This window comes from Ruegeria sp. AB11 (assembly GCF_056536325.1).
Window position 1 is genome coordinate 115343 of the sequence record NZ_JBQFJO010000002.1, and the last position, 57671, is coordinate 173013.

Here is a 57671-nt window from a genome sequence, read left to right on the forward strand (position 1 = left end):
AACGCCAACACTGGAAAACTCAGGCCCCGGTTGGATGTTTTGCTCGGGCGCGCCTTCAATCGGCAAATCCAACCCTTTTTTTAGTTTGAAAGTTTGCATGTCGCTACGTTCTTCCAAGCCTCTGTCCTGCGCCTGCTGCTTGCCACCTTACAATGATGGCAACAAATATCACGATTTTTCCGATCAGTCCGGTCGCAAAAGCACCACAAACCGACCAGAATCCGCAAGCGTAATTCCGATCAAAGCTCCTTTACGCGGGGATGCACGCAAACGCAAACCTGTTACCGCTCAATTTCGAACCTGAAATTCACATTCTTATGATTCAGTTTCACATTGAGTGGATTTTTGCCCTCAATTTGTATGTCGCACCTAATGTTCATCCGGTGTAAGCAGCCTGAATGAAAGACGAAGATGATCTTGAGATATTTTTGGTCGCCACGCCCGGCCTCGAAGCGCCTCTGTATGCGGAAGCGATCGAGCGGGGATTTGGCGGTCCGCAAAAGCTCGCAGGTGGTGTTGTTTGCCGTGGGGGCTGGCGTGAAGTCTGGCGTGCGAATCTTGAGCTAAGGGGTGCCAACAAAGTTCTGGTGCGACTGGGCAGTTTTCCCGCAGTCCATTTGGCGCAATTGGACAAACGGGCACGCAAGTTCCCTTGGGCCAAGTTCCTGAGACCCGATATTCCGGTAAGGGTCGAGGCAACCTGCCGTAAATCACGCATCTATCATGACAGGGCGGCCCGCCAACGTATTGAACGCGCCATTTCTGAGACACTTGGCGCGCTGGTCTCATCTGATGCCACTGTTCGTGTGCTCCTTCGGATCGAAAAAGATATTTGCACTCTGTCGCTGGACAGCTCCGGTGAGCCATTACACAAACGCGGCCATAAACCCGCCATTGCCAAGGCTCCGATGCGGGAGACCATGGCAGCTATGTTCCTGCGCGAATGTGGTTATGACGGATCTGAGCCGGTCTTGGACCCGATGTGCGGCTCGGGCACGTTTGTAATTGAGGCAGCTGAGATAGCGCTTGGTCTGATGCCGGGAAGATCACGTAGATTCGCTTTCGAGAACTTTGCCAGCTTTGACCACGATGCTTGGCACGAGTTGCGCAAGCGGACTCAAACGCACGAAACCGAGTTGAAATTCTTTGGTTCCGATCGGAATGAAGGCGCAATTGAAGCGTCGCGTTCGAATGCAAAGCAGGCCAATGTGGATCAGATAACGCAGTTTCAGCACCGTTCGGTCAGTGACATCAAACCTCCCGCCGGGCCGAGGGGGCTGATCATCGTGAACCCCCCTTACGGGACCCGCATCGGTGACGAAAAGCGCTTGCGATCACTATATGGCAGCCTTGGCAAGGTACTCGCCAACCGTTTTCACGGCTGGCGTGTGGGCATCGTCACCACGACACTTGGACTTGCCCGCGCAACGCGCCTGCCTTTGCTCCCTCCCGGTCCGGTCGTCGATCATGGCGGAACCAAAATTCGGCTGTTTCGCACTGAACCACTGAAGTGAGATACGGTCCAAATCCCCACTTGGACTTGTTGCGACGGTCGCCATTCTGCCCCCGAGGTTTGCCCTATACCGATCTCAGAAATCCTCTTGCACATCCAAATCGCGAGGTATAGATCACGCGCCACGGTCGGAGTGTAGCTCAGCCTGGTAGAGCACTGTCTTCGGGAGGCAGGGGTCGGAGGTTCGAATCCTCTCACTCCGACCAATATTTTAAGGACATTCTGCAGTTTCAGCTTATGGTCAATTTGCTGGATTCTATGAGCCCTCACACGTTCAGCGATGAGCCGGTATGTATCCACTGCCCTTTTGGTGATTAGATGCCCCCCCGCCGCAAGATGCAAAGCGGCAAATCGAAGTGTCAGAGACCCTCCAGACAACCACTAGTTCCTGCGGCTGGATTTTCCGAAATCACCGATTTACAGACGGACTGTATATATATCACCCGCGATGCAGTGGATGTATTTGGTCCAACTGACTTCGCATTCAAAAAATTTTGGAGTGCCAAAAGGTGCTGCACCAGAGAACAGCCTGGGCGAGTGGATGGCGATCAGCGATGCGCTGTCTACAGCCGAGGTTGTGTCGGTGCGATGCATGGGATAAGCAATCCCGCCATCTGCAATTGCGGGACCTACAGCGTGATTGGCCAAAACAATGTTCAACCGCTGAGAAATCTATCCAAGAAAGGCCTTCATGATGCTTGACCTCACCCGCTTTCGTCGTGACTTGCACACACACCCAGAGATCGGCTTTGACCTTGTCAGAACACCCCGCCTGATAGGCGAGCAATTGGAACAAGCTGGTCTGGAGGTCACGCGTGGCATAGGTAAGTCCGGCCTTGTTGCGACGCTGCGCCGAGGTCCTGGGGAAACCGCGTTTGGATTTCGCGCCGACATGGACGCGCTGCCAATAGACGAGGCCAATACGTTTGCCCATCGTTCAGACACCCCAGGCAAGTTCCATGGATGTGGTCATGATGGGCACAGCACAATGCTATTGGGTGCGGCCCTAAAGCTTGCGGATGACCCGACGCTTAAGCGAACCATACATTTCATATTCCAGCCCGACGAAGAGAACGGAAATGGAGCCGCCGCGATGATTGCGGATGGACTTTTCGACAGATTTCCCATGTCCGCGATTTTTGGACTGCATAATATGCCTGGTATGCCGCTTGGTCATTTTGCAACGCAATCCGGAGCGTTTTGCGCGTTCGAGGACAATTTTGAGATTCAGATTGCTGGCCAAGGCGGTCATGCTTCGATGCCGGACAAAGGAATTGATCCTATCGTGACGGGCTCGGCGATTGTGCTGCAGCTACAATCAATCGTATCTCGGTCGTTACCGGCAAGCGAACATGCGGTCGTTTCTGTCACTGAATTCCTCACAGATGGAGCACGTAATATTCTGCCAAGCAACGTGGTGTTACGGGGGGATTGCCGTGGCTTTTCCAGCGAGGTGTCTGCCACTATCGAGACCAGAATGCGTGCTATTGTGGAGGGCGTGTGTGCCGCGCAAGGTGCCGCGGCAACGCTAAAATACTCAACATCTTTCAGGCCGCTCAAGAACAACCCTGAAGCCACTGCAACCATCGTCAGCGCTGCGCGCGAGGTAGGTTCGGTAGATGCGGAATTTGGTCAAGTAGGTTTCTCTGAAGATTTTGCCGAGTTTCTGACACACCGCCCCGGCGCGTTCATCCTGATGGGTAACGGACTGAACGGCCCGGCTGCGATGCCCCTGCACAACGCGTCTTATGACTTTAACGACGATGCACTGGATCAGGGTGTCGCGTTCTGGGTCAATCTCGCCCATCAGAGCACGTAATTTGATGGCGTCTTTTTAACAAGCCGCCACCCTTGGCTTGTGCTGTTCGACATCCTGACAATTAACGTATTTGGTTACGCTTGCGGATGTTCAGCCCGACCGCCCATTGGTAACGGTTGGGCTGTTCATTGGATCACAGGCATTTAGCCAGTGAGTTTGCCAAATTGCGAATGACTTGCGGATAAAGCTCAACTCCGGGATCAAGGTCAGAGCCCAGCGGGTCAATTACGGCAGTCTTTGCTTCTGTACCGTCTAAAACAGTTGCAACAATTCCTGGGTTGAATTGCGGCTCAGTCAAAACGCAATCAATACCTTCTTCCCGGATACGCCCCTGAATGTCCGAGATACGCGCCGGGCTGGGATCGGTTGCATCGCCAAGAGAAATTGCGCCAGAAGCACGGAAATCAAAGGCGTCCTCGAAATACTGATAGGCGTCATGGAATACGATAAAACGACCGCCTTGAACTGGCTTCAGTGTTTCAGCTACCTCGTCTGACAATGCTGCCATTTCTTCGCGCGCTGCAGCCGCATTTGCAAAATATGCACCAGCGTTATCAGGGTCAGCGGCAGAAAGCTGGGCCGCAATGACATTCAGCCAGATTTCTGCATTCGCCGGTGAAAGCCAGGCATGAGGATCATGCTCGCCGTGCCCGTGATCGTCATGATCAGCATGATCGCCGTGCCCGTGATCGTCATGATCAGCATGATCGTCGTGGTCATGATCATCGTGATCCGCATGATCATCGTGATCTTCGCTATCGTGATCCGCATGATCATTGTGATCTTCGCTATCGTGATCATCGTGGCCATGATCATCATGTGCGTGCTCTTCTTCATGATCGTGCTCATCGTGCTTTTCGTCTTCCGCATGATCATCATCATGACCATGGTCATCGTGATCCCCATGGTCATGTGCTTCGAATAATGTGTTCTCACGGAAATCAAGCAGAACCGTTCCATCCGATTCCAGAAGCGTTGTGACCGTGGCACCGTCGCTGAGTGTCTCGACAGCGCCTTCCAACCAGGGTGTCAGATCCTCGCCAATCCAGAACACCAGATCAGCCTCTTGCAGCGCAGAGGCTTCCGAGGGACGCAGGTTATATTCGTGCGGCGATGCGCCCACTGGGATGACCAGATCAGGTGTTCCAACACCTTCCATAACACGGGCTACCAACGAGTGGACAGGTGCAATGTCGACGGCCACCTTTGGGGCATCCGCCATGGCTGTTCCACCCATTAACGCAGCGGTGATCGATTGTAAGAGCAGCTTTCTGGACATCGGACCCTCAGTGTGATTGTATAACATTGCGAGCGACATACATGATATGGAATAACATGACAAGTGAAGCCACTCCCAATCCTGTTTGCGACGACGCACTTGTTGGGTTTCATAAACACGATCACAAAAATTGCGTTGAGACTGCGCTGACCACAGCCGAAGCTCGGTGCAAAAAAGAAGGGTTGCGGCTAACGCCTGTGCGGCGAAAAGTACTTGAGATGTTGCTGCAGGAGCATCGAGCCTTGGGGGCCTATGCCATTCTTGATGCGCTGCGCGAGGAAGGGTTTGGTTCGCAGCCACCAGTGGCTTACCGTGCGCTTGATTTTCTTGTCCAAAATGGATTTGTTCACAAGATCGAACGTTTGAACGCATTTGTCGCGTGTTCTCATCCCGGAGCAGACCATTCGCCGGCGTTCATGATCTGCCGAAAATGTGACGCTGTGGCCGAAGCGCAGTCTGCACCAGCCAAGGGGATACTTGGCGCAGCTGCACGTGCAACGGGTTTTGAAATAGAGCGAACGGTTGTAGAAGCCGAAGGGCTTTGCCCCAGCTGCACTGAAAAGGCGTAGAAATGAGCTTGATCTCCGTTGAGAATCTCAGCGTACGTTACGGCGCGAATACAATTCTGCGACATGTAGATATGGTTGTCGAGGCCGGAGAGATAGTAACCATCGTCGGTCCCAACGGATCAGGCAAGACCAGCCTGTTGAGGGCCATCATTGGTGCAACAAAACCAGCCGCAGGACAGGTTTCATTGAAACCAGGATTGAAAATTGGATATGTGCCTCAAAAACTGCACATCGATCCGACACTGCCAATCTCGGTCGAGAGGTTCATGCGGCTGACCGATCGCGTTTCCAAAGTAGAATGCGAAAAAGCGCTCGAAACTGCCGGGGTGCCAGATCTGCTGAAACGACAGATGTCGCAATTGTCAGGTGGGCAATTTCAGCGCGTGCTGCTGGCGCGGGCCCTGATAAACCAACCAGATGTATTGCTATTGGACGAGGCAACGCAGGGACTCGACCAACCGGGATCGGCTGCGTTTTATCACCAGATCGAAGAAGTCAGGCGCGAAACCGGATGCGCCATTCTGATGATCAGCCACGAATTGCACGTGGTCATGAGCGCTTCAGATCGCGTGGTCTGCCTGAACGGGCACGTGTGTTGCGAAGGCTCCCCCGCTGTGGTGGCCTCGGCCCCGGAATACCGCGCTCTGTTTGGGACAGGAACAGGCGGTGCGTTGGCCTTATATCGGCATGATCATGACCATGAGCACGATCACGATCACGATCACTGTGAAACCTCTCAAGAAGCGGCAGAATAATGCTTGATGATTTTATGACACGCGCAACGCTGGCAGGCGTTGGCGTGGCTTTCGCCGCAGCCCCGCTGGGCTGCTTTGTCGTGTGGCGTCGGATGGCGTATTTCGGAGATGCCACAGCGCATGCCGCAATCTTGGGGATCGCGCTTTCGCTGACATTTCAGTTGTCAGTCTTTACTGGGGCATTGGCTGTTGCGCTTGCGATGGCGCTTACCGTAACACTGTTGTCCGGGCGCGGGTATGCGATGGATACGCTGCTAGGTGTTATGGCGCATTCCGCCCTCGCATTTGGCCTCGTCGCCGTTTCCTTTCTGTCCGGCGTACGAATTGACCTTATGGCCTACCTCTTCGGCGATATCCTTGCCGTATCGCGTACTGATCTGCTTGTAATCTGGGGCGGCGCCGTCCTTGTCGTAGCGCTGATCGCGTGGCGCTGGTCTCACCTTCTGACGGCCACGTTAAACGAAGAACTGGCATATGCCAGCGGCTTCAACCCCAGACGCGAGCAGTTAATCCTGACATTGGCGCTTGCCGTAACAGTGGCAGTGGCAATCAAGGTGGTGGGTGTTCTTTTAATCGCTGCAATGCTGATCATACCTGCTGCAGCGTCTCGAAGTTTGGCGCGATCACCGGAATCGATGGCATTGATCGCCGCCGCTATTGGCGCATTCTCGGCGGTCACTGGTCTAAGGGCGGCCTATATGTTCGATACACCTACCGGTCCGTCCATCGTCTGTGTCGCCGCAATTCTATTTGCCTGCCTCAGCGTCGTCGGATTGCAAACACGCGACCGATCCAAGCTCAATTAGGTTCGACGCAAGATCTGCGCAGGCTTTTCATTCCTTTAGTCATGGCGGACATGATGTATCCGGCACCCACATTCTATAGAATTGCCCTACCGTAAAGAGAACTTAGTCACAGCCTGCCATTCAGGTCTGATTCAGGGCTATAGATGTCGGATTTGAGAGTATCCAATTCACCAAAATAAAGCGATTCTTTGGAAAAAGGTCTGATTCATGCGATATTCTGGTTTCACCGTCATCAAAGAAGCGCTTAGCGGTCACAAAGGATGGAAACCGGCGTGGCGTGATCCCGAACCCAAACAGAAATATGACATTGTCATCATCGGCGGCGGCGGTCACGGTTTGGCGACGGCCCATTACCTTTCCAAAGTGTACGGCTTTCGCAATGTTGCTGTGATCGAGAAAGGCTGGATTGGCGGCGGCAATGTCGGGCGCAATACGACCATCATACGTTCAAATTATCTGCTGGATGGTAATGAACCTTTCTACGAATTCTCATTGAAACTGTGGGAAGGTCTTGAACAGGACCTGAATTACAATGCAATGGTCAGTCAGCGCGGGATTATCAACCTGATCCACTCGGACGCGCAGCGCGACGCCTTCACGCGACGCGGCAATGCCATGATCCTAAACGGCGCGGATGCCGAACTGCTGGATGCCGAACAGGTACGCAAGGAGTATCCGTTCCTCAATTTTGACAACGCGCGTTTCCCGATCAAAGGCGGTCTGGCTCAGCGACGCGGCGGCACTGTTCGTCACGATGCCGTAGCATGGGGCTATGCGCGCTCGGCGGATAGTCACGGCGTCGATATCATTCAGAATTGCGAAGTCACCGGATTCCGCATCGAAAACGGCACATGCGTGGGCGTTGAAACTTCGAGAGGTTTCATCGGGGCCGGTAAGGTTGGTTGTGCCGTTGCCGGGAATTCGGGGCGTCTGATGGGAATGGCGGGTATGCGACTGCCGATTGAAAGCCACGTGCTGCAAGCGTTTGTCTCCGAGGGTTTGAAGCCGCTCCTGCCGGGCGTCATAACTTTTGGTGCGGGACATTTCTATGTCAGCCAATCCGATAAAGGCGGCTTGGTATTTGGAGGCGATATCGACGGCTACAACTCCTACGCTCAGCGCGGAAACCTGCCAGTAGTTGAAGATGTCTGCGAAGGCGGCATGGCGCTGATGCCAATGATCGGCCGCGCGCGACTGCTGCGCATGTGGGGCGGGATCATGGATATGTCCATGGACGGGTCGCCCATTATCGACCGCACACATATCGACGGGCTCTATTTCAATGGCGGCTGGTGCTATGGCGGCTTCAAGGCCACTCCTGCATCGGGCCATTGTTTCGCGCATCTGCTGGCAAAGGACGAGCCGCACCCAACCGCGACCGCCTATCGCTTTGACCGCTTTCGCACCGGTCGGATGATTGACGAAAAAGGTATGGGCAATCAGCCCAATCTGCACTGAGGAAGCCAAAAATGATCATCCAACATCCATTGCTGGGTCCCCGTGACAGTTCAGAGTTCGTGTATCTGGGTGACGCGTCCTTGATAGACCGTCCCGACTGGCAAGCCGAAAACGCAGTCGAGACATTCTATGATTACGCCTATCTGCGCGACAATCCAGCGGGCGAACACCGTGAGCTGTGGTTTCATGAAGGGGGGGATCGATCCTGGCTCGTCGTGACACGCAATACGGTCACGCATGAGATTTCGAAAGTGGAATTGGCCCGTGATGTAGCCCGGATGCAAGGACGTTCCAAATGACCCAAGTCAACCGGCTGAACGGCGGTCAGATCGACCGCACCAGTACTCTGAATTTCAAATTTGACAACCGCAACTTCACGGCGCATCCGGGAGACACTCTGGCATCCGCCCTTCTAGCCAACGGCGTGCGCCTGATTGGGCGATCATTCAAATACCACCGCCCCCGTGGTATTTTGAGCGCCGGGTCTGAAGAGCCCAACGCCTTGGTTGAACTGCGTACGGGCAATCGAAAAGAACCCAACACACGGGCCACGACGATCGAGATGTTTGACGGGCTCGAAGCGCATTCTCAGAACCGATGGCCAAGCCTCAGGTTTGACGCGATGGCGATCAATGATCGGTTTTCAAATTTTTTGACCGCAGGCTTCTACTACAAAACCTTCATGTGGCCCGCCGCATTCTGGGAGAAGCTCTATGAACCTGTTATCCGCCGGGCTGCAGGGCTGGGCACCATGTCGATGCAGGAAGACCCTGATGAATATGACAAGGGATTTAGGCACTGCGACCTTCTAATTATCGGCGCGGGTCCGGCAGGATTGATGGCAGCGCTGACCGCCGGTCGTGCGGGGTCCGACGTGATACTGGCGGATGAGGATTTTGCTCTCGGTGGTCGTTTGAATAGCGAAACTTACTCGCTGAACGACGACATCGCTGCAAACTGGATTGCACAGACGGTGGCTGAGTTGTCCTCGATGCCGAATGTCCGCCTGATGCCGCGCACAACCGTTATCGGTGCTTTCGATCATGGAATTTACGGGGCGGTCGAACGGAAAGGCGATCATCTGTCCGCTCCATCCGAGGGCAAACCCCGTCAAATCCTATGGCGCATCTATTCTAGGCGCGCCCTCTTGTGCGCGGGCGCAACCGAGCGCCCGATTGCCTTTGAAAACAATGATCGGCCTGGCATCATGCTGGCCGGAGCGCTGCGCAGTTATGCTAACCGTTTCGCCGCCACCCCCGCGCAACGCGTGGCTATTTTTACCAACAATGACGATGGCCACCGCACCGCAGCCGATCTGCATGCCAAAGGGGTGAAAATCGCGGCCGTTGTTGACGTTCGGCCCGAGGCCCCACTGAACGGTGACTATGAGGTGCTGCGCGGCGCTGAGGTGATCGATACCAAAGGGCGTCTTGGCTTAACTTTCGCCGAGGTCAAATTGGCCGACGGCTCAAACCGCACATTGGATGTTGGTGCGCTTGGTATCTCAGGCGGTTGGAACCCGAATGTGCACCTGACCTGCCACCAACGCGGTCGCCCGGCCTGGAATGAGACCCTGTCTGCCTTTGTCCCCGGCAATACGTTGCCTCCGGGCCTGACAGTCGCCGGAGCCGCAAATGGCATCATGTCCACCCATGGTGCCTTGAAATCCGGTGCCGAAGCCGCCACCCATGCGCTTGACTTGAAAGGCGATGCCATCGCGATTCCAACGGCCGAAGATGCTCCGGTCACTCAGACGCCATTCTGGTATGTACAAGGCTGTTCGCGGGCGTGGCTGGATCAACAGAACGACGTAACTGTCAAAGACGTAAAGCTCAGCCATCAGGAAGGCTTCCAGTCGGTCGAGCATCTCAAACGTTACACCACGCTGGGCATGGCAACCGATCAGGGTAAGACTTCGAACATGGGCGGCTTGGCAATTATGGCCGAAATCGCCGGGAAATCAATTCCGCAAGTCGGCACCACTATCTACCGCCCGCCCTATACGCCAGTGCCAATAGCAACCTTTGCGGGCCGTATGAGGGGGAAGGAATTTCACCCCACCCGTCTGACACCATCACACCACTGGGCCAAAGAGCGCGGTGCCGTGTTTGTTGAAGTCGGCAACTGGTTGCGCGCTCAATGGTTCCCGTTACCGGGAGAAACGCATTGGCGGCAATCCGTTGACCGCGAAGTGCGCCAGACTCGTGCCTCGGTCGGGGTGTGCGATTGCACCACGCTGGGCAAGATTGATGTACAGGGCACTGATGCTGCGGATTTCCTGAACCGGATCTATTGCAATGGTTTTGCCAAGCTAGCCGTCGGCAAAACCCGCTATGGGCTTATGCTGCGTGAAGATGGCATTGCAATGGATGATGGCACCGCAGCTCGGCTGGCCGAAGATCATTTTGTGGTTACGACAACGACGGCCAATGCGGTAAAAGTTTACCAGCACATGGAGTTTATCCGGCAATGCCTATTCCCGGACATGGACGTGCAATTGATCTCGACCACCGAAGCCTGGGCACAATACGCCGTTGCTGGCCCGAATTCACGTAAGTTGCTGCAGAAAATAGTGGATCCGGAATTCGATATCTCGAATGACGGTTTCCCCTTTATGGCCTGCGGCAACATTACCGTTTGCGGTGGATTACGTGCTCGTCTGTTCCGGATATCATTCTCGGGTGAATTGGCATTCGAGATCGCGGTCCCATCCCGCTATGGCGATGCCCTCATGCGACGATTGATGGTCGAAGGCGAAGAATTCAACGTGGTGCCCTATGGCACTGAAGCACTGGGCGTTATGCGGATCGAAAAAGGTCATGCGGCGGGCAACGAACTAAACGGGACCACCACCGCACTGAACCTTGGCATGGGTCGGATGGTATCAAAGAAGAAAGATAGCATTGGCTCAGTTCTGTCAGAGCGTGAAGGGCTGAACGAGGCTGATGCGTTGAACATGGTCGGCGTCAAACCCGTGAACAGCGCGGATAAGATCACCGCTGGCGCGCATCTCATGGATGCATCCGGTCCGGTCGATGCAGCGCATGATCAGGGCTATGTCACCTCAGCCGCCTTCTCGCCTTCTCTGAACTGCTATATCGGTCTGGGCTTTCTGAAGAACGGAAGTGACCGTCATGGCGAAAAGATGCGCCTTGTGTCGCCGCTAACCGATCTGACCGTCGAGGTCGAGATTGTTTCGTCCCATTTTGTCGACCCTGAGGGAGAACGGCTCCGTGCATGATCTTATCGCGTTAACCGCACTTGGTGGAGCAAACCCGGAAACCTGCACTATTGGCAGCGTAACCTGCAGTGAAGTCCCCGATGTTGCGCTGGCTTCGGTCGCGGCGCGCCTGGGGCGTGAAGGCGAAACTCATTCGGCGTTGGCCGCTTTGATCGGGCAGAAGGCACCTGGTATCGGTCAGTTTTCAGGACAAACCCTCATAGCCTTTTGGGCTGGACCCGAACAATGGATTGTCGAGGCTCCCTTCGAAAGTCATGAGGGTCTTGCGGAATTGGTGAAAGATGGCACCAAAGATGCTGCTTCGGTGTCCGAACAGACGGATGCCTGGGCCCGGTTTGATCTAAAAGGTCCCGATGCTCAGTCGGTGCTGGAACTGTTGTGCAATCTGGACTGCAGAAATTTGGCGACAGGGGGCGCAGCACGAACCTCAATTCACCACCTGGCATGCTTCCTCCTGCGCCGGTCAACCGATTTGTTCAGTATATACGCTCCGCGATCTTCAGCCCGATCTCTGCAACATGCGATTGTCGCTGCAATGAAATCCGCACTGTGACACGCAGTTCAGCTTGAGGGCAGCGGAGCATTATCCTCAACTCGAAAGCGGTTGATCCGACGGCGGTCCTCGCTTGGGCTCAAGCCGAAGGCCGCGCGATAATGAGTCACCAACGGTGCGACAGAACTATATCCGACTGCTGCCGCAATTTCAGAGATTGGGTCTTTTGTATACACCACCATCTGCCGCGCCGCCTTCATACGCATCGCGCGAAAATAATGGCTGGGGCTTTGTCCGGTGGCCTGCTTGAATGCGCGTTCGATCTGACGCGGAGTGACACCCGTTTGACGCGCGACCTCGGTGATCGAAATCGGCTGACCGACGCTGCCCGCGAACAACTCGATCGATTTGGTAACAAGCGGCGGCAATCTGTCACCGGAATCCGATTGACGGACATTCGGAACCTGTTGTTTTACACTCGTTCCACGCATCATCGGGTGCTGGAACCAGCAAGCCACTTCATGCGCGACCTCACTACCCAATCGATCTTGGATCAGATGCAGGGCCAGATCAAAGGCTGCGGCTGCCCCTGCCGCGGTATAACGATTGGCACCAGATACAATCACCTCGCGCCGAGCCTCGATATCTGGAAACTCGGCCTCAAAAGCAGCCTCATAGCACCAATGTACGGAAACCGGACACCCAGTCATGACCCCTGAGCGGACCAAAGGGAAAACGCCACCACTGATACCCCCAAGAACTGCTCCATGTCGCGCGAGCGCGCGCAATGCACCATTGCCCTGCTTTGGGTCCCGGAACCCGGCGACGGGACTGCTTAGCATGAAGAGGATATCGATGGATTGACAATCAGATAAAGGCCGGTCGGCCTCGAACCCGACATTGGCGCTGGACCTGACTTTCTGCCCTGCCTCAGAAACCAGATGCCAGCAAAAAGCCTCCTGTCCCGCTATCTCGTTTGCTGCCCGCAAGGGTTCAATCACCGAGGTCAAACACGCCATCGGAAACCCATCAAACAGCAAAATGCCCAACTCGATTGTTTTTTCAGCCAGCATGATATTTTCACTATCAGGAAATATTTTTGATATGTTAGCCCGTATGGAAGTTGTGATGCACGGTATATGTTTGCAGAAACAGGCAACTCAAGTATAGCAATACGCTGAATGTCCAGAACAGAAAATCGCGACACCGAAATGCCTACCAATCTGACGCAAAATCCGCATTCCTTTCGGGCAGGCGAACGAGAGAAGGTGTTAGAAGTTGCGATCGGGCGCGAAGTTCGGGCGTTTCGCAAACAGCAAAACATCACTGTTGCCGACTTGGCCCAATTAACCGGTTTGTCGATCGGCATGTTGTCGAAAATCGAAAATGGCAACACCTCTCCTTCATTGACGACCCTGCAATTGCTGGCAAATGCGTTGTCAGTGCCGCTGACAAGTTTTTTCCGACAGTTCGAAGAACGCCGAGAAGCCGTCCACACAAAAGCCGGTGAAGGGGTGGAGCTTGAACGCGAAGGGACACGCGCCAATCACCAATATAACTTACTGGGACACTTGGGTGCGAACGGATCGGGCGTAATCGTGGAGCCGTATTTGATCTCGCTCACTGCCAAATCCGACATTTTTCCGACATTTCAACACGGCGGGATCGAAACAATTTACATGCTTGAGGGCGAAGTAGATTATCGCCATGGGGATCAGATCTATCCGCTGAAAGTTGGCGACACCCTGTTTTTCGACGCTGACGCTCCACACGGACCAGAAAGAATGGTGAATCTGCCAGCACGTTATATTTCGATCATCAGTTACCCTCAAACAAACTGAACAATGGCATTTTGTAAAAATATCGATGCGTCCTGAGGGCAGTTTCGCTATCAGACGGCCGCGCCCCCTTTCTCGTGACCATGCTGATCGCGGTACGGTGTGCCTTCAGACAAGTCGTATCAATCATCATGGTTTTTTCTTCACCGTGTTCGGCAACTAGGCAAACCATCATTCGGGCGCAGATGCATTTCTCGCTCCAACGTTTTCAGAAGCTGTACAGCGTTTTGTGCGGACCGTAGGCTTCGGGCGCATCTCACCACTTTAATCCATTGCGGTTTATGAAGATAATCCCGCCTAGTATCCTTCTATCATCGCCCCATGGCCTGCCGTGCGACTTCGGGTAGACGGCGGAAAACTTGGCCATCTGCTCATCGGTCAGTTCGAAAAGGTCGCTTGTATCACCACTCCATTTCCGAGCCGTGAATCATGCAGCGCGTTGAAAATCAATGTATCCTGACCCTAATAGCTTCGGCAATATTCAGGTGGTCAGGAAGCTTTTAGTAGTGAGCGATACACTTGAACTATAGCCCTCGCTTCGCTCTCAATTCTAAAATTCTGTTGGACATGGCATCTGGCAGCACGGCCTTTGACCGTTAGTCTGTCGCGGTCTGAAAGCATTTCTCTAAGCGCGTCAGCCAAAGCCTCGGCATTGTCCTTCTCCACCAGCCGTCCTGTCTCACCATCTTCAATTTGGGCATTAAAGGCGCCTACCCCATCGCAAGCAATGACGGGAACACCTGAAGCCATTGCTTCCAAAGGAGTCAGTCCAAATCCTTCGTGCCGAGCAGGCGCAACAAACAAGTCCAGTGCACGGTATAATTCGACGAGTTCGCTCCATGGGCGTTCACCTAAGAAGTGCACACGCTCCGCCAAGCCGGCTGATTGCAATTTTGTCTCTTGCAATTGTTTAAACTCGATAAACTCTTTTGTTGTGCGACCTGTGAATACAATTTCGACATTTGGAAACGCAGGCAGCACTTCAATGGCTGCGTCCACCAATAGGTCGACACCTTTTTGGGGGCGAATACGTCCAAAGCAACCAACCAATGTACAGTGAGGAAGTCCAAGTTTGTTTCTTAGAGCTCTTTTATCATCCTCAGGATGGAACAAGTTGGTGTTTACACCATGCATAATGACTGTTGCGGGATGATCCAGGAACGATGCAGCCTGAGGAGTTGTTGCGATCAGTGCATCCATTTTTGATATCAGCCATTTGGTGTAAGCAGAATGATTGCGTTGGGCTGCTGACGTAAAGAGCAGTTTGAAGTTTCGCCGGAAGATTGTTGTCAACACTAAGCCCATCAGCATTTCAGCATTTCGACGCGCGTGCCAGACCCGCTTAACATCGCGAGGCAAAAACAATGTTTTCCAGAGCCTTATATGTGGGATATCCGTTGGAAGACCCGGTCCGGTCGCACAAATGCCGATCATCTCTTTTTGAATTGGCAGTAAGCGGACTATGGTTGTTGTCACCCCCGAAAGACTTCGCTTCAGATTGGGAGCAATGACCTCAAGATTATGCACTCTACGCTCCTGCCTGAATCTGCTTCAGAGATGGTTGCAATATTTTGGGCAATAAAGCGATTCATTAGGTCGATGACAAGAGCGAGCGAGCGGCGCCCTTTATCTATTTGACACAGCCGTAAAAAGCCCCACAGGACGAAATATTTTTTATTGGCAGCTATCGTCAGTTTTTTGGGTTCTGTCGCAAAATTCGCCCCTACCTGTCAGATCGAACACAGTTCTGGTTACGCATGCTGACATGACAGGAGCAGACCGTGATTATCTTTTTTAAAGGCGCGCATTTTCCGAAAGACGTGATCCTGCACGCGGTTTTCTTCTACCTGCGCTACGGTGTTTCATACTGGGATCTAGAAGAAACCATGGCGGAACGCGGCGTCGACCATGATAACACAACGCTAAACCGCTGTGTCGGTCGGTATGCAGGCCTCATTGCTGAAACAGCGCGGTATGAAAAGCGTCCCGCAGACCGTTCGTGGCGCATGGATGTAACATTTTTAAAAGTGAGGGGCGGGCGGGTTTCTCTTTACCGAGCAATCGAAAAACACGGTAAGATTCTGGATTTCATATTGTCCGAGCGCCGGAACAACGCCGCGGCGACGAAGTTTTTCGCCCGCACGCTCGCGGTGAACAGGTTACCACGCAAGATCGCCATCGACAAAAGTGGTGCCAAAACAACTGGCATCAAGGCGATCAAAAAGATGCTCAAGAGCTTTGGTTGGGGTTTGCTCCGGCTGAGGGCAGACCCCCACTTGCGAAGGATCGGTGCCAGAACCCTCACCGAAGTGTTCAACGCAATTGGGGACATTTGCGATTTGTACGATCCAACTGAGTGCTGGACCTACTTCAAGGCTGCCGGCTATACCTCAGGTTTATCCCGAAACGCTTTAATACCGACAGCGCGGCACGCCGTCTGCACGTCGCCGCCATCCGCAAGCTTCAACTCAATCGCACGCAGCAGCTTCAAGATGTCTTCGTCTGAGTGTCGCTTTCTCGCCATCTCAACTCCTCCATTCTCAGCAACATTAATGGCCCAGGTTTAGGGGGCTAGGATAAACTGCATCGTTGCAATTTTGACCGCGGGGCAGCTGGTCATTCGCTTGCTTGTCCAATCAGTGTCATTTGGAAAGTGCCAGCAACACATTGCGAGCTACGCCCAGCTTGAGAACACCTCAGGTGTCTTAAGGTCAAAGAAGTGTTAAACACTAGCTGAAGTATTGTGATTGTTAATGTTGAAAGATGAACGTCTGATGCTGACGGAGATTAAGCGCTGGAACGCATTGCTGGTTGCCTTTGTATTTCTTGTATCGACACTGCTCTTGTTACGCCGTCTTGTTTACTTGTCCCAAGCTGGCGGTGGTGAATTTCAGCATGCTGACTGGCTGGTGAACTACTCCAGCGGAATAGTTCGTAGGGGCATATCGGGCGAACTCTTCCTGTTTATTTCCGAACTGTCACATGTAAATCCACTGATTCTGGTCAGCACAGTTCAGGCTGTTTTGACGGTGTTGATAATTGCGGTCCTTTTTGCAAAAGGTCTGTCGCTGAGAATGCCCGATGTGGTCGTGATCTTGTTGGTTAGCCCGGCACTTGTGCTGTTCTGGGTCAACGATACCACCGCAGCTTACCGAAAAGAACTATTGGGGTTGGCTGCGTTCCTACCATTGCTTTTTCCCCGAAGCAGCGGTTCGGTGGGTGTGGCGACTGTCGTGACCCTCTATGGCCTGTCGGTTTTCTTCCACGAAGCCAATTTGTTTTTAGTTCCAGGGCTAAGCGCGGCGCTTTATTTCCGTCTTGGAAAACAAAAGTCGATAGGGCCGATTGCGATCCTGTGGCTGATCTCGCTGGCGGCAGCTGTTTTTTCGGTGATCTATGTCAGTGTCCCGGATACCGATGCCATGTGCACGCGCTTGTTGAGCGCTGGATTAATTGATCGATTGTGTGGTGGAATATTTCCATGGCTGGTAGACGGATTTGGCGGCACGACTTCAGCGGTGAAGGTTATCGTTCTGGTTCGTGTGAACCTTGCAGTCGTAGCGCTGATGATCACGCTGCTGCTGTTGCCCTGTCTGTGGATCGCGACCCGAGTTCTGAATGGGCGGTTCGAATGGGCGTTGTTTCTAGTCAGCGCCGGAACCCCTTTCATGCTGTATCCGATCGCTACTGACTGGAGCCGTTGGTTGTCGATGCAGGTATTCGTTTTGACATTTCTGTTGTTGGTTTTGGCGGAAACACGCAAAGCCATAAACTTGCCAGCGCACAGGGCAACGTATGTTGTGGTTTTGAGTTTCAGTCTACTTGTAGGAATTAGTCATATAGCGCCAGAGCCAATCGAAGGTTTTGTTTTCCAATTCGTACATGCCGTAGGAGTCGTCTTAGGATGAGCCCGCTTTTACCTGAGTATCAACTGTTTTTGTATTGCGGACAGTAGGCGCAGGTTCGATTGATTGTAACAACGCGAAGGGTTTCAGTAGACGGCCATAAGTATTTTTTTATGCATTTGTTGGCGGCTAGGGTAGAATCGGCAAGCATTTCTATTGTGGGATGACTCGATGCGTGGTCGCAAAGTACTGTTTGTTGAAGAAAAACAGCCAAATATGGCCCGTGTATCAGAGCTGCTGCAAGCCTGCGCCAACCAAAGCCAATGGGCGAACCAGGGACCTCTATATCACGAGCTGCGTGCGCTTTGCATTGATCATGTTGGGTTACCCGAAACCTGGGATGTCGTTCCATTGGCCAATGGTGGTATGGCTTTAGAAGCGCTGGCAGCCCTGCAATCGTACCGCGCAGGCCGCCGCATGAAATGGGTTGCTTCGGCATATACATTCCAAAACCTTGGACGGGGACGTTTCGATGATGTCCTGTTTCTCGACTGTGATGACAGAGGCCTGTTGGATCTGCACGCGCTCGAGGCGTTAGATCCGGTCACTTACGATGGTATCATCGTGACCAACCCACTTGGTCTATACCAGGACTTTTCGGATTATTCAGCGCTAGCGCGTCGCCTGTGCAAACGGCTGCTGCTGGATAACGCGTCGGGGTTTCACACAAAACTTCCGAATGTGCCATGGCAGGCGATCAGCCTTCATCACACAAAACCCTATGGTTTGGGCGAGGGCGGTTTGGCGATCCTCCCAAAAGATCAGGCGGCCCATCTGGTCGAATTGACCAGCTATGGCTTCGATTTGGCCGACAGTGCCTTTTGGGTGGGCAATTGTAAGATATCAGACGTCTCCTGCGCCTTTTTGATCGACCGTATCGAAAGCGCTGGAACCTGGGGACCGCCTTCGATTGAACAACGTGATCGAGTGATTTCGATCGCGACAGGTCTGGGTTTGAAGCCGCTGCATACGCCGGTTGCGAATATTCCAATGACCAGTATTCCCTTTCTGGCATCCGATCATGTACCTTATGAGCAGATGGCGCTTACCCGCCATCTGACTTTCCAGAAATACTATGTACCGGCAGCCCCCCGACCCAATGCTGTTGATATCTTCAACCGCGTCGTGAATATCCCTTGCCATAAGGATGTGGCCAAAGTGAACGACGACGAGATACGTGACGATATCCAGAGAGTCTTGGCCCAATCTCGGCCAACGGAAAATTGTCTAGGTATTGCCAGATGAACTTGACTTGGGATGTTTTGATAGCTCGGGTAGCCTCTGGTGTTAGCTGATCGCAATTTGGGCGACCACTTTCGAAAAAGATATGGACAAGGATATCCATACCTGCGGACATCAAGACTTCTTTCCCATCTAACATTTGTTTTGTCGGCGAAATCCCGTTTAAAATTGTTCCACAATGTCGTGCACCTGCGGGTGCGAGAAATCAGTAAACAAGCGTGCCAGGACAAGGGTATCGACATCTTGAGCGCATCCCCAGCGAGCTATTGCGTTTTGCTCATCATGTCTGATTAAGCACGACGAGAGCTTCAAAATGCAGGTGCGAGGTAGCAAGAGGTGCAATTAAACTGCGAACTGGTACACGATTACGAAGCTAGTAGTTGAAGGATGGTGTAGTGGACACGCAAGCGCTCAGTTCCGCCTCTAGACTGGCGAGTGAAATTTGGATGGCTGTTCCACCACCCCCCTTGCAATGAGTTCAGAGACCGATAAGCTACTCTATTTGTATTCCTAGTGGGCCATCTCGCTGATGAGGGATTAGCAGTTGGTTACTATAGTTTCGACAAAATACCGGACATGATTTCTTGATTTACCCTAGCAAGCCAAATGAACTCATCCTGTTGCCGGTGTTGAAGGCCCACCGCGGTCCTGGCGGAGGGCTAGTTCTAACACAAAAGTACCTCGATGGGGCAGCCGAATACGCAAAGCACTGGGACGGTGAAGTAACAACTCTTGCTGAAGTTTCTCCGACCGCCTCTTCCGACATGGATCATGTCGAAGTTCACCCTGACCAAAACCTGCGTACTCGGGTTGAAGAACGACCCAAAGCATTGGCTGATTTGATTCAGCGTATAACTGGAGCGGGGGCCGTCGTTGGTTTTCTTGACCCGAGTCAAGCAGAACTGACGCGCCAGTGTTATTCTCGTGGGATACCCGTGATTCACGTGTGTGAGTATACGTTGAAAACCGAATTTCAGATTATTGACGCTACGCGGGTGAACTTTTTAAGAAAACTGCGCCGAAAAATATGGATCTGGAATGCAGAGCGTACCCGAAGGGAACTGCTCGGTTTCGTGGCCGGACTGCAATGCAACGGTGTGCCAATACATGATGCGTACAGACCCAACCGACCTGATGCGTTTGTGTTTTTTGACAATCGGGTCCGCAGATCAGACGTTGCAAGTGACGACGACCTTGCAAGGAAGGCGGAAGTATTGCGCTCCGCAAAACCACTTCGCCTGATCTTTGGCGGGCGCTTTGTTCCGATGAAAGGGGTCCTGCATCTACCGCGCGTTGCGCGCGGACTTGTCGACCGTGGTATCAACTTCCAGTTTCGCATCTATGGATCAGGGCCGGAGGAAGCCCGTCTTGTCGACGCTATAAGGCGAAATGGCGTCGAAGACTGGGTCACAATCCACCAACCTATGGATTTTCTATCTGGTTGGGTTCCATTGCTCAAACGCGAGGCAGATTTGTTCGTCAGTTGCCACCCACAAGGTGACCCCTCAAGCACGTATTCAGAGGTAATGTCCTGCGGCGTGCCTATCGTCGGATTTGCAAACGAAGCTTTCATGGGCATAGCATCACATGCTGGCAGTGGGTTTGTCAGACCTTTAGGTGATGCCGAAAGTATGGCGGAGCAGATCGCAGTACTTGATCGCAATCGCGAAATGCTGATTGAATCCGCATATCGTGGCCGAAACTTTGCTCGCGAACATTGCTTCGAGAAGACTTTCAAGCGTCGCGCGCACCACTTCGCCGAAGCAGCAAAATCGTGGCGACGTAGCAGAACTCGCTAGGCTCCAGACTCATTGATTTACAGCCATTATAAGACTGTAGCAGCGAGAGCGATGGCCGAGAGGAATACCTTTGGGCATCTGTCATATCGGGTGGCGACGCGCCGCCAATCCTTCAGGCGTCCGAACATGACCTCAATGCGGTTCCGTCGTTTGTAGCGGCGCTTGTCGTATCGGAAGGGCTTGTCGCGTGACTTTCGACCTGGGATACAGGGCTTTATTCCCCTGTCATTAAGGGCTTCGCGGAACCAGTCGGCGTCATAGCCGCGGTCACCCAGCAGCCAGTCAGCCGAAGGCAGATTGTTTACCAGAGTCCTGGCGCCCGTGTAATCGCTCACCTGCCCAGCGGATAGGAGGAAACGGATGGGGCGTCCCAGACTGTCAGTAACAGCGTGCAGTTTCGTATTCATACCACCCTTGGTACGCCCTATCAGCCTGCCACGCCCCCCTTTTTCAACCGCAGGCTGGAAGCCGTGCGGTGCGCTTTGAGGTATGTTGCGTCAATCATGATGGTTTTATGATCTGTTCCCTGCGCAGCCAGCCCGTTCATGATCCGAGCGAACACACTCATATCGCTCCATCGTTTCGAGCGATTGTACAGTGTTTTTTGGCGGCCCATATTCTCGCGGCGCATCGAACCAACGTAACCCATTGCGATTGATGAAGATAATTCCACTCAGAACACGTCGATCATCAACCCTCTGCTTACCATGGCTCTTTGGAAAGTAATGCTGAAGCCGCTCCATCTGCTCGTCAGTCAACCAGAATAGATTGCTCATGTTATACCCCTGAAACTCACGGGTATGAATCCCGCAGGCCGGATGACGGCAACCAAATTATTAGGTTCAGAACCTAACAATCAACTTTGACCAGTCAGATGAGGCTGCTCACATTCAGTTAATGCCCTTCGGGGCTCTATTCAACGAACGAGGAACAAATCGTTGACAAATTATTGATGTATGAAAAATCTTGTAGTCCAAATATGATGATGAGCTAGGATCATTTTTCAGTCTGATAGTGTCAGTAAGATATAGGTTAAAGATGGAAACAGAGAAACATGGCACATTGCTTTTGTACGCCCCTGCCCCCCTTTATTCCCAAAATGACACTCTGTTTGCAGAGGATCAGGCTTTGAATGGTCTGAGACTTTGGGCGAAATCTTTTGAGCGCGTCATGGTGATGATGCCGCTTATGAAAGGGACCCCACCTAAAGGATGGAGTTCGATAGAAATCAGCAAGCATTTGCTTGATCGGGTTGAGATTATCCCAATGCCGGAGGCCTTTCGTCCGGATCAGTTTTATAGACAATTACGCGCAACCAGACGCCGAATAGCAGGGTATATCGCTCAAGCAGACTATCTCTCTTTCGCTATTGGCGGTCTGTTCGGTGATTGGGGATTAGTATCTTGCAGCGTTGCGGTTCAAATGAACAGACCGCATGCAGTTTGGACAGATAGTGTACACTCGCAAGTTGTGTGGAGGACACGTAACGAAGGAAACTGGCGTAGGCGCCTAATGGCACGTGTGACTTACCTTCCGATGGTGGTGTACGAGAGGAAAGCAATACGCCAAGCGAACCTCGGCCTTTTCCACGGGCGTGACACGTTCGAAACCTACAAACAATATTCGGTCAACCCGCAGATTGTGCACGATATTCATTATAGCGCTGAAGACCATATCACAGAGACAGCATTAAACCGTAAGATTGAGGGCGCCCAAAGTGGTCCGCTTAAAATAGTCTATACGGGCCGAGCTGAAGAGTTAAAAGGGCCTCTGGACTGGATAGAAGTTCTGGAAAATCTCGCCTCGGATGGGATAGATTTTCAGGCTACGTGGCTGGGCGGCGGATCGCAGATGTCGCGGATGAAAGAGCGTATTGCCCGGAGCGGGCTGTCGGACAGGGTTCGAACGCCTGGGTTTGTCTCAGATAGAGAAGAGGTCTTAAAGGCAATTCAAGAGGCACATATTTTCCTATTTTGCCACAAAACACCCGAGTCCCCCCGTTGCCTGATCGAAGCTCTTATTTCAGGCACGCCATTGATTGGATATGATAGCGTATACGCTCGAGATCTCGTGGATGTCCATCAGGGCGGAAAATTCGCTAAAATCGGAGAAATTGATAAGCTATCAAGTCTTATCAAAGAGCTCGAAATAGATCGTACCTTCCTCGCGGACCTAATCACCAAAGCAAAACTGGATGGCGAGCCATTCGACGATGAAGCGGTTTTTATCCATCGCAGCGATTTGATCAAAAAGCACCTACCCGTTAATCCATGAAGCGTCTTCACGATTGGGATTTGGATCACTTTATCCTTTCTATACAATCCTGAAAAAGCCCACCATTTTTTCCAATGATGGGCCTTTATAATCACAAAAGCAGAGAAATTGTATCTGCGTTTAGCTCGCAGAGATCAGATATCGAAGACCTCAATGGTGACGGTTGCTTCGTTCAACTGCCCGGAGGAATCCGCAACCCAGTAATCGAAGCTATCCGTTCCCTCATAGCCGAGATCTGGCTGATACAGCAAACTGCCATCTTCCTGCACGTATACGTCACCATGCTCAGGGTCAGTGAAACCGCTGACATTAAGCACCGCATCTTCTGCATCAGAGTCATTGGCCAGCACGTCAACCAGGATTCCCTGACTCACGTTGGTGGAGAAATTGTCATCCTGTGCATCCGGAGCTGATCCACCCAGATTGATCACACCATTATATCTGGCACCGTTTGCGGCATTGTTGATCATGTAGTTGTTGGCCAGCTCTTCATGGGTCATTTCCAGCGTCACAACGTGAGTGATCCGGGTCAATTCACCAGTGGCGCGGTCAGCAAGGAAATCGTCGATCAGAATGACGTTTCGGCCATCTGGCGTGGAATAATACCCCTCTTCCGAGATGATGTGGATGATATGATCATAGAAATCGAGCTCCAGTGGATCCTGAGACAAGACACGATCGCGAGTTCCGATCGAGTCCGTCTTGATCCCGTCGAAACTGAAGCTCTCACCCACTGCAAGGCTGGTGTCGCCATTGTGGATAAACTCCATCCGACCAGGTGTGAGATCATCTGATGTCAGCAATTGATGCTGGTTCGGATTGAAACCATAAAGATCAGTTCGGTTATTGATGCCTTCATAATCAATAATGATATGGGCGATGTCTTCATCCGGAACGGTCCAGTGCGGATCCCATTCCATGTCAACACCTCTGTCAAAGCCTTCGACACGCAGACCATTGAACACCATATCGGTCGTGTTGCTGCCTAGAAGCACCCCATAATGCGTGACATCGCCAAACCGCTCGGTCGTGTTGATCAAATCAAAGTCTATCAGCGTGTAATGCGATGTATAGCTCAGGTTTACCCCGTTCGCGGTCTCCCAGTTCAGGAAACCGTCAAATACAGATCGGATTTCATGCGTCTCCTGCCAAGGCATGTCTTTGAGAACGATAATGCCTGTGTTTGTTCCAAAGGCTTCATTGTCACGGAAACCCTGAATCGGAGCATAGTTGTTCAGAATCTCATCTTGACCATACGCGATCTCGGGGTGATCCAGGTTTGCAGAGTCAGGATTCTCTTTGCTGTTGCGATGCATCCAGACGAAGCCGTTATTGGTGTTCGCCGCGACGTTTTCAGCCGCTTCCACCAGACGTCCGGCGAAAAAGAAACCGTCTCCAGTGTGGCCGGTGTCCTGCGCGGCGACGCGCGTTGCGTCTTTGACGTTCCAATCACCCCAGTTGGTACCTTCGACGTTGATCGCCATATTTCTGAGCCAAATACCGGTTTCATCCCCGGCTTCTGCCGCGAAGGCTGCACCAAAAATGTCGAAGGCGACGTTATCGGTGAAATTCGCATTACTGGAATGGTGCACAAAACCCCAACCCGGAGAGCCATCAACAACGTTCCCGACAGCCATTGCCGGATCATCTGGGTCCGACGTACCGGTTCTATGGAAATGAAGCGAATAGCGTCCCTGAATGTTGCTGTCTGGCTCTACAACCGCCAGATCCGCTGTGCTCTGAACGGCGAGGAAAGATTTATCGGTACGACCAAGATCCTCGAACGCCGCGTAACGCACATCGACATCATCGTTATGCATAAACATCACGTGCCCACGATGATGAGTTTCGGTGGCATCACCATCCTCGCTCGAGATCGTGATGTTGCGCGACATGTTCGAGACGTAAGCGAACAGATCTTCGCGCGGAGTATCGTGATCATACTCCAAAGGAGGTTCAAAGATAATCTGGTTGCCGTTTATCGCCGTGATCGTCAGTTCTTCATCCTGAGGCTCGACATAACCCTCTATGGTACTGGAATGGCCCCTCTGGTGTGTACCAGTAAGTACAATTTTGTCGCCCACTTGCCAGCCATCGGGCACCTCAGACAGAGACAAACTAGTATCTCCAGTCATCGGTGCTTCAGAGACATTCAAAAACGCGTCTTTCTCAGCGCCATAAATCTCAACCTGGCCGTGCGAAATCACCCCGCGCGACAGCAAGGATGGATCCCAGTTGACGTCGATATCACCATTGTTGGCAATGACAATGTCGACATTCACATTCGCCGCAATCGGATTCTCGGCGGTGCCAATTTCAAGCCGGCCCGATGTATCGACCACCAATGTGTCGACAACCATGCGGCTGTCAATATCGGTTGCGAAGGAAAGCTCACCATCGACACGAACCGTGAACAACGAAGCTTCACTTTCGCCATTATAACGGACCGCAATGTTTTTCGGGATCAGAACATTGGCCCCTGCATCCGGTATTCTACCTTCGTGCCATGTATTGGGATCGAACCAGTCGCCATCAGACACCGCCACATGCGTTGCCTCTGAGCGCGGAACAAGGTCAAGCAATTGGCCGTGTTCCACCATCATGCTCGTGTCATCGCCATGCGCATGCGCATTTGGTTCAGCCATCACCGCTTCAACGAAAGCATCATACTCTTCCGGGCTTGTCGGTTCCGGGATCGTGCCCGGAATGTTGGCACCGCCGTGGTCCACTTCGTCGTCGCTACTATGACCGCCATGGTCACTGTGGTCGGTTCCGTCGGTGGTATCAGTGCCATCCGTGGTGTCGTGACCGCTATGATCCGTACCATCCGTGGTATCGGTCCCGTCTGTCGTGTCAGTACCATCGTGACCGCCGTGGTCCGTACCGTCCGTGGTATCCGTGCCATCTGTGGCATCGGTACCGTCGTGACCGCCATGATCCGTACCATCCGTGGTATCAGAGCCGTCCGTGGTGTCGGTACCATCTGTCGTATCGGTACCGTCGTGCCCGGAATGATCCGTATCATCCGTGGTATCAGAGCCATCCGTGGTGTCGGTACCATCTGTCGTATCGGTACCGTCGTGCCCGGAATGATCCGTATCATCTGCACCGTTTGCCGGTTGCGTCAGGCTGTCGCCCGAGATAACTTCGATCGCCCCGTTTGTATCGGGACCGCTCCATTCCAATCTGAGGACCTGTTCGCCCCAAATCTCGAAATACCGGATTTCGATGTCGTGTTCGCCCGCTTCCAGATCAAGTGTGACCGGGACTGTTACGCCAGCATGGGCGCCGTCATTGTTGATCACCTGCTCACCATTCAGATAAAGCGCAGAGCCATCATCAGACGTTAGATAAATCGTGTAAGTTCCGGCCGCTGCCACATTCAGTGTGCCAAAATAACGCGCCGCGAACTCATCATGCACACCGCTCTCCCAGAATGGGTCATTTGAGCTTTGGAAGTTCAGTTCAGAAACGGAACCAGTGGCATCAGGCGTCGCATCGAAATCGATATCCGCAAGGCTCCAAGCCGCTGTTGGCAATACGAAATACTGAGCGGCAAGACCTCGATTTTGCGTCGCCTGATCGTCTGTGGTGCCAGTACCATCATGCCCACCGTGATCGGTGCCGTCTGTCGTATCGGTACCGTCAGTGGTGTCGTCGGTGCCATCATGACCGGCGTGATCCGATCCATCAGTGGTATCGGTACCGTCATGCCCGACATGGTCAGTGCCATCGGAGCCATCGTGCGCACCATCCGTGGTATCTGTGTTGTCCTGGTCTTCACCCGTGTCGGTGCCAAGCTCGCCGTGACTCAGGCTGTCACCGCTGATAATTTGTCTAACACCATCCGTATCGGGACCGCTCCAAAACAGCCTGAGCGTCTGCTCGCCCCAGTAGTCAAAATACAACAACTCGAGATCATGAGCACCCGCAGTCAGATAAAGTGTTTTCTGTATTTGTGTTGTAGTGTGCCGCCCATCATTATCGATGACCAGTTCGCCATCAAGGTACAAGGCAGAACCATCATCTGATTTCAGGTAAATTGTGTACTCACCTGCGGTTTCGACGTTTAGGTGACCTGTTATCTCTGCAGCAAAACGGTTATGGTAGCCCACATCAGACCACGCTTTTTTGCTTTTACGAAAGTCAATCTCGGTTAGAATTTGCTCCGAAATAGGTTCGGCGTCAAAATCAATCTGACTCAGGCTTGTCTCTCCGCGTTGGACTCGAACAAATTTAGCCTCAAGTCCCGGATGAGTCATTGCTTCAGCATCGGGTGCAGCTACAGTACCCGCTTGGTGCCCATCTCCGCTAACGCCTTCCTCTGAAGTCTCAGACCCATCAGGCGAGGAGTACTCAACAGCGCTCGAGTCCACTAGCTGAATGGAATTGTCGGTGTCAGGCCCGGACCATTCCAGCTTTAGTGTTTGTGCACCCCCACTTTCAAAGTATCGGATTTCGATGTCGTGCTTACCTGCGCTCAAGTCCAGCGTAACCGGGATCAGTCGCGCACCATGATTGCCGTCATTATTGATGACCAACTCACCATTGATATAAAGTGCTGAACCATCATCCGACGTTAAGTAGAAGGTATATAGCCCACCCTCGGTCACATTCAGATCACCAGAATAGCGCGCAGCGAAAGAATCCTGTGGCCCACCGTCCCAAAAGGCATCGTAGGATAACTCCGTATTTAGCTCTGTCGTGATTTCAACAGCAGCGGGCGTACTCTCAAAGTCGATTTCACTCAGGCTGGAAACCCAATTAGGCAAAACGTAATATTCTGCGACGAAACCCAAGCCTTGAGTTGGGATCCCGAAATTCCGAATATCGATACTGCTCATGACGTTATCCTTGGTTCAGGCAACAAAAGCCGAATTTGGCTCCAATTGATGTGGTGGCGATTACGGGGTACGGAGACACAAAGGCGAAAGTGCGGCGGGACTCTGGCAAATGAACATATCCACGGCGGAATTGTGTCCATTCTGAGTACTCTTTTGATAAGGAATAGCTAATAGCCGCGAAATCGCAGTCATTGTTTTAGGGGCCTTTGCCCAGCTGCAAGCCATCTCTCACACATAGTCCTATTGTGCCCAGCGGTCCGTAACCCCCGGGAATCATGGTCGTTTAAACGCAACGAAGTACTAGTTCACCATCCCTGAACAATGGCATACTCAGGGGGCAAATTGCCCACAACCCAGAAATACTGAATGCCATAAACGCAAGCGGTACATTGCCGAGCGCGCCCAATTTTCCGCCGAATTTATGCCCAAGACGCCGATTTTTCTGTGCGCACAGGCCGTTTGACGCCTATTGCCGCCCAAATTTCATTAATTTTTTCATAGAATCTTCATGTAAGTTGGCAGCAATACACTGCTCAACGCGGGAAACATGCCTAGCTTTTCAACTACCGGTTTTTTTGGCCCACTGCGTGACAACTTGGAATCGCTTTGTAAAAACCGCCGGAACAATAAACGTATTTTGGCCGCTCCAGCAAAAGCCAGCAACTAACAATAGACAACAACACATTGCTGAGCCATCAAAGGTCATTGGTTCAATAAGAGTGGAATAGTGTTTGTGAATTCCGAAACTGACATTGCGACACAACAAACAGCGCAAGGCCCGGAGTTTCTGTCGCTGATCAGTCAGCCAACAAAAACAGGACTTTTTGAAAGTATCGTCAGCTGCTGGGATAAAAGGCAAGGCTTTACGCTGGCCACATTGAATCTGGACCACATCGTGAAGATGCGTCAGATGCCCGAGTTTCATTCAGCCTATATTGCGCACACTCACGTCGTCGCTGACGGCAATCCCATTGTGTGGCTGTCGCGTCTGGCGGGACGATCCATCGAACTGATGCCCGGCTCAGACCTTATCGCCCCGCTCGCGCGGCTGGCCGCCGAGCACGACATATCCGTCGCACTGCTGGGGGCAACTCAGGACACGTTGGATCGCGCAGCGGACCTACTGGAAAAGGATAATCCCGGGCTCCGCGTCGTGACAAAGATTGCGCCCCCCTTTGGGCTTGATCCCGATGGGCCCGAAGTTGCCACCTATCTTGAAACAATCCACACGGAAGGTGCGCGCCTGTGCTTCTTGGCCCTTGGTGCGCCCAAACAAGAAATGCTGGCGGTCCGCGGGGCGCAGCTTGCCCCAGCCTGCGGTTTTGTCTCAATTGGGGCTGGGCTTGATTTTATCGCAGGCAGCCAGACACGGGCACCGTCCTGGGTTCGCAAACTGGCCTTGGAATGGGTCTGGCGCATGGTTAGCCACCCGGTTCGTTTGGCAACGCGCTACGGACGGTGTTTGGTCATCTTGCCAAAGTTGTCGTGTCAGGCCTTGTGGGCGCGTTTCACGCGTTGAATCTCGCGCCAGCGGACATTTGTCTTGCTCAAGCCTTGGCAACCCCACACCTGCTGACAACAATCGTCAGTAGCCGTATTTATCCAGCGTTTCGAGATAACGGCATTTATTCAATACCACGCCCAAGAGATTGCAGCGTGCCGAAATCTCGTCTTTGCACTTCTCCAGCTCTTCAGCGGTAGAATTTTCCGCAGCGGCCACCAGAAGCACGCAGTCAATCTGATCTAGAAAGGCATATGTATCGTCGCAGGTCAGCATGGGGGGCGTATCGAACAACATGATGTCGGGCTGATACCGCTCTTCCATCCGATCAATGACATGGGCCGCATCTTTGTCCTGAAGCAACTCGGCTGACTCCGGGACCGAGTGGCTATTCAGAGCAAAAGCCAACTTTTCATCATAGCAAACGATGTGATCTTCTGGCTGACTTTCACCTTCCAACGCTTTAGCAAAGTGATATTCACCTGTTTGCAGCAACTTGTGAATCGATGGGCGGCGCAGGTCGAGATCGACCAATATCACCCGAGTATTTCGCTGACGCGCAAAGCTAAAAGCTAGATTCAGACACAGAGTTGTCTTGCCACAGGCAGAACCGGGCGATGCGATTGCGACCCGGCGCCAGTTATTGCTTTGCATCTGATGCATCATGCGTGTGCGCAACACATCGAAGGATACAGATTCTGTAGTCGCCTCGTGGCCGGAAATACGTGCCCGCATCAACTGCTTCGGATTCAATTTATACTTGGGCAGGTCTGCCCACAGCTTTTCCTTAAGTGAAGCAGGAGACCCCTCTGGCTGCAGTGTTTCGACCGGCGTCGGCGCGGAGGTCTGCTCCTTTTTTTCTGCATCAGAAACTCTCCGCGCTTCGCGGGCTTTCTGGATGGCAGTTTGAATACGTTCCATAACCTTCGTGTCCCGTTATCCCAAATTCAACCGATCAAGCAAATATGTCGCGCCAAGCTTTTCGGCGACCTTTTCGATAACAAGATCAAGTGGCAAGTAATATAAGTGAATGAGATACAAAGCCGCAACTGCACCCACGATCGGAAGGCACAGCCCAGCGACAATCATGCTGCGACGGATAGCGATCTCGCGTCTCGTCCACATATATGGCACAGTTCCAAAAACAGGTTCGCCAAGACGCGAGGATATATCGACAGGTCTGCGTACCGTCGAGTTGAGGATCTCCAGTAGTACAAACAGCCCCCCTGCCAACGCCAAACCGGCGGCCATCCCAATGGCTGCAACTTTTTTGCGACTAGGTTCCGCTGGGAACGTCGGTACAGTGGCATGCTCTGTCACGGTGATGCGCTGGCCGCGGGATTGCGCCTCGATTTGATCGCCGGTGCGAGCCTCAGCGAGGCTGGCCGTCGCCTGAGTGTATTGCAATTGCAGATTATCATAGTCCCGCTCGAGCGTGCCAAGGGCAATCGCATTAGTTGGCGTGGCCTCGATGGATTGGGCCAGTAATTCCAGTTCGGTATTGATGTCGGTTTTTTGAGCCTCGATGAAATCGATCTGCCCATCGATATCGGAAACTTGGAGGTCGAACGCTGTGAAATTGGGTGCCGTTTCAGTGCCAAGACCCAATTGGATATTGGCCGCCTCCAACGCCGCGATCTGACCGTCCAGCGACCGAATGCGCGGATGATCAGATGAATAGATTACAAGAGCCGAGGCCCGCTCGTCCTGCAATTGCCGCAGACGGCGCTGTTCCGGCGTCAGGCTCTCACCGGCCAGGTCCGAACGTCCAGTCCGTTCGTAGACTTCAACAAGCCGGGAACGGCGGTCGCGCAGACCCGACAGTTCGCGATCCAACTGCAATATACGTTCCTGCAACGAGGACTGGCGTTCACGGCTATAGGTCAGGCTGTCCGGCAAGGCATCTTTATGCGCCTCTTTGAATTCAAGGATCTTGCGGTTTTGCTCTGCCATTTCACCATCCAAACGAGCCACCTCTTGCACAAAAAAGTCCAGCGTTTGCGCCGCAACACCTGTGCGCATTGCCACGTTCTCTTGCAGGATCTGAGTGACCAGTTCGTTGGTAACCCGGGCCGAATTCTCGGCATCCGGCGCCGCAAAAGATACTGTCACGAATGCGGCCTGATTTCGGGTATCAAAGGGTAACTGAAGCTCAATCCGTTCTTCCATATCCCAGACGATTTCGTCCGATGTCAAATTTGGTTGGTCGTCATGCACGCCAAAGCGTTGCGACAATTCCAGCAAATTGGCCCTTGCCATTACCCGTTGCTGGATAACCTGCAGAATTTCGACGACGCTAGCCTGCACGGTTGTTGAGGCAAGATCTCCCGGGATCTGCGCGGATTCCACAACCAGCCGAGATTGGGCTTTGTAAACCGGCGGCAGCATAAATGCCGCGTAAATGCCAGCAAGTGTGCAAAACACAATGATAGGGGTAATGAAATAGAGCCTGCGCCACACCAAAGAAAGGTAAAACCGGATATCGTTCGTCATGATGTCAGGCCGTTTTTGTCCGAATCCAAACTCGCGGCGAAAAAGGCACCATCGTTGAGGACCATCTCTACCGTGTGCTGCACGACGCCTTTGCGGCCTCGCGTAAAGGCATAAACCATCGACAGATCGCAAAGCTGATTAACCAAACGCGGCACTCCTTTTGTGGATTCGTAGATCTGATCGGTTGCGGCCGGGCTGAAAAAATTGCGTTCGGCCCCTGCTACATCAAGTCTGTGTGCCACGTATTTGCGCACTGTTTTCTTATCCATTGCCTTCAAGTGGAAACTCGACGCCACGCGTTGCGCAAACTGACGCATTTCTGGGCGACGGATGATTTCCTGTAGTTCGGGTTGGCCAACCAGGACCAACTGCAACAACTCATCCTTGTTTGAATTGATGTTCGTGAACATCCTGAGCTCTTCCAGCGATTCAGATGTCAGGTTCTGAGCTTCGTCAAATATCAGGATCACCCGGTGACCTTTGGCATATTCCTCAATCAAATGGGCCTGGAAATTGGCAAAGAGGTCGACATAGGTAGCATCAGCAGGGGCGGGCTGATCCAACGCCATTAAGACCCAGCGCAACAGCTCGCCACGATCGCCGTGGGCGTTTGAGATCAAGCCGATCTTCACATCACTCCCGACGCTTTTCAGAAGATGGTGCAACAGCGTTGTCTTGCCAGCCCCCACATCGCCGGTAATCAGGGTGATCGGCGCTCGTGTCAGGATGCCGTACTCCAGCATCGTGTACGCCTGAAGATGAGCTTTAGACCAGAAAATGAATTCCGGGTCGGGTAACAGGGAAAAAGGCCGCTCGGTTAACCCGAAGTGAGCGGAGTAGATGTCAAGCGAACTAGAGTTGTCGCTCGGTGTTTGGCTGGGACGAATATTCAAATCCTCGTACTCATTTACTTGCGCCAACATATCCGAACTCTCGGATATCCCCATAGTGGTTCGGGAATTCAGACTTTTTAGCGCTACACTCTAAACTACAGCTATTATTTACTTACCACCTCTCGTAGCAAACACATGTGATTTAGGCCACAACTTAAGCGGTTTTTCGGGCAACGCGTACAAGACCAGTCATCCTGCGGGGATGAGTATAAAGATATAAATCCCGAATCCCCGTCATTGTCTCAGAATTCCCTCGCACTTCAGCATAGCACAACCCGAGTATGTGCAAAGTGAACGTTTGCTTCAGCATTTCAAGGGTTTTTGCGTCGAGAACAGACCAAGACGCACCCACGCAAAGCGTCGTAATGTGCCGTAATTCACTAGAAAAGGTTGCTTCACTGGCATCTGCGGTCGGACTCATCGACTGAAATGGCTGCAAATTTGGAGCTTGCATGTCGCGCAGAGCCGCTGAACTTAATTCAAATTCGCCAATGAATTATCGACGCTAATTGGAAACAATCGCGCCCTGATGCCGCTATTGTGAAGAACTCGAGCGCTCGACGAGTCAGCGCTCGATACAGTGTGAGAGTTGTCCTGGCTAAAGCTTCTGCTTAGTCAACTTGGTAGAATCTCCGAAAAGGCGCTATCTGAATGGGGTTACCGGCCGGTTCTTTCTCTTTGACAGACCCGAAACCGGAGCTTACTCCACTTGTGGCGGTGTCCGATTGCTCTGGCATCATCGTCAACGGGGCCCAGCGGTCAGCCATCTGGCTGGTCCAAGATTACCGGGTTCTGGTTTATTGTGTATCGCTGCGGTCCGTCCGCGATGTAAGTAATGAGTAAAAAAGCCGATTGGAGACAATCTGACCATGGCGTTACAATTCGAGATCGGCATTCTGGGACACACTGGCTTTGTTGGTTCAACCCTCGCGAGAGCTCTGCCGGATGCGCATAGGTTTAACTCTCGCACCGTGCAAAACGCCGAAGGCCAGAGATTTGACACGCTATATTGCGCTGCCGCGCCCGGTTCGATGTTTGAGGCCAACAAGTATCCGGACCGCGACGCCCAACGCATTGATGCATTGATCGCCTCGCTTTCACGGATGCAAGCGCGCAGATTTGTGCTGATTTCAACAATCGCCGTACTGGACCGTTTCGATGGCGGATATACTGAAACTAATGCAAATTATCAGGAAACCGTCGCCTATGGCGTCAACCGCAGAAGGCTGGAGCAAGCCTGTCAGGCCCATTTCCCGCAATGCCTGATCGTTCGCTTACCAGCCTTGTTCGGGCCCGGATTGATGAAGAACTTCATCTTCGACCTGATGAATCCCATGCCCACCATGCTGAATTCGGCCGCTTATGAAAAGCTGGAAACCCAGCTCCCGGCCTCATTGACCCCAACGTTAGGTAAAGTTTACTCCGCCGATGATGCAGTTGGTATGTATGTGATCAATCGTGCTGCACTGGCGGCATTGCCGGATCGGGCTGAACTGACGGCCGAGGCGGATCACCTTGGCATTAACGCCGTCATGTTCCACAACTGCCAAACCACCTATCAGTTCTATGAAATGACGCGACTGAATTCGGACATCAACCTTGCGCTGGAGGCCGGGTTGGATGTTCTGCACCTTGCGCCGGAACCGCTTATGGCATCCGAAGTTCATCGCGCCCTCATCGGACGGAACATGCCCGAAACTGCCGGAAAACTTCACCAGGAAGACATGCGCACTCAACACGCTGGGCTTTTCGGCCAAAACGGTCCATACAATCGCTCCTGCGATGATGTACTGGCGGCACTGACCAGTTTCTTCTCAGCCTCGATGGAAGGTTGAGCAATGCAATATGCCGTTTCAAATATCGCCTGGACCGCAGATGATCGCCGCGACGTCTATGCCAGGCTACAGGCTGAGGGCATTACTGGGCTAGAGATCGCCCCTGGCCTACTGTTCAACACTGCAGACGACCCGTTCGAGCCAACCGATGCCCAGATCGCGTCAGTTCGGGACGAACTTGAAGAATTCGGGCTGAAAATCGTTTCGATGCAGTCTCTGCTTTTCGGAGTCGAAGGCGCCGATTTATTCGGCGAAGATACTGGACGGATGGCCTTTGAACGGGGATTGAAACGCGCAATCACTTTGGCAGGACGGCTCGAGATACCCAATCTTGTGATGGGCTCACCCAAACAGCGCCAGCGACCACCGGAGATGCAACCGGACGCTGCTGTCGACAGGGCCATCGAAATTCTGACACCGCTCGCTGACGCCGCCGCAGCTGCGGGCACAATAATCGCGATGGAGTGCAACCCCGACGAATATGACACCAATTTCCTGATAACGCCCGATGAAACGCTTGATTTCGTGAAACGCGCTGATCATGCTGCAATCATGCTGAATTTCGACGTTGGTGCGACGCTGCTGACCGGCACATTTGATCGGGTCAAGGATCAGTTGACTGCGGCGGGCCCGACGCTCAGCCATGTCCATATCAGCGAACCGTTTCTCGCCCCCGCACCTGCAAGCCCGGAAGATGCGGCACTGGTGCTGCACACCTTGCACACACTTGGATACCAGCGCGCGGTTTCGATCGAGATGCGCCGGCCCGAAGATGGGCTTACCGGTCTGGATGCGGCGCTTAGCAACCTGTCTGCAGCACGTCATCTCAGCGGAGGTGACCCATGAGCGGACCGAAGCTGCGCGACGACATCCTGATATCTGTATGCTTCACAGACGCCTACGCCCCCGACACTGCGGTTCCGCATATTGCGGCGACTGCGGAAATATTAAAGAACAACTACCGCTATTGGGAAATACTCGTCGTCAACGAAACCGGCTACGATACTGCCATGGAAGAGGCGCTGATCACGGTCCCGAACGTACGCTATCTGTCGGTGGTACGCGGGTTGGACAACAGTCAACGCCGGGTCATTGCCGCCTCGGAAGCGATCGGAGACTTTGTGGTAATCACCTCGGTGAACGAGGTGAACAGCTTCGATATTCCCGCAATGATCGACGAAGCACAGGACCACAACGCTGTTGTCTTGGGTCAGCGCAAGGCCATGGTGATGGCCGAACCTTTCATCTCAATTCTTGGCCGTGCCAGCGGATTTCAGGCCAGCACCCGCGACATGCAGACCATCACGATACCGCGTACGGCCCTGAATCGCCTGCTCAACGATGCAAACCCCGTGCTGGCCCTGCGCTTCCCGCCTCGGGACAACTCACTGACGGTGCTTCGGCGCGCGCCCGACGTCAAAGGTGCCGTAACAGTTCACGAATCCACCTGGGTGGCGCGCACAACCAGCCGGTCTGACCTGCTACTGCGGATGGTGACCGAAGCGGGACCTTCACTGCTGAGTGCCGTGGCATTGTTTTCTGCATTCATGTTTGTCAGCGCGGTGCTTTTTGCGATCTATGTGGTGGTCATATATTTCACCAAAACGGATATCGCCGAAGGCTGGACCACCCTGTCGCTTTCGATTTCGGGTATGCTCGCCTTCCTGGGTGCCGCTCTGTTTGCGATTTGTGTGACCCTGCGCAAAGCGATGGAGATCATACGCGGCCGTACAGTCGACTATCTGGTGGCCGAGCGCAGCTCGGTTGATCTGTTTGAAAGCGTGTCTAATGCGCTCAATGTCGATACCGATGGCACCGAAAAGCTTGAAGATCGGCAAGAAGCCCCAGCGCCCACCGCATTGGTACAGAAGCGTTCGGCAGGTGGTGCACCGTGACCTCGCCGCGTCGAGTCAAGTATCTGGTGATAGGCGGCGGGTTCTATGGTTGTTGCCTGGCTCTGTTTTTACGTTCCACAACGCGCGATGTCGTTCTGGTCGAGGCGGGATCCGAGATCATGACGCGCGCGTCGCGGGTCAATCAGGCGCGCTTGCACTCAGGCTTTCATTACCCCCGCTCGATGTTGACTGCGTTGAAATCACGCAAATTGTGCCATCGTTTCGCCAATGATTTTCCCGATGCGATCGTATCTGATTTCCAGATGCTCTATGCCGTGGCGCGTCAACGTTCGAAAGTGTCTGCCAATCGATTTCGCAAAATGTTCGAGAATATGAAGGCGCCGATTGCGTTGGCGTCGCGGCAGGAAGCCGCATTGTTCGATGACGACCGGATCGAGGCGGTTTTTCGCGCGGATGAATTTGCCTTTGACTACTCTGTCCTGGCAAATCAACTGGCGGCCCGGATGGATGCGCTCAATCTCGATTTGCGGCTTGGGACCGAAGTCTTGTCCATCGACGACAACTCAGATGCACATGCAGCGGTCGTTCATTTGTCGGATGGCAGCGAAATTCTTGCAGACCAAGTCTTCAACGTCACTTACGCCCAGATTAACCACGTACTCAGGCAATCTGGGCTGCCTCAGGCGCGGCTCAAACACGAAATGACAGAGCTTGCCCTTGTGGATCCCCCCGACGAGATGCAGGGTTATGCGGTCACGGTTATGGATGGGCCATTCTTTTCGCTCATGCCCTATCCAGCGGCAGGAAAATACTCACTGACTCACGTGCGCTACACTCCGCATGTCAGTTGGACGGATCAATCAAGGCCGGTTTCTCCCTATGAAGCCTTCGCCCGGTTTGAGCCCGAAAGTCGACTCAGACACATGGTTTTGGACGCATCCCGGTATCTGCCCTGCGTTGGCGGCATTTCGGATGGAGAGCCGATCTATGATGTCAAAACGGTTCTGGTGAAGAACGAAGTCGACGACGGACGCCCAATTCTTGTCCACGAAGAACCGCGCGGTGGTCGAGTCACATCTGTGCTGGGCGGTAAGATCGACAATATTTATGATCTGTTTTCCCATCTACGCACCCAGCATGATGCGCTGAAACGAGCGGACTTTCGATATATCCTTGCGGACAGAGACGGCCATGTCACGGAAACGGCATGAGTTTCTGCGATATGGCGCCACGGTGGCGCTTGGCCTGATCGTCGATCTGGCCGCCGCGCGCAGTGTGTTGGCGATTGGTGTCCCGATTGAACTCGCCGCCGTTATCGGTGTGGCCTTTGGTGCGATCTTTAACTTTGTCGTTCTCGATCATTGGGCCTTTGCCGGGCAAAAGGCGAAAGGCTCCGGCTCGCGACGGCTTCGGTATCTGGGGGCGCTTGGCGTCACCATGGCAGTTCGAGCTGCAGCGGTCTGGGTATTGGCCGCCCTGCTTCCTGCACAGACAGCGCCTATGGTGATCTTGTGCCTGGCAGTCGGCGTGTCTTTCACCGCCAATTTTTTGCTTTCAAAACACTGGGTTTTTCAACGCGACGATCAGCCCCAATCAACATCTGGAGAATGATCGGATGTCCCCAAGTACCGACACCGAATATCAGGACGCTGCGCCATCGCTTGCCGCCGTTGACGATGCGAGTTGGCAGGTGCCGGACTTCGATAGCCTAGAGTTGAGCCCGAAACTGCATGACGCTGTGCTGGTGATACCTGTCTTGAACGAGGGCAAGCGGATTCAAGGGCAGTTGCGCAATCTTGCCGCGCTGAACCACCCAATTGACATCATTATAGCCGATGGAGGATCGACCGACGGCTCGCTGGAAGAGGATTTCCTGCGCGACGTCGGTGTGCGCGCACGATTGACCAAAACCGGGCCCGGAAAACTCAGCGCTCAACTTCGCATGGCTTATGCTTGGGCATTGAAGCAAGGGTACCAAGGCATCGTGACTGTGGATGGTAACGGGAAAGATGGCATGGATGCCGTTCCTCTGTTTTTGCAGAAATTGTCGGAAGGCTATGACTATGTTCAGGGCTCGCGCTATCATCCGGATGGCGCCCACAAAAACACGCCGCTCGAACGTACGGTGGCAAACCGCATGATCCACGCGCCGATGCTGAGTCTGGCATCGGGCTCGAAGCTGACAGACACAACAAACGGCTATCGCGCCTATTCTGCAAGTTATCTTCTCAATCTTGCCGTGCAGCCGTTCCGTGACGTGTTCAACGCTTATGAGCTATTGTTCTATCTCAGTGTGCGCGCCGGGCAGCTTGGGCTGCGTGTCACCGAAGTTCCGGTGTCACGCAGCTATCCCAAGAGTGGCAAGACACCCACCAAGATCGCGGGGTTTTCCGGCAAGTTGAAGATCCTGCAACAAACACTGGCTGCCGCGTTGGGGCGGTATTCACCTTAAAGCTGATCCGGCGATAGTCAGAACAAGCTTTCTAGATATTGGCTCATCTGGCAAATCTCCAGCACCAAAGCTCACCATATGGTGAGCGCCGTCAGACAAAAGCGCATGGCTTTTTCAGCTGTTTTCGCTACACTGCGCCCGCAGGTTTAATCAGTTGTTTGTTTCATCACAGAGGCTCCCGAGCTTTGGAGAAAGTAACGGTTCCCCAATCAACCAACGGTATCAACGCGGGCCTTTCGTCCCTGTCGGGCTGGGGTGTGTTCTGGCTGATCGTGATGACGATTGCCTCATTCATTCTGTTTCAGGACGGCATCAATGAACTGTTCGAGGCCTGGAGCTTGCCTGAATACAGCCATGGACCGCTCATCCCGGTATTGTCTGCGCTGCTGTTTCTGAGGCAACTCAAAACGGTGCCGGTCATCACCGGTCCGCTGCCCGACCGCAAACCGGGTGTGATCCTGTTTGCTTTTTCCCTGTGCCTGGCAATTGCAGGAAAGCTGATCCAGATCGGCGATATTGTCGCCTATGCAATGATCCTTTGGGTCGGAGCCATATTGCTGATCAGCTTTGGATGGCAGCGCGGGCGTAACTTCTGGCCGCCGGTCGCGCATCTGATTTATATGCTGCCTCTGCCTGTCGGCCTTTATTACGGGGTTTCAACATATTTGCAGGGGGTTTCGTCGGAACTCGGAGTTTATTTTCTGCGGCTTTTGCAGGTGCCAGTGTTTCTGCAGGGCAACATCATCGATCTCGGGGTCTACAAGCTGCACGTGGCCGAGGCCTGTTCCGGCCTGCGTTATCTGTTTCCGATCCTAAGTTTTTCTTACATCTTTGCGGTACTGTATCGAGGCCCAACCTGGCACAAGGCCGTTCTTTTGCTGGCCGCCGCACCGATCGCGGTTTTCATGAACTCGGCCCGCATCGCCTTGGCCGGGCTGGTCGTAAACACGTATGGCATGGAGTATGTCGAAGGGGTTTCTCATTTCTTCGAAGGCTGGGTGATCTTCGTCGCCTGCATCCTGTTGCTGTTCGCACTGGCGTGGCTGATGCTGTTTCTGCGGCGTGACAAGATGGGTTTGGTCGAGGCGCTGGATCTGGACACAAGCGGGCTGTTACAGCAGGCGGCCCGGATACGGCACATTCAGCCCTCGGGCGCCCTGATTGGATGCACCATCCTGGCTATGATAGTAGCGATCCTGTGGTCAGCCATCCCTACGCGCGACACAACCACCCCGATTGCACGCGACCCATTTGCCCTGTTTCCGACCCGCATCGGCGACTGGCAAAGCGGCCCGGCCCGGGTGCTCGATCCAACGGTCGCGCAGATCCTCGCCGCCGATGACTATTATTCGGCAGAGTTGCAACGACCAGGAGATCTGCAACAGGTCGATCTGTTTATGGCGTGGTACGCGGATCAGAACCAGGGGGGTGTTCATTCACCAGAAGTCTGTCTGCCGGGTGGAGGTTGGGAAATTGCCCAATTGGAACAGATTGATGCGCCGGTTGCAGGGGATCAGGCCTTTACGTTGAATAAGGCGATCATCCAGCAGGGCCAGACCCGCATGCTTGTCTATTACTGGTTCGAACAACAGGGGCAGCGCACCGCATCGGGATTTTGGGCGAAACTGCAGCTTCTGAAAGGCAAGATTATCAACGGGCGTAACGACAGTGCCCTGATCCGCTTGATCACGCCCATCGAGAGCACCGAGAACGACGCAATGGCACAGGCCAAGGCGCGCCTTGACGCCGCTACTCGGGACATTTTGTCAGAGTTACCTCGTTTTTCTCCGGGACACCCGAGTACCGAAGCATTCGAGACAACGCCTTTAAGTCGTTGACAAAATCCCGGACTATACAAACAACTATCCCTGCGTTGCAAAGCTGCGCTCCGCAGGACCGTGAAACGGGAAATTTGGAATAATGGACATTAAACTTCTTGATATCCCCGATATCCGACTGATCACGCCCCGGCGTTTCGGCGATCACCGCGGTTTTTTTGAGGAAACCTACAACCACGACAGCTTTGTCAACCATGGCATCGAGACTGTGTTCGTGCAGGATAATCATTCGCTGTCCCGATCCGCAGGCACGGTGCGCGGCCTGCATTTTCAAGCCCCGCCGCGCGCTCAGGCCAAACTGGTTCGCTGCGGACGTGGGCGGTTTTTTGATGTTGCCGTCGACATCCGCAGAGGGTCGCCGACCTTTGGTCTATGGGTTGGCGCAGAACTCAGCTTTGAGAATGGCCGGATGCTGCTGGTTCCCGCCGGGTTTGCCCACGGCTTCATGACGTTGGAGCCGGAGACAGAGATTGTCTACAAATGTTCGGACACCTACGCGCCGGAAACAGAAGGCGCCCTTCGGTGGGATGATCCCGATATTGGAATTAATTGGCCCCTCGACATGGCCGAATCCAAAATATCAGATAAAGATAAAGCAGCCCCATTTTTGCGAGATATAGAGTCCCCGTTTACGATTGAGGATGGTTAATGAAAATTATGGTCACGGGCGGTGCTGGCTTTATCGGCTCTGCCGTTGTTCGGCGAGCGATTGCCTATGGACATTCGATCGTAAATGTCGACGCCCTCACCTATGCGGCCTGTCTGGATAACGTCGCTTCCGCATCAGAGTCGCCTGAATACGCGTTTGAACATGCGGACATTCGGGATGCCTCAGCGATGTTTGCGGTCCTGTGCAAATATCAGCCCGACGCGATCATGCATCTGGCCGCCGAAAGCCATGTCGACCGCTCAATCGACGGTCCTGCGGCCTTTATCGACACCAATGTAACCGGGACATATGTGTTGCTGGAAGCGGCCCGCGCCTATTGGATGGATGCAGGTCGCCCCGAGACCTTCCGGTTTCACCATATCTCAACCGACGAAGTCTTTGGCTCGCTGGGCGAGACCGGGTTTTTCACCGAAGACAGCCCCTATCAGCCCAATTCTCCTTATTCTGCCTCGAAGGCAAGCTCGGATCATCTTGTCCGCGCCTGGCGCGAAACCTACGGTCTGCCGGTGGTTATGACCAATTGCTCGAACAATTATGGCCCCTATCAGTTTCCGGAAAAGCTGATCCCGGTAGTGATCCTGAATGCATTGTCCGGCAAACCGATCCCGATCTACGGGGCAGGTGACAATATTCGCGATTGGCTGCATGTCGAAGATCATGCCGAGGCGTTGTTGCTGGTGTTAGAAAAAGGCAAACTGGGTCGAAGCTACAATATTGGCGGCGAAAACGAGATGACCAATCTAGATCTGGTCCGGATGATCTGCGCGATTTTGGACCGGTTGAAGCCAGGCAAGACGCCTTATGCCGATCTGATCACCTTTGTCACTGACCGCCCTGGTCATGACCGCCGCTATGCCATTGATCCGAAACGCATTCGGGAAGAGCTGAACTGGCGCCCCACCTTCACACCCGAAACTGGCCTTAAGCAGACCGTGCAGTGGTATCTGGACAACGACGCATGGCTCAACGCCCTGCATACCCGAAGTGGCGTAGGTGAGCGGCTCGGGATTGCGCGATGAAGGCGCTGGTCTTCGGCTATACCGGTCAAGTGGCGTCAGAGCTGCACAGACGTGCAGGCGTGCATGGTGTCACACTCGAAGCGTTAGATCGATCCCGGGCCGATCTGTCCGACCCCGTCGCTTGTGCTGAAGTCATTCGTCGTGCGGATGCAGACGTGATCATCAATGCCGCCGCATATACGGCGGTTGATGAGGCAGAAAAAGAACCGGATTTGGCCCAGCTGATCAACGGAGATGCGCCCGGTGCCATGGCACGCGCCGCGGCAGCGCGCGGTCTGCCGTTCCTGCACATCTCAACCGACTATGTCTTCGACGGATCAGGCAAAACCCCGCACGCAAGCAAAGACTCGACCAGTCCACTAGGCGTATATGGCCGAACCAAGCTGGAAGGAGAACGCCGGATTGCCGAGGCCGGAGGCTGGCACGCCATTCTGCGCACAAGTTGGGTGTTTTCTGCGCATGGGAAGAACTTTGTAAAAACCATCCTTCGGTTGGCTGAAACCCGTGACACGCTGTCTATCGTGGCAGATCAGATCGGGGGGCCAACGCCTGCCGCTGATATTGCCGAGACACTTTTGGCGATCGCCAAGGCAGCCCCCGCATGCGAAGGCGGCGTGTTTCATTACGCGGGCGCGCCAGATGTCAGTTGGGCAGATTTCGCCCGTGAAATTGTATCACAAACGGGTTTGGCTTCTCAGGTCAATGATATCCAAACCGCAGACTACCCGACCCCGGCCACAAGGCCGCTGAATTCACGCCTCGATTGTTCACGACTCATGGAAATACTTAATATCCCACAGCCCGATTGGAAAGCCGGCCTGACCGATGTTCTGGCCGAATTGAATGCCGCGAGCGACTAGTATTTGAGAGGATAAGCTATGCAACGCAAAGGTATTATTCTTGCCGGTGGATCCGGCACACGGCTTTACCCGATCACCATGGCCGTCTCAAAACAATTGCTGCCGATCTATGACAAGCCGATGATCTTTTATCCCCTCAGTGTTCTGATGCTGTCCGATATCCGCGAGATTGCGATCATCACCACGCCTCAGGATCAGGATCAGTTCCAGCGTCTGTTGGGCGATGGCAGCCAATATGGCCTGTCCCTGACCTGGATTACACAGCCCTCCCCTGATGGCCTGGCGCAAGCCTACATACTGGCAGAGGAATTTTTGGCAGGAGCGCCATCCGCGATGATCTTAGGTGATAATATCTTTTTCGGCCATGGCCTGCCCGACCTGTTACGCGTTGCAGATGCGCAAGTTCAGGGCGGTACAGTGTTCGCCTATCGCGTGGCTGATCCCGAACGCTATGGCGTGGTCGATTTTGATGGAAACAAAGCACGCGCAATCATCGAAAAACCCAAGATACCACCGTCGCATTATGCGGTTACGGGATTGTATTTTCTGGATGCGGACGCGCCCGCCCGCGCTCGGCAAGTCCAACCCTCCGCGCGCGGTGAGCTTGAGATCACATCTCTACTCGAAACCTACCTCGCCGAGGGGAGGTTGGACGTTCAAACCATGGGACGAGGCTTTGCGTGGCTGGACACGGGCACGCATGGGTCACTGCTGGATGCCAGCAATTTCGTCCGCACGTTGACCGACCGGCAAGGCATGCAAACCGGAAGCCTTGACGAAATCGCCTGGGCTAAAGGCTGGATCGATGATCAAGCCTTGGCCGAACGCGCAAAGCTGTTCTCTAAGTCCACTTATGGTGAATATCTAGAGCTGCTTCTAAAGTAATCGCTGAGTCGATACCAAGTGTTCTGGGGGCAGTATTCCGATTCAGTCTGATCGCAGCACAGTCATTGAAGCTTTTTTGGCAACAATAAGACCTGCAAAGCGCTGATCGTTCATTCAACTTATCATACCGCCCACCAGAGGACACTTTTTTGTCAAAATTCAAAATTTTAGATGGTAACAACGGCTACTTTCTGACAATTTCGGATCAGTGTTACCGATTTACTTGGTTAGGATAGTTCCCGCCATGCTCAGAAGGCTTCTGGCAATTGCATCTGCCGTCGCATGTATAGCGACCACATCAAATGCCACTCCTGTAACTTTGGATTTTACCGGCACTCGCGGCGGCGACCTTGACCGTGTAGGAACACGCGCGACAACTTTCGATGAAGGTGGTATTTCCGGATCTGTCTGGTCTGGTTCAACTGTCTACGGCGGCCTCTTCTCAACCATTACGGCCCATCGTAATGGGATTGGTGTTGATAATGGCTCGTATAACGACAATTCAAGGATTGATGGTAGTCGCGGCGACGATTGGCTGACCTTCACATTTGATTCCGCAGTTGAGCTTGTGTCGGTCACGTTCGCCAGCTTCACCGCATATCGAGAAGGCAGATTGGGTTGGCGGCGTGACGACGATGACGCCTGGGTCAATGTGCACGGAGACGGCCAGCCTGGCACATTCACCGATGAAAGGACTTTCTTCTTCGGCGATAACACCATTGCTCGCAGATTTTCTGTGGCGGCATTCGGCGCCAACGATGATTTCGTCGTCTCCAGCGCAACTATTGCTGCGGTTCCACTGCCCTCGGCAGCTCTGTTGCTGATCGGCGGTCTTGCTGGGTTTGGCCTGATACGTCAACGTCAACGTCGGCGTGTTGCCTGATATCAGCTTGTTTCAGAACCGATTCAGAGCCTGCCTGGAACGGCAGGCTTTTTAGCAACATGACAACCAACAGAGCGAATCAGACCACACCACCCGGCTCACCCTCAAAGACAAAGAGTCAAAGATTGGCAATTTGCTGCGCTTAGGAAAGTTAAGAAATGAACCTCAACTCAAAATTGTTTGCACTTCTACAATACGGAACAATGGCAGTTAAAGTGCTCAATTGTGCTTCAAATAAGGCGAAAAAATGTCGTTCGGACCAGATTCACGCTTTGAGAAGTTGCTAAAAACTGTATAAACTAGTTCACGTACTTGGGGCACAGTTTCGTAGTATATCGTGTCTGCAGCGGTCCGATTTTAAGGGGATTTTTTTTGCCCCACGGATTGTAGCGTAATGGTGAAGCCAGATTTGGCTTAAGGTTAAAGGTTGATATGTCTATTCAAGATACGAACATTCGCGCCGATTCCAGAGCCTGTGGCACTGTTATACAGGCCGGTCGAGCAGCCAGCGAAACAACTCAAATTTACCGCAGTGTATTCAAACGCCTGCTTGACTTGACTATCGTCCTGTTGGCTTTGCCAATCGTAGCACCCATCGTTTTGGTGTTGGCTCTTCTTGTTGCGCGCGATGGCTCGAACCCATTTTATGCTCAATCTCGTGTCGGCCGCGATGGTCGGATTTTCAAGATGTGGAAATTGCGCTCGATGGTTCCGAATGCGCAGTCGATGCTTGATGATTACCTGTCTGCAAACCCGGAGGCCCGCCGCGAATGGGACGAAACTCAAAAGCTGCAGAACGATCCCCGCATCACGCAGTTCGGCCTTGCGCTTCGCAAAACATCTCTGGATGAACTGCCGCAGTTGTGGAACGTGCTGACGGGTGAAATGAGCTTGGTCGGACCACGCCCGATGCTTCCCGAACAGCGAAAGCTGTATCCGGGCGAGGCTTATTTCTCATTGCGCCCCGGCATGACAGGGTCGTGGCAAGTGTCCGAGCGCAATGCCACTTCCTTCGCAAGTCGTGCTGAGTTCGACACTTCCTACGCCAGAAATTTGAACCTCAAAACCGATCTGAGTATTTTGTACTCCACGGTTGGCGTGGTCCTCCGAGCCACGGGCATCTAAGCGAGTACTCTCAACTGCAGCGTAGCTGTGCCGCGCCAGCCCAAGGCTTCCCTGGACTGGCGCAATGAGTTTTCCACCTTAGGATTGTAGAGCATTCGGAAACCATTGATGTACTCTCTTCATTCCTGAATATCCCGGCCCTAAGGCTCGAATACGACATTTTCTTAACGTTATAAGGCTCCTGCACCACAATGATGGGGATCGAGTGCAGCAAAGGCCACAAAATTCAGAGCACATGCACCACTTTCGTTTGGCAATCCCTACAGCGGGACATAAACTCAAACCGGTTTATTAATGGATGGTTCTACAGTGAGTATTTCTGCCAGGGACGGCGACATCGCAATCGTTGGCATGGCCGCGCATCTGCCTGGCGCGTCTTCGATTGAAGCCTATTGGTCCAATCTGCGTGAGGGGGTGGAATCGATCCGCCAACTCAGCAGAGAACAGCTTGTTGCAAACGGTGAAACACCGCACCTGCTTGAGCGGCCGGACTATGTTCCCTTCGCCGCGCCTTTGGACCGGTTCGAAGAATTCGACGCCGAGTTTTTCGGGCTGTCGCCGAAGGAAGCCGCCATCATGGATCCGCAGCACCGCCAGTTTCTGGAGGTGGCATGGGAGGCACTGGAAAACGCCGGTCATCCGCCTGAGAGCTTTCCTGGTCCCATCGGTGTATTCGCCGGATGCGGAATGGGCAGCTATTTCTATTTCAACGTCTGTTCGAACCGGGATCTGGTCGACGATGTGGGCATGTTTCTGTTGCGCCACACGGGCAATGACAAGGATTTCATGTCCACACGGCTCAGCCATATCCTCGACCTCAAAGGGCCAAGTGTGAACGTGCAGACCGCGTGTTCGACTTCGTTGGTTGCAACCCATTACGCAACACAGGCCTTACTGACTGGTGAGTGCGACATGGCAATTGCCGGAGGGGTCACGATCGAGCTGCCCCACAACAGGGGCTATGTCTACAAAGAAGGCGAAGTACTATCGCCTGATGGCCATTGCCATGCCTTCGATCATCGAGCGCAAGGTACTGTTTTTGGGTCAGGCGCAGGTGCTGTTGTCCTGCGCCGTTTGTCTGACGCAATTGAGGATGGGGACCATATCTGGGGCGTGATCCGGGGCACGGCGATCAACAATGACGGGGCAGCTAAAGCCGGGTATTTGGCTCCGTCTGTCGATGGTCAGGCTGCTGCGATATCCGAGGCCCATGTGATGGCCGACGTTCAGGCCGACACGTTGGACTACATCGAATGCCACGGGACCGGCACTTATCTGGGTGATCCGATCGAGGTTGCGGCCCTGACCCAGGCGTTTTCGAAAACCACGGACGAGACCGGTTTCTGCCGGTTGGGTTCGGTTAAGACCAATATTGGCCATTTGGATACCGCCGCCGGGGTCGCCAGCTTGATCAAAACCTCGCTGGCACTGCACCACAGGCAGATCCCGCCCAGCCTTGGGTATGAAAAGCCCAACCCCGCCATCGATTTTGAAAACAGCCCGTTCCGCGTGAACGACACCCTCACCGATTGGGTTCCGCATAACGGCCCACGACGAGCGGGTGTCAACTCTTTGGGCGTCGGCGGGACCAACGCACACGCTATTCTGGAAGAAGCGCCCGAGCGGGCCGCGTCCCAACCTTCGGACTGGCCATTTCAGATCCTCACTCTATCGGCACGAGGCAAGAAAGCGTTGGATGCCAACAGTGCCGCATTGGCCGAGCATTTGCGCGCCAATCCAGATCAGAATTTGGCGGACATCGCCTGGACGCTGAAAAACGGGCGCCGCGGGTTTGAAAAGCGGCGTGTAATTGTCGCTGAAACCCATGAAGAGGCTGCGGCCATTCTGGAGGAAAACGATCCGCGCCGGGTGTTTACGCATTCGGTGATCTCGGATGCGCCTGAGCATGTGTTCATGTTCCCCGGCGGCGGTGCGCAATATGCGGGTATGGCGCGGGACCTTTATGAGACCGAGCCGGTCTTTGCCGATTGGATGGACCGGGGTCTGGATATCCTGCAGGCCAAGCTCGACTATGATATCCGCGCGATCTGGTTGCCTGAACCGGGCCAGGAAGAGGCTGCGGACGAGCGATTGAAAACACCCTCCGTGCAGCTGCCGCTGATCATGATCACCGAATATGCGCTTGCACAATTGTGGATGGAATGGGGTGTGGAGCCTACCGCTCTGGTCGGCCATTCGATGGGCGAAAACACCGCCGCTTGCGTGGCTAGTGTGATGTCATTCAAGGATTGCATCGGTCTGGTGCATCTGCGCGGGCGTCTGTTCGATACCGTCCCCGCTGGCGGCATGCTGAGCGTCCCCCTGCCCGCAGACGATCTGAGGCCGCTTCTCGGAGACGAGCTTGATCTGGGCGCTGTCAACGCCCCGAGCCTGAGCGTTGCAACCGGACCTCAGGCAGCACTGGACGATCTGGAGGAACGCCTGCGCAATCAGGGTGTAGACTGCCAGCGTATACCGATTGATATCGCCGCGCATTCGCGGATGCTGGAGCCGATCCTGCAGGAATTCGGTGACTATTTGCGCTCGATCGAATTGAAGGCACCGCAGATCCCCTTCCCCTCGAACCGCAGCGGCAATTGGATCACCGAGGCCGAGGCCACGGACCCCGAATACTGGGTCGGCCATCTGCGCAACACCGTTCATTTCGCCGACTGTATCACCACGCTGTCTGAAAACCCCGAACGTATTTTCATCGAGGTCGGTCCGGGCAAAGCGCTGGCTTCGCTGACCGGGCAACATGACAAGGTAGACGCCAATCAGGTGATCAGCAGCCTGCGCCACCCGAATGATGATGTGGCTGACGATGCCTATTTCATGGCCATGCTGGGGCGTATCTGGGCTTTGGGCGGCACGTTCGACTGGGAACAGATCTGGGGTGAGGCGCGCCGCAACCGGGTACCCCTGCCGACCTATGCATTCCAGCGCTCACCCTATTTCATCGAACCCGGCAAGACGCAGGCGGAGACGGCCAGCCAGTGGTTGATGCGCACTGAAGATTCAGCCGATTGGGGCTATCGCGTCGCCTGGACGCCGAAATACGCAACCTGCGACGTCGATGTCACCGGCGATTTGTCAGACGCGCCTCAGGAAAGCTGGCTGATCTTCGCGGATGAGGCCGGGCTTTGCAACAAGCTGACCGAGCGCCTGAAACAGGCCGGTCATGAGGTGGTGACGGTCACGCCGGGCGATGCCTTTGCGCGCATCAGCGAGGATCACTATCAACTCGCCCCGGAACGCGGGCGCGAAAGCTATGATGCGCTGATTCGCGATCTGGTTGCGCAGGACCGCAGCCCAACCCGGATCGTGCATGGCTGGTTGCTGACACAGGCCGAAACCTTCCGACCCGGTGGCAGCTTCTTCCACCGAAATCTGGAGCAAGGCTTCTACAGCCTGTTCTTCCTGGCTCAGGCCATCGGGGATGAAGACCTGCCGACGACTTTGCACCTCCATGTCCTTAGCTCGGGCGCGTTGCAGGTGAGGGATGAGGCACTGCCTTATCCGGAAAAAGCAACTGTAACCGGCCCGACCCGCGTGATCCCGCGCGAATTTCCCGGCCTGACCTGCGCGCTGCTGGATATCGACCTACCGCAAAGCGCTGGCAAACGCCGGCCCCCTGCCTTGCCCGAAGACCTGATCGATCAGGTGCTGGAAGACCTGCTGGCCCCGCCCGCCTCGTTCACGGCGGCAATCCGTGCTGGCAAGCGGTTTGAACAGGGGTATCGACCGCAGGCACTGGAAGAACCCTCCCTGGAAGACCTACCCCTGCGTGACGGCGGCACCTATCTGATCACCGGCGGTTTTGGTGGTATAGGTCTAACACTGGCCGAGGCGCTGATTTCGAAGGTGAATGCCAATATCGTCCTGCTCGCCCGCGGTGAACTGCCGCCGCGGGACCAATGGGAAAACGTGCTGAACAATTCAGCGCCTCAGGACAAGACCGCCCGCCGTATCTGTGCCATCGAAAAGCTGGAAGCGGCAGGCGGGAAAGTTCTGCCGATATCCGTCGATGTCAGCAATGTTGAAGAGATGCGTCGTTGCGTGGATCGCGCGACGCAGGAGTTCGGCCAGATCAATGGGGTGATTCATGCGGCCGGTCTGATCGATGACGCGCCGATCATGACCAAGACCATGATGGAGATTGAGGATGTGTTCACACCCAAGATCCATGGCACGCAGGTCATCGACCAGATCTTCCCGGACGGATCGTTGGATTGGCTGGTTCTGTTCTCGTCCAGCTCAACCGCGACAGCGCCTGTGGGTCAGGTCGATTATGTGGCCGCCAATGATTACCTGAACGCTTATGCCCGCGCTCGCGCCGGTGACAAAACGCAGGTTCTGTCGGTCAATTGGGGTATCTGGGCTGATGTTGGCATGGCCGCCGATGCGATGGAAGCCCGGACCGGGTCTGTTGAGCCCGCGCCGGTCACTTCGGCAGACGTGCCGATGCTGGATCAAGCAACATTCGATGACACCGGAAACCGCCTGCTGAGCGCGACCTACAACGCCCATGATCGATGGTTCCTGAACGATCACCGGACCAAGGCTGGTCACGCTCTGGTGCCCGGTACCGGCTATCTGGAGCTGGCCTCCGAGGCGCTGCGGGTACAGGGCGAAACCGGCCCATTTGAAATCCGTGACCTGTATTTCCTGCGCCCCCTTGCAGTGTCGGACGGTGAAGATCAGCGGGTCCGTCTGCGCCTGCCACGCAGCGATGTTGGCTATGACTTAACGGTCGAGAGCGGGTCGGACGATGCGTTCGAACTGAACGCGCAAGCGAGCCTATCCCTACTGCCGTTGATCGCGCCTGCACCACTGGATGTGGCGGCCATCTCTGCCCGTTGCGGCCCGGCCCATCAGGCCGAGGGTGCAGGGCGTCTGAGATCCCCGCAGGAAGCGCATCTGAATTTCGGCCCGCGCTGGCGGGTGCTGACTTCGACCGCGCTGGGGCAGGATGAAGGTCTGGCTCATCTGGCCCTACCCGAGGGCCTTCAGACGGATATCGAGGCGGGCTATCACCTGCACCCTGCCCTGATGGATCTGGCCACGGGCTGGGCGATGGAGCTGATCGCAGGATATCAGGCCTCGCACCTGTGGGTGCCGGTCTCGTATCGCTCGGTGCGTGTCTTTGCGCCGCTGCCTGCGCAGATCGTCAGTTGGGTCCGCAATGCCGGCGACAACAGGGCCGAAGGCGAAACCGCCAGCTTCGATGTCACTATCGCGGCCCCGGACGGCACGATCTGTATCGAGGTCGAGGGCTTTTCGATCCGCCGGATGGAGGACGCGGTGGATTTCGCCTTCACCGAAAGCGCCCCAGTGGTCACATCCGAGGTCGACGCCCCACCACCGCTGTCTCCAGCCGAAGAACGGCTGCGCCATAACCTGTCTCAGGGCATTCCGGCGACGGAAGGGCCGGGCCTGTTCTTCAAAGCGCTGGCCAGCGGACAATCTCAGATCATCCTGTCCTCTCTGGATCTGGAGGGGCTGATCGCGCAGGCTGCCGACAGCGGGGTATCTACCGAAAACGCAGATCAGAAATTCCAGCGACCCGAGCTGGACTCGGATTATGTTGCACCTGAAAATGACATCGAACGCCGTCTGGCCGGATTCTGGCAAGAGCTTCTGGGTGTCGACGAGATCGGCGTCGAAGACAGTTTCTTCGACCTGGGGGGTCATTCCCTGATCGCGGTGCGCCTGTTTGCGCAAATCCGCAAAGCCTATAACGTGGATTTCCCGATCTCGGTTCTATTCGAAGCCCCTACCATCCGCACATGCGCCGACCTGATCTCCGCCCGCGGCGTGCCAATAGACGCGGGCGAAGACGATGCGCCGGCAACTGCGGCCCCGGCCACACCGGAACGTCGCTTTACCCATCTGGTTCCGATGCATTCCGGCGAGGGCGGACTGAAGACACCGTTCTTCCTGGTGGCCGGCATGTTCGGAAACGTCCTGAACCTGCGCCATCTGGCGCATCTGGTGGGCACCGACCGTCCCTTTTACGGGCTGCAGGCACGCGGTCTTTACGGGGATGAAGAACCACACCGTGATCTGCGCGAAGCGGCCAGAGACTACATCGCCGAAATGCGGCAGGTACAGCCGACCGGTCCCTATATGCTGGGCGGCTTCTCGGGGGGCGGCATCACCGCCTACGAGATCGCGCGTCAGTTGACCGAAGCCGGTGAAGAGATCGCAGCGCTGGTGATGCTGGACACGCCCTTGCCCGTTCGCCACCCGCTGACGCGACGGGATCGTCTGGTAATCCAGTTGCAGGAGCTGAAGAACAAAGGCGCAAGCTATCCGATTCAATGGGCAAAAAACCGGATCGCCTGGGAAATACAAAAGCGTCAGCCCAAGGATGAGATCGCCGAAACTGGCCAACAGTTCCACGATACCGAGATCGAAGCTGCGTTCATGGAAAGCGTGAACAGCTATCCCCTGAATGCCTGGGACGGACCACTAACCCTGTTCAGGCCACCGTTGGTCGGAAAATGGGAGGTTGCGCCCGGGAAGCTGGTTCACCACCAACGCTACTATCTGACCCATGACAATGACTGGACACCTTGGGCCCCGAATATCGAAGTGTTCGAAGTGCCCGGTGATCACGACTCGATGGTACTGGAGCCGAATGTGCGGGTGCTGGCAGCGCAGATGAAATCCTGCCTTGAAAATGCAGAACGCCAAATTTTGCGCCCGCGACCCACTCTGCAAGAGGCAGCGGAATAGCCATGCCTGATCCTGTACTTCTGACCGTAATTCTGAACTATAAAACAGCGGACATGACGTTGCGGTCGGTCGAGGCGGCAAAAATAGCCATGGAGGGGATCCCCGGAGAGATCATCGTTGTAGACAACGACTCGCAAGATGGATCTTTCGCGGCGATCTCGACCCATGTTCATGATCAAAGTTGGGATCAGGACAATCGCGTTCGGGTCATTCAGTCAGGACATAACGGCGGCTTTGGCGCTGGCAACAATGTAGGTATGCGCGCGGGGCTTTCGGACGGAACGCGGCCCGATTACGTCTACATCCTGAATTCCGATGCCTTCCCCGCTCCAGATGCAATTCGCATTTTGCTGGAGCATCTTGAAACCACACCCGAAACCGGGTTTGCGGGCAGCTACATATTCGGCGACGACGACGAGCCCCACCTGACCAGCTTCCGCTTTCCTTCGGTCGCAAGCGAGTTTGAAAGCAGCATCAACTTTGGCCCCGTCACCCGGTTGTTCAAAAACCGGATCGTACCCATTCCGATCCCGTCCGAAACGCGAACAGTCGACTGGCTGGCCGGTGCCAGCCTGATGATGCGGCAACGCGTTCTGGATGAGATCGGTCTATTTGATGAGACGTTTTTTCTGTATTTCGAAGAAACCGATCTCTGCCTGCGAGCGGCGCGCGCGGGGTATCGCACCGATTATATACGCGTCAGCGAGGTGATGCATATCGGATCTGTTTCAACCGGCATGAAGAACTGGAACCGGGTGCCGACCTATTGGTTTGACTCACGCCTGTACTATTTCGTCAAAAACCATGGCGCTTTTTACGCCGCCTGCGCTACCTGCGTACATTTGACTGGTGGCTTTCTGCACTGGCTGCGCTGCTTAATAACACGCAGGCGCACCGGTGTGCCGCCCCATTTTTTGCGTACTCTTGCCTGGCATGACCTGTCCGCATGCATGCGCGCGCCGTGGCGCAAGCGCAATCCGGATGCTCAGGCCAGGCCCGTTATTGGAGAATGAAGATGCCTTTCAGCACTTTTCTTGTCGGCCATGAATCCCTTGTCATTCAGTGCGGGGAAATGCTGCTGGAGGCGGGGCACAGCATTCAGGGCGTCGCCACGCGGAATTCCGATGTGGAAGCCTGGGCCAAGACTCACTCCTTGCCTCTTCATGCACCTGGCGCAGGATTGTCAGGCCGGGTTGAAGGGGTCTCGTTTGATTGGCTGCTGAGCATCGCAAATCTCGATCTGCTACCAGAAGCGTTGCTGAACAAAGCTGCGAAAGGCGCTGTCAATTTCCACGATGGCCCGCTACCGCGCTATGCAGGGCTTAACGCGCCGGTATGGGCCATTCTGAATGGGGAAACACAACACGGGATCACCTGGCACATGATCTCGGGCGGCGTGGATGAGGGCGGGATCGTTGCCCAAAACCTGTTTGATATCAACAACACCGAAACTGCCCTGACATTGAACACCAAATGCTACGGTGCCGCCATCGAAAGCTTTGCCGAGCTCATCCGGGCACTGGAAGCGGATCAACCCCCTGCCCCACAGGATCTGTCGCAGCGCAGCTATTTTGCAAAGAACGACCGCCCTGAGGCGGCGGCCCGGCTGGATTTCGCAAAACCGGCGCATGAATTGGCCGCTTTGGTGCGCGCATTGGATCACGGAGACTATTGGAACCCTTTGTGTCGCCCGAAGGTCGAGCGCGATGGTCAGCTCTGGCTAGTCGGCGCGGCCAAGGTGAGTGAACAGCCAACCGATGCTGTGCCCGGCACCATTCTGACCAGCAGCGCAGAAAGTGTGACCATCGCCACCCGTGAAGGCGCGATTGAGATCAGCGATCTGCGAAATGGCATGGGCGCACCTATGCCTACCGATGGTATTTTGAATGGCGGCAGCGCACTGCCTGCATTGACCGCGGAAAAGGCGAACGCGATCAATCAATCAATTGCTGAAACGCTTGCCTCCGAACCACAATGGCGGGCCCGCCTGGAATCGCTGCAAGAGGTCGACATTCCGCTGATCAATGCGGCGATGCCGTCCGATGCCCCCCGATCGCAAGCGCTGCATGCGCCGGATGGGCTTGCAGATGTGATAGTCAAGGCTGCATTAGCGGCCCTGATGGCACGCCTTGGGGATGCTTTCACCCTCGATCTGGCGCTCCGGCTGAACAGCTCATCCCCCTATCTCAACGACTGGGTTCCAGTGCGCTTTGCTGCGGACAAGACATTCTCAGCGGCGCAGGAGGAGTTTGATCAGACAATTACGCAAGCTCAGGCACTTGGTCCGTTCGCCCATGATCTGCCGGCGCGCCTGCCCGGTGCGGCGGCACTGCAAACACCGGTGATCGGGCTATCCGATAGTGTTTCGGAAGGTCTTGTTCCAGGCACAAGTCTGACGCTGGCCACGTCTGATGGACAGATAGTGCTGTTTGCCGACAGTGGACATGTCTCCGAAGCCGCGCTGCGCTTGTTCGCGGCACGTATCGAGAATCTTCTGGTGTCGCTGACAGATCCGGCCAAGGCGAGTCTGCCAATTGCCGAGCTTCCCATTCTGCCCGATACGGAACGTGCACAGATCCTTCAGGATTGGAACAATACATCTATTACCTATGATGAGGTCACCTGCGTTCACCAGCAATTCGAAGCCCAGGTTGAACGTACCCCCAATGCACCGGCACTGGTCTTTGAAAACCTCAGCTTCACTTACTCCGAGCTGAATGCACGGGCCAACCAGGTCGCACATATTCTGCGTGAGATGGGGGTCGGTCCGGACACGCTTGTGGGCCTGCATGTCAAGCGCTCTCCACTCTTGTTGATCGGGGCGTTGGGTATTCTGAAGGCAGGCGGGGCCTATGTACCGATGGATCCGGCCTATCCCTCCGATCGAACCGCTCTCTATCTTGAAGACAGCGGTGCGAAGGTTGTTTTGACCGAATCCGCTCTTGCCGCCGATCTGCCGGAACACGGCGCGCAGGCGTTGCTGTTGGATACGGACCCGCGGATTGGAACGGCCGCGACTGACAATGTCGCCAGCGGTGTGACCTCGGACAACCTCGCCTACTTGATCTACACCTCGGGTTCGACGGGGCGTCCCAAGGGCGTCATGGTGGAACATCGCAATGTGTCGAACTTTTTCACAGGTATGGACGATCGCATTAGCCATGATCCGGCCGGGGTTTGGCTGGCGGTGACCAGCCTATCCTTCGATATTTCGGTGCTCGAGTTGTTCTGGACCCTCGCGCGCGGCTTCAAGATCGTACTCAGCGATGATGAAAACCGCGCCCTGGTGGCGGGCGACTCGGCCCCTGGGAAATCTATCACCGGCAAAGGGATGGAATTCAGCCTGTTCTACTGGGGCAATGACGATGGTGTTGGGCGCGACAAGTACAAATTGCTGCTAGAGGGCGCAAAATTCGGGGATCAGAACGGATTCTGCGCCGTTTGGACGCCCGAACGTCATTTCCACGCCTTTGGTGGCCCCTACCCCAACCCGTCGGTCACAGGTGCAGCTGTTGCTGCCGTGACCGAAAATATCGGCGTACGTGCTGGCAGCTGCGTCGCACCGCTACACCACACGGCACGTATTGCCGAAGAATGGGCGGTCATCGATAATCTGACCAACGGACGCGCGGGGCTTGCCATCGCCTCGGGCTGGCAGCCAGATGACTTCATTCTGCGACCCGAAAACACGCCTCCCGAGAACAAACCTGCGATGCTTAAGGCGATCAGCACATTGCGCCAACTTTGGGCTGGTGAAACAGTGGAATTCCCCACCAAGTCCGGGGATATGCATGGCGTCGTCACGCAGCCTCGCCCGGTGTCAAAGAAATTACCTGTATGGGTCACCACCGCCGGAAACCCGGATACATGGCGCGAGGCCGGGGCCATCGGGGCCAATGTTCTGACCCACCTGCTGGGCCAGAGCGTGCAGGAGGTCGCCGACAAGATTGGCATCTACCACACCGCCCTACGTGAAGCGGGCCATGATCCCGACGACCACACGGTCACCCTGATGCTGCATACCTACGTGGGTCAGGACCGCGAAGAGGTGCGCGAGGTCGCGCGCGAGCCGATGAAGGATTATCTGCGCTCGGCGGCCGGGCTGATCAAGCAATATGCCTGGGCCTTTCCGGCCTTCAAGAAACCCAAAGGGGTGTCGAACCCGTTTCAGTTGGATCTGGGCAGCCTGTCAGATGAGGAACTGGAAGGCATCCTCGATTTTGCCTTCCTGCGGTATTTCGAGGATTCCGGTCTGTTCGGCACGATTGAGGATTGCCTGAACCGGGTCGAAGAACTCAAGCGCATCGGGGTCGATGAGATTGCCTGCCTGATCGACTATGGCATTTCGGTCGATGAGGTGATGGAGGGGCTGAAGCCTCTGGCCGAGGTGCTGCGCCTGTCCAATCAGGATACAGAACTGGCTGAGGATGACTATTCCATCGCCGCTCAGATCATCCGCCATAAGGTCAGCCATCTGCAATGCACCCCCAGCATGGCGCAGATGATCCTGATGAGCGATGAGGCGCGCTTTGCCCTGTCCAAGATCACGCACATGATGATCGGCGGTGAGGCCCTGCCCGGCTCGCTGGTCAAGCAGATCAACAAACTGTCGCCCGCGCATATCGAAAACATGTACGGGCCGACGGAGACAACGATCTGGTCGACAACCGAGACCGCAACCGCTGCGGATGGCGTGGTCAATGTCGGAACCCCAATTGCAAACACACAGGTCTATGTGCTGGACGAAAGCTACCGTCCCGCCCCTATTGGCGTGGCCGGAGAGCT

The 57671-nt window shown here is 54.4% G+C and carries 39 protein-coding genes, 1 tRNA gene and 3 pseudogenes (2 of these 43 running past the window's edge); 33 read left to right on the forward strand and 10 right to left on the reverse strand.

The genetic code is table 11. From position 1 onward, the window contains the following. A protein-coding gene (locus tag ACR3EJ_RS20075; RefSeq protein ID WP_170546201.1) for a Na(+)-translocating NADH-quinone reductase subunit A crosses the window boundary here: on the reverse strand, positions 1–99 show its start. Its footprint begins 1245 nt before the window's first position; 99 of the gene's 1344 nt are visible here — the first part of the coding sequence; it begins with the start codon at positions 97–99; its stop codon lies beyond the left edge, outside the window. Positions 100–398: 299 nt separating this feature from the next. Between ACR3EJ_RS20075 and ACR3EJ_RS20080 the strand changes: the two genes are divergently transcribed. From ACR3EJ_RS20080 to ACR3EJ_RS20090, 3 genes are all read left to right on the forward strand, one after another. Next, entirely contained in the window at positions 399–1514 is a 1116-nt protein-coding gene (locus tag ACR3EJ_RS20080) for a THUMP domain-containing protein (RefSeq protein WP_170545960.1), read from the forward strand. Between the two features lie 128 nt (positions 1515–1642). Then, positions 1643–1719, forward strand: a tRNA-Pro gene (locus ACR3EJ_RS20085). Between the two features lie 485 nt (positions 1720–2204). Further along, positions 2205–3332: an amidohydrolase gene (locus ACR3EJ_RS20090; RefSeq protein WP_170545962.1), complete on the forward strand. Its 1128-nt coding sequence runs from the start codon at positions 2205–2207 to the stop codon at positions 3330–3332. 133 nt (positions 3333–3465) lie between these two features. On the opposite strand, the gene ACR3EJ_RS20095 is transcribed toward ACR3EJ_RS20090, so the two are convergent. Beyond that, positions 3466–4611 (reverse strand): metal ABC transporter solute-binding protein, Zn/Mn family, encoded by a 1146-nt coding sequence (locus ACR3EJ_RS20095; RefSeq protein WP_170545965.1) that lies wholly within the window; start codon positions 4609–4611, stop codon positions 3466–3468. 56 nt (positions 4612–4667) lie between these two features. On the opposite strand from ACR3EJ_RS20095, the gene ACR3EJ_RS20100 reads away from it, so the two are divergent. The 7 genes from ACR3EJ_RS20100 to ACR3EJ_RS20130 all read left to right on the forward strand — a co-directional run bounded on the left by ACR3EJ_RS20100 (position 4668) and on the right by ACR3EJ_RS20130 (position 11993). After that, positions 4668–5180 carry a Fur family transcriptional regulator gene (locus ACR3EJ_RS20100; RefSeq protein WP_170545968.1) on the forward strand — a complete coding sequence of 171 codons (513 nt, stop codon included), beginning with the start codon at positions 4668–4670 and terminating at the stop codon, positions 5178–5180. A 2-nt stretch (positions 5181–5182) separates the two neighbouring features. Beyond that, complete coding sequence (locus ACR3EJ_RS20105) at positions 5183–5935, forward strand: metal ABC transporter ATP-binding protein (RefSeq protein WP_170545971.1); 753 nt, start codon at positions 5183–5185, stop codon at positions 5933–5935. Continuing rightward, positions 5935–6741: an iron chelate uptake ABC transporter family permease subunit gene (locus ACR3EJ_RS20110; protein WP_170545974.1), complete on the forward strand. Its 807-nt coding sequence runs from the start codon at positions 5935–5937 to the stop codon at positions 6739–6741. The genes ACR3EJ_RS20105 and ACR3EJ_RS20110 overlap by 1 nt, the downstream gene beginning before the upstream one ends. Positions 6742–6948: 207 nt before the next feature. After that, positions 6949–8199, forward strand: a complete 1251-nt coding sequence (locus ACR3EJ_RS20115; RefSeq protein WP_170545977.1) for a sarcosine oxidase subunit beta family protein — start codon at positions 6949–6951, stop codon at positions 8197–8199. Between the two features lie 11 nt (positions 8200–8210). Continuing rightward, positions 8211–8498, forward strand: a complete 288-nt coding sequence (locus ACR3EJ_RS20120) for a sarcosine oxidase subunit delta (protein WP_170545982.1) — start codon at positions 8211–8213, stop codon at positions 8496–8498. After that, a complete protein-coding gene (locus tag ACR3EJ_RS20125) occupies positions 8495–11440 on the forward strand; it encodes a sarcosine oxidase subunit alpha family protein (protein WP_480423432.1) in 2946 nt (981 codons plus the stop codon). The genes ACR3EJ_RS20120 and ACR3EJ_RS20125 overlap by 4 nt, the downstream gene beginning before the upstream one ends. Then, complete coding sequence (locus ACR3EJ_RS20130) at positions 11433–11993, forward strand: sarcosine oxidase subunit gamma (protein ID WP_170545988.1); 561 nt, start codon at positions 11433–11435, stop codon at positions 11991–11993. The genes ACR3EJ_RS20125 and ACR3EJ_RS20130 overlap by 8 nt, the downstream gene beginning before the upstream one ends. Positions 11994–12001: 8 nt before the next feature. On the opposite strand, the gene ACR3EJ_RS20135 is transcribed toward ACR3EJ_RS20130, so the two are convergent. Continuing rightward, positions 12002–13006 (reverse strand): GlxA family transcriptional regulator, encoded by a 1005-nt coding sequence (locus ACR3EJ_RS20135; protein WP_170545991.1) that lies wholly within the window; start codon positions 13004–13006, stop codon positions 12002–12004. A gap of 108 nt (positions 13007–13114) precedes the next feature. Between ACR3EJ_RS20135 and ACR3EJ_RS20140 the strand changes: the two genes are divergently transcribed. Next, entirely contained in the window at positions 13115–13774 is a 660-nt protein-coding gene (locus tag ACR3EJ_RS20140) for a helix-turn-helix domain-containing protein (protein ID WP_260026588.1), read from the forward strand. Here the strand turns inward: ACR3EJ_RS20140 and ACR3EJ_RS20145 are convergent. After that, positions 13766–14138: pseudogene (locus ACR3EJ_RS20145) on the reverse strand (transposase); the annotation flags it as partial. The gene ACR3EJ_RS20140 and the pseudogene ACR3EJ_RS20145 overlap by 9 nt on opposite strands. A 122-nt stretch (positions 14139–14260) precedes the next feature. After that, a complete protein-coding gene (locus ACR3EJ_RS20150) occupies positions 14261–15298 on the reverse strand; it encodes a glycosyltransferase family 4 protein (RefSeq protein WP_170545995.1) in 1038 nt (345 codons plus the stop codon). A gap of 254 nt (positions 15299–15552) precedes the next feature. Between ACR3EJ_RS20150 and ACR3EJ_RS20155 the strand changes: the two are divergent. The 4 genes and pseudogenes from ACR3EJ_RS20155 to ACR3EJ_RS20170 all read left to right on the forward strand — a co-directional run. Then, a pseudogene (locus ACR3EJ_RS20155) lies at positions 15553–16014 on the forward strand (IS6 family transposase); the annotation flags it as partial. Between the two features lie 531 nt (positions 16015–16545). Further along, positions 16546–17679, forward strand: a complete 1134-nt coding sequence (locus tag ACR3EJ_RS20160) for a hypothetical protein (protein ID WP_170545998.1) — start codon at positions 16546–16548, stop codon at positions 17677–17679. Between the two features lie 168 nt (positions 17680–17847). Then, positions 17848–18921, forward strand: a complete 1074-nt coding sequence (locus ACR3EJ_RS20165; protein ID WP_170546001.1) for a DegT/DnrJ/EryC1/StrS family aminotransferase — start codon at positions 17848–17850, stop codon at positions 18919–18921. 581 nt (positions 18922–19502) lie between these two features. Continuing rightward, positions 19503–20717 (forward strand): glycosyltransferase, encoded by a 1215-nt coding sequence (locus ACR3EJ_RS20170; RefSeq protein WP_170546004.1) that lies wholly within the window; start codon positions 19503–19505, stop codon positions 20715–20717. Between the two features lie 26 nt (positions 20718–20743). On the opposite strand, the pseudogene ACR3EJ_RS20175 reads toward ACR3EJ_RS20170, so the two are convergent. Beyond that, positions 20744–21493 (reverse strand): annotated as a pseudogene (locus ACR3EJ_RS20175) (IS5 family transposase). A 262-nt stretch (positions 21494–21755) separates the two neighbouring features. Between ACR3EJ_RS20175 and ACR3EJ_RS20180 the strand changes: the two are divergent. Further along, the gene (locus tag ACR3EJ_RS20180; RefSeq protein ID WP_170546007.1) at positions 21756–22991 is read left to right on the forward strand and encodes a glycosyltransferase; all 1236 of its coding nucleotides are present in this window, start codon (positions 21756–21758) and stop codon (positions 22989–22991) included. A gap of 134 nt (positions 22992–23125) precedes the next feature. Here the strand turns inward: ACR3EJ_RS20180 and ACR3EJ_RS20185 are convergent, their stop codons facing one another. Beyond that, on the reverse strand, positions 23126–27835 hold the full coding sequence (locus tag ACR3EJ_RS20185; RefSeq protein WP_170546009.1) for a PA14 domain-containing protein: 4710 nt from the start codon (positions 27833–27835) through the stop codon (positions 23126–23128). Positions 27836–28562: 727 nt separating this feature from the next. Here ACR3EJ_RS20185 and ACR3EJ_RS20190 point away from each other — a divergent pair. Further along, positions 28563–29354, forward strand: a complete 792-nt coding sequence (locus ACR3EJ_RS20190; protein WP_170546012.1) for a WecB/TagA/CpsF family glycosyltransferase — start codon at positions 28563–28565, stop codon at positions 29352–29354. 66 nt (positions 29355–29420) lie between these two features. Here the strand turns inward: ACR3EJ_RS20190 and ACR3EJ_RS20195 are convergent, their stop codons facing one another. From ACR3EJ_RS20195 to ACR3EJ_RS20205, 3 genes are read right to left on the reverse strand one after another with little or no spacing between them, the layout of a single operon-like run. Continuing rightward, positions 29421–30257, reverse strand: a complete 837-nt coding sequence (locus tag ACR3EJ_RS20195; protein ID WP_170546015.1) for a CpsD/CapB family tyrosine-protein kinase — start codon at positions 30255–30257, stop codon at positions 29421–29423. Positions 30258–30272: 15 nt separating this feature from the next. Beyond that, entirely contained in the window at positions 30273–31829 is a 1557-nt protein-coding gene (locus ACR3EJ_RS20200; protein WP_170546019.1) for a Wzz/FepE/Etk N-terminal domain-containing protein, read from the reverse strand. Next, complete coding sequence (locus tag ACR3EJ_RS20205) at positions 31826–32572, reverse strand: ExeA family protein (protein ID WP_480423435.1); 747 nt, start codon at positions 32570–32572, stop codon at positions 31826–31828. Before ACR3EJ_RS20205 ends, ACR3EJ_RS20200 begins: the two co-directional genes overlap by 4 nt. A gap of 1019 nt (positions 32573–33591) precedes the next feature. Here ACR3EJ_RS20205 and ACR3EJ_RS20210 point away from each other — a divergent pair. The 16 genes from ACR3EJ_RS20210 to ACR3EJ_RS20285 form a co-directional block, all read left to right on the forward strand. Further along, the gene (locus ACR3EJ_RS20210; protein ID WP_170546025.1) at positions 33592–34557 is read left to right on the forward strand and encodes an NAD-dependent epimerase/dehydratase family protein; all 966 of its coding nucleotides are present in this window, start codon (positions 33592–33594) and stop codon (positions 34555–34557) included. 3 nt (positions 34558–34560) lie between these two features. Then, positions 34561–35403, forward strand: coding sequence for a sugar phosphate isomerase/epimerase family protein (locus ACR3EJ_RS20215; protein ID WP_170546028.1), 843 nt, complete (start codon positions 34561–34563; stop codon positions 35401–35403). Further along, positions 35400–36452, forward strand: a complete 1053-nt coding sequence (locus tag ACR3EJ_RS20220) for a hypothetical protein (protein ID WP_170546031.1) — start codon at positions 35400–35402, stop codon at positions 36450–36452. The genes ACR3EJ_RS20215 and ACR3EJ_RS20220 overlap by 4 nt, the downstream gene beginning before the upstream one ends. Beyond that, positions 36449–37624, forward strand: coding sequence for an FAD-dependent oxidoreductase (locus ACR3EJ_RS20225; RefSeq protein WP_170546035.1), 1176 nt, complete (start codon positions 36449–36451; stop codon positions 37622–37624). The genes ACR3EJ_RS20220 and ACR3EJ_RS20225 overlap by 4 nt, the downstream gene beginning before the upstream one ends. Beyond that, complete coding sequence (locus ACR3EJ_RS20230; RefSeq protein ID WP_170546037.1) at positions 37605–38024, forward strand: GtrA family protein; 420 nt, start codon at positions 37605–37607, stop codon at positions 38022–38024. Before ACR3EJ_RS20225 ends, ACR3EJ_RS20230 begins: the two co-directional genes overlap by 20 nt. Positions 38025–38028: 4 nt before the next feature. Further along, positions 38029–38865 (forward strand): glycosyltransferase family 2 protein, encoded by an 837-nt coding sequence (locus ACR3EJ_RS20235; protein ID WP_170546040.1) that lies wholly within the window; start codon positions 38029–38031, stop codon positions 38863–38865. A 185-nt stretch (positions 38866–39050) separates the two neighbouring features. Beyond that, positions 39051–40703: a VPLPA-CTERM-specific exosortase XrtD gene (xrtD, locus tag ACR3EJ_RS20240; protein ID WP_170546043.1), complete on the forward strand. Its 1653-nt coding sequence runs from the start codon at positions 39051–39053 to the stop codon at positions 40701–40703. An 82-nt stretch (positions 40704–40785) separates the two neighbouring features. Beyond that, the gene (rfbC, locus tag ACR3EJ_RS20245) at positions 40786–41352 is read left to right on the forward strand and encodes a dTDP-4-dehydrorhamnose 3,5-epimerase (RefSeq protein ID WP_010442190.1); all 567 of its coding nucleotides are present in this window, start codon (positions 40786–40788) and stop codon (positions 41350–41352) included. After that, entirely contained in the window at positions 41352–42392 is a 1041-nt protein-coding gene (rfbB, locus tag ACR3EJ_RS20250; protein ID WP_480423439.1) for a dTDP-glucose 4,6-dehydratase, read from the forward strand. Before rfbC ends, rfbB begins: the two co-directional genes overlap by 1 nt. Continuing rightward, positions 42389–43252 (forward strand): dTDP-4-dehydrorhamnose reductase, encoded by an 864-nt coding sequence (gene rfbD / locus ACR3EJ_RS20255; protein WP_170546049.1) that lies wholly within the window; start codon positions 42389–42391, stop codon positions 43250–43252. Before rfbB ends, rfbD begins: the two co-directional genes overlap by 4 nt. Before the next feature lie 18 nt (positions 43253–43270). Further along, positions 43271–44137 (forward strand): glucose-1-phosphate thymidylyltransferase RfbA, encoded by an 867-nt coding sequence (gene rfbA / locus ACR3EJ_RS20260; RefSeq protein WP_170546052.1) that lies wholly within the window; start codon positions 43271–43273, stop codon positions 44135–44137. 244 nt (positions 44138–44381) lie between these two features. Next, on the forward strand, positions 44382–45020 hold the full coding sequence (locus ACR3EJ_RS20265) for a VPLPA-CTERM sorting domain-containing protein (RefSeq protein ID WP_170546055.1): 639 nt from the start codon (positions 44382–44384) through the stop codon (positions 45018–45020). 432 nt (positions 45021–45452) lie between these two features. Then, positions 45453–46145 carry a sugar transferase gene (locus ACR3EJ_RS20270; protein ID WP_170546058.1) on the forward strand — a complete coding sequence of 231 codons (693 nt, stop codon included), beginning with the start codon at positions 45453–45455 and terminating at the stop codon, positions 46143–46145. Positions 46146–46439: 294 nt separating this feature from the next. Further along, a complete protein-coding gene (locus ACR3EJ_RS20275) occupies positions 46440–52886 on the forward strand; it encodes a type I polyketide synthase (RefSeq protein WP_170546060.1) in 6447 nt (2148 codons plus the stop codon). Positions 52887–52888: 2 nt separating this feature from the next. Beyond that, the gene (locus ACR3EJ_RS20280; RefSeq protein WP_170546063.1) at positions 52889–53899 is read left to right on the forward strand and encodes a glycosyltransferase family 2 protein; all 1011 of its coding nucleotides are present in this window, start codon (positions 52889–52891) and stop codon (positions 53897–53899) included. 2 nt (positions 53900–53901) lie between these two features. After that, positions 53902–57671 carry the 5' portion of a MupA/Atu3671 family FMN-dependent luciferase-like monooxygenase gene (locus ACR3EJ_RS20285; protein ID WP_170546065.1) on the forward strand. 847 nt of this gene lie beyond the right edge of the window, so the window shows 3770 of its 4617 coding nt (coding positions 1–3770); the start codon lies at positions 53902–53904; the stop codon falls past the right edge of the window.

Excerpts from the sequence above, each read along its gene's own strand:
- ACR3EJ_RS20120 (WP_170545982.1), top strand. The coding sequence starts at position 8,211 with ATGATCATCCAACATCCATTGCTGGGTCCCCGTGACAGTTCAGAGTTC.
- ACR3EJ_RS20220 (WP_170546031.1), top strand. The coding sequence starts at position 35,400 with ATGAGCGGACCGAAGCTGCGCGACGACATCCTGATATCTGTATGCTTC.
- ACR3EJ_RS20090 (WP_170545962.1), top strand. The coding sequence starts at position 2,205 with ATGATGCTTGACCTCACCCGCTTTCGTCGTGACTTGCACACACACCCA.
- ACR3EJ_RS20205 (WP_480423435.1), bottom strand. The coding sequence starts at position 32,572 with ATGCTGGAGTACGGCATCCTGACACGAGCGCCGATCACCCTGATTACC.
- rfbA (WP_170546052.1), top strand. The coding sequence starts at position 43,271 with ATGCAACGCAAAGGTATTATTCTTGCCGGTGGATCCGGCACACGGCTT.
- ACR3EJ_RS20095 (WP_170545965.1), bottom strand. The coding sequence starts at position 4,611 with ATGTCCAGAAAGCTGCTCTTACAATCGATCACCGCTGCGTTAATGGGT.
- ACR3EJ_RS20165 (WP_170546001.1), top strand. The coding sequence starts at position 17,848 with ATGCGTGGTCGCAAAGTACTGTTTGTTGAAGAAAAACAGCCAAATATG.
- rfbB (WP_480423439.1), top strand. The coding sequence starts at position 41,352 with ATGAAAATTATGGTCACGGGCGGTGCTGGCTTTATCGGCTCTGCCGTT.
- ACR3EJ_RS20135 (WP_170545991.1), bottom strand. The coding sequence starts at position 13,006 with ATGCTGGCTGAAAAAACAATCGAGTTGGGCATTTTGCTGTTTGATGGG.
- ACR3EJ_RS20080 (WP_170545960.1), top strand. The coding sequence starts at position 399 with ATGAAAGACGAAGATGATCTTGAGATATTTTTGGTCGCCACGCCCGGC.
- ACR3EJ_RS20185 (WP_170546009.1), bottom strand. The coding sequence starts at position 27,835 with ATGAGCAGTATCGATATTCGGAATTTCGGGATCCCAACTCAAGGCTTG.
- rfbD (WP_170546049.1), top strand. The coding sequence starts at position 42,389 with ATGAAGGCGCTGGTCTTCGGCTATACCGGTCAAGTGGCGTCAGAGCTG.
- ACR3EJ_RS20115 (WP_170545977.1), top strand. The coding sequence starts at position 6,949 with ATGCGATATTCTGGTTTCACCGTCATCAAAGAAGCGCTTAGCGGTCAC.
- ACR3EJ_RS20195 (WP_170546015.1), bottom strand. The coding sequence starts at position 30,257 with ATGGAACGTATTCAAACTGCCATCCAGAAAGCCCGCGAAGCGCGGAGA.
- ACR3EJ_RS20200 (WP_170546019.1), bottom strand. The coding sequence starts at position 31,829 with ATGACGAACGATATCCGGTTTTACCTTTCTTTGGTGTGGCGCAGGCTC.
- ACR3EJ_RS20140 (WP_260026588.1), top strand. The coding sequence starts at position 13,115 with ATGTCCAGAACAGAAAATCGCGACACCGAAATGCCTACCAATCTGACG.
- ACR3EJ_RS20270 (WP_170546058.1), top strand. The coding sequence starts at position 45,453 with ATGTCTATTCAAGATACGAACATTCGCGCCGATTCCAGAGCCTGTGGC.
- rfbC (WP_010442190.1), top strand. The coding sequence starts at position 40,786 with ATGGACATTAAACTTCTTGATATCCCCGATATCCGACTGATCACGCCC.
- ACR3EJ_RS20275 (WP_170546060.1), top strand. The coding sequence starts at position 46,440 with ATGGATGGTTCTACAGTGAGTATTTCTGCCAGGGACGGCGACATCGCA.
- ACR3EJ_RS20230 (WP_170546037.1), top strand. The coding sequence starts at position 37,605 with ATGTCACGGAAACGGCATGAGTTTCTGCGATATGGCGCCACGGTGGCG.
- ACR3EJ_RS20100 (WP_170545968.1), top strand. The coding sequence starts at position 4,668 with ATGACAAGTGAAGCCACTCCCAATCCTGTTTGCGACGACGCACTTGTT.
- ACR3EJ_RS20125 (WP_480423432.1), top strand. The coding sequence starts at position 8,495 with ATGACCCAAGTCAACCGGCTGAACGGCGGTCAGATCGACCGCACCAGT.
- ACR3EJ_RS20210 (WP_170546025.1), top strand. The coding sequence starts at position 33,592 with ATGGCGTTACAATTCGAGATCGGCATTCTGGGACACACTGGCTTTGTT.
- ACR3EJ_RS20110 (WP_170545974.1), top strand. The coding sequence starts at position 5,935 with ATGCTTGATGATTTTATGACACGCGCAACGCTGGCAGGCGTTGGCGTG.
- ACR3EJ_RS20105 (WP_170545971.1), top strand. The coding sequence starts at position 5,183 with ATGAGCTTGATCTCCGTTGAGAATCTCAGCGTACGTTACGGCGCGAAT.
- ACR3EJ_RS20180 (WP_170546007.1), top strand. The coding sequence starts at position 21,756 with ATGGAAACAGAGAAACATGGCACATTGCTTTTGTACGCCCCTGCCCCC.
- ACR3EJ_RS20160 (WP_170545998.1), top strand. The coding sequence starts at position 16,546 with ATGCTGACGGAGATTAAGCGCTGGAACGCATTGCTGGTTGCCTTTGTA.
- ACR3EJ_RS20265 (WP_170546055.1), top strand. The coding sequence starts at position 44,382 with ATGCTCAGAAGGCTTCTGGCAATTGCATCTGCCGTCGCATGTATAGCG.
- ACR3EJ_RS20215 (WP_170546028.1), top strand. The coding sequence starts at position 34,561 with ATGCAATATGCCGTTTCAAATATCGCCTGGACCGCAGATGATCGCCGC.
- ACR3EJ_RS20235 (WP_170546040.1), top strand. The coding sequence starts at position 38,029 with ATGTCCCCAAGTACCGACACCGAATATCAGGACGCTGCGCCATCGCTT.
- ACR3EJ_RS20280 (WP_170546063.1), top strand. The coding sequence starts at position 52,889 with ATGCCTGATCCTGTACTTCTGACCGTAATTCTGAACTATAAAACAGCG.